A 57,671-nucleotide genomic window follows, 5' to 3' on the forward strand; every position below is an offset into this window, starting at 1 on the left:
TTGTGGTGTGTATCAAAAATCATAACAAATTCAAATTGTAATTTAGGATCCCACCAAGCAAGCACCGCATCTCCTCTTTCATATGCATCACTTTCTTGATTTCCCCCATATACGCCGACTGAAAGAGGACCACATTTTTCAACATGTATTTCATCTACATACATCTGCTCATGACTCATCCATTTAAATGTATTCACAGCTATCATCCTCTCTCTTGCTAAATGTATACCTTTACACATAGATTACCTTATATTTCAATAAAAATAAACTTTTTCAACATTTTTTATCCAAATAAAAGGATTTTATCTCTATACTAACGAATATATCTTATTATACGATATAAAAATAGGGGGATTTATCATTATGAAAGACATCAATCAACATTGGGAAAGTATTTATTATCACTTACGATATGAATATGAAGACAACCTTTCCCACCAAGCCATTCGTATTTTACAAATCGCTTCTCGTGAGAAAGATATAACAATTGGAAAAGTCGCTACTGAGCTTAGTCTCTCTCATAACACAGCGTCTGAACACGTAAAACGCCTTATTCAAAAAGGGTTTATCATGAAAGAAAGAAACAAACAAGATGAAAGAGTTGTGAACCTTACTTTAACGAAAGAAGGCATTGAAGTATTAGAAAAACATACTTTACTCGATAAAGAAAAGATAAAAATATTAGAATCACAGTTATCAAAAGAAGAACAACAATTAATTGAAAAAGCCTTTTCGTTATTAGCGAAGGAGGCAAAATATGCATTTCCTCGTTAAAGTAATCGTTTCGGCACTTATTATTGGCGTTATTACTGAAGTCGCTAAACATTTTAGTACGATAGGCGGCTTTATTGCTGCCCTTCCTCTCGTTAGTTTACTGAGTCTATTTTGGATTTCTTTCGAAGGCGGGAACAAACAAGAATTGAGTCAATTTGCTATAGGCGTACTATATGGATTTCCTGCATCCGCACTACTATTATTTATCGTTTATATTGGTTTAAAAAACTCATTTTCACTTAGTACATCGGTCCTATTCGGTGTAGGTGTTTGGTGTATTATTTTTGCTTGCCAAAAATTATTTCAAGCTTAGTTAGGAGGGTTTACTATTTATAAATTTGTAGAGGTATTGGAGCAAACTATAGAAGTATATATAAAAGGAAGTAGTAAACAAACGGTAGTTATTCAAACCGGAATGAGTTGCTCATTTTATGATTGGTTTCCTATTATAGAAAAGCTTTCAGAGCACTTTACAGTCGTTTCATACCATCGCCCAGGTTACGGAAAAAGTGATTTAGGCAATCAGCCGCGTACAATAAGGCAAGTTACAAAAGAGCTACATATGTTACTAAACAAACTAGCTATTCAAGAGCCATTTATTCTAATCGGTCATTCCTATGGAGGATTATGTGCACAACATTTTGCGATGTTACATGAAGATAAGCTGCAAGCACTTATTTTAGTTGATTCTACTTCGATGAACTTACACCGTTTAGATGAACTTCATTTACCAATTTCTGATCAAACTGATTCTGATGATGTTTGGTTTCAAAAATATAATATGTATTCAAAAATGGATGTAGACACACTTTATAACGAACTAAAACCTATTCTCACCGATCAATCAAAACAGCAAATTGAATTCTCTACCTCGCCTTCATTATATAAAGCGACAGCTTCTGAACTATCGGCGTGGAAAAACTGTGCTCTCTCAATAAAAGAGCTATGTAAAACATTAGAAATACCATTAATCGTTATCGGTAGAGATCCTCAATATTCTATTACTCAATTGACTAATGGCGGCATGCCAAAAGAGGAAGCGATACAACTTGAAGCAATGTGGCAAGAACTGATTCATGAACAATTACAAATCTCAATAAATAGCCAATATATTCTTGCCGAACATGCTGGTCACGGAATCGAAAATGATCGACCAAATATTATTATTGAAGCAGTTCAATCTCTACGAATAAAAAAAGGAAGCAACTAACGCTGCTTCCTTACTTATCTATTCATAATCTTCTTCATCATCGATTTCTTCATAATACGAATTCCCATTACTTACATATATAGGGCCATTCGCAACGTCAATACGTAATACCCATGCCCATGGCACAGCTAAACGTTTATGTATTGCTCGCCAAAAGCTCATTGATTTTCTTTCGTACTCCTGGAACTCCTGAAGTAACTCTTTGTAGGAGGAACCGTCTAACTGAATATTTGCTTCTAACAAACGAGAATGGGCATAGTACTGCAGCTCTAGTTCAGCAGCAATTTCCATTTCTTCTTCCGTTGCCATACCAATAATTGCTCCATCTGCTGGTGCAATTTCATATACGTTGTGAACTTCAATAAGCCCTTCTTTCTCTTTCTCAAACATGTAAACAGCCTCCTTTAACATATATTTTTTATGTTACAAAGTCATACTTCTACAATAACATCTCTCTTTCCTCTTTTTTTGATAAACTTTTACAAATTATTTATCTGATAATCTGTAGACTGTATTCTTTCAGCAGAAATGAAACAATTATTATCAAAAGTTAATTTATACACGTCAGGCATATGAAGGGTTTTCCAAAACTGAAAATCATATTTCGAATCAAAATAATTCATGAGTAATACCATAATATTCCCATGAGTACCTATTACAATATTCTTACCTTTATATTTTTTTAATATACTTTGCATACATATTACTGCGCGTCTTTGTGCTACATCATTGGATTCTCCGCCTTCGTATACAAAAGTCCAGTCTTCCCATACCTTCTTAAGAGCATCATTAAAATCCTGTACTGGTTCTTTACTTAATAGCCTTTCCCGTAAATCTTCTTCCAGTTGTATTGATAAATTATATGTATTCGCAATTCCTTGCACAGTTTGCATTGCCCTTTTGTACGGACTAGAAATCACAACATCAATATGTTTATCTTTTAATAAGCGTGTTACATGCTGCGTATCTAACAAACCTTTTTCAGATAAAGGCCTTTCCCATTCTTCTTTTGTATATGTAGAGTGGGCATGGCGAACGAAATATATTGTCGTCATTTATTCATCTCCCTTTTCCGTTTCTATCCAAATTCAATACATTACCATCAAATCCCTTTACCTTTATAATAAGTGCTGTCAAATTTAAATGTTGATTTTCATATTAATAAAAGGGAAACACCTCATATGGTATTTCCCTCAATTAAAATAGACTACATTCAATTAAATACTTTATCAATTTTATTTCTATCGTATTCTAATATCCAATCATTATATGTATTATAAATATCCCTAATTGTATCAGGAGAGGTAGCTAATACATCACAACCTCTATCATCATAAACGTGAAATATAGTATTCTTGTTTACATTTATAAAATACACCCTATGAAAAATACTCGGTTTTATTCCCATATCTTGATTACAAATTGCTTTTAGCATAGAAATGTATTTCAAGTCAGAAACTTTACATTTCAAAATATATCTATGTGTTTTATATACCCCGTCTTCATCGTCTTCTGGAAAAACATAAGGGATTGTATTTTTCTGTAACTTAAACAAATCGAACTTCTCTTTTACATACTTAGAAAAGATATTCAATTTCCGTTTGAAAGTTTCACCGTCTGCATAGTCATTTACATCCACTACAATATAAATATCATCTTTTGTTGCATGTAAAGACTGAAATAAAGTAATCGCTCTGTTATAAACGCCTTCTAAATATGAGCAATTTTCATAAATGTTATTGCAATCATAGTTCACACCTAATCTAAAGCGAATACCAATAGCCCCATTATAAAATAGAGGTGGTCTAAGTTCTAAATTTGGAAATGTTTCAAGCATATACTCACTCAACCTCATCTCAACACCTACCTTTAACAGCATCTTGTTTACATAATAAAATTATTCTATTATAATTTATTTCTGAATTCCTCACTTGTTATAATATCTCGAATAAAATAATCTACATTATTTCTCAGCTTTTGATATGCAACTTGATCTTCTATATCGTTAAACATAATGACAACTTCTACTTTATTCCCTTTCTTATCTGTAGTATACAAGCTTTTTGTCAATACGAATGCGGTAGATCCACCTTTTTGACCAGCAAATTCAAACTTGCTATTATCAACTGTTCCTTTGAAAATATTCTCGATTTCTTCTTGCATTGATTTTGGAAAATACTTTCTACTATTTATTTTTCCCATTATACTCATATAATCTTTAGCGTTTGCACCTACTAATCGATCTGACCAAATTCGCTGAAATTCCATATCTACCTTTAATGGGATATCCCGTTTTTTCCATTCTTCTTGATCTTTCATCCATTCATGAATTTGTAACACATGTTTAGTATACTCGTCCTTTGACATGTTACGTATCATTTCTAACGATTGATTTTTTGGCTCGTGAAGCTCTTTTTCTACATACCCTCTCATATATAGTGAAGCAGTATACGAAGAGAACTTGTCATGACTAGTAAGCTCTAATTCTTTTATACTTTCATTCACTCTCTCTATTCCAAGCTTATCTAACAAATATGTTGTATTCGCATTAGAACTATAATGAATCATCCCTTTAGCCACTTCTTCTAAAGCGATCCGTCCATTTTGCACTAACTCTCTCACTTTTGCATCTTCTAACCAGTCAGGATGCGCTCCACCATCAGTGTTTTTAACATAATATTTTTCTAACTCCTGCAATGAAATTTGTTCATTACGGCTTATCTTTCCTTCTGACACTTGCTTAGCAAATTCAACTGCTATGACGATTTTTGCCGTACTCGCTAATGGCAATTTTTCATTTTCATTTATAGATGTTAATACTTCCCCATTTTTTCTAATTAGTACTGAACAAGTTTCATCATCTTTATGTTCTTTTATGTACTTTAATACGTAATCAGGATCTTCTTTTGACAAATAGTACTTCATAATAAAAAAGAAAGCTATAACGGCTACTATAATGACTCCTGCAATAATTCCTATAATCTTTAATATGTTCACAATATGCCCCCTCTATAAATTCCCTTCTATATAATAATTATAACGAATAAAAATACAAAATTATACAAAACAGAATAACTCTTCCTAAAAAAGAAAGAGTTACTCTATTTCACATGATGTTATATGTCCATTTAACGTAACAACTATATTTGAGTCGTCACTTTCTTTAACGCTATTTAGTCGATTTGAATTAGGAGGACCAATTACAACTGACTCCTTAATTGGCGAAAGTTCCTTTCCTAATTTTTCTGCACTTACACCGTATGCAGCTTGAAATACTTCTGGTGGTGTTAATCTAAGTACGTCTGATCCTTCTGCTGTTTCAAACTGATCGTTATTGAAGAACAAATGCAATTGTACTTCTTCTGTTACCGCTGTGATCCAATGCCACCATCCCATTGGAATAAATACAGTTTGCCCCGCTTTTACATGATAATTTTGCAATTGATTCGTTTCGGGATTTAATATGGATGTAACTGCTTCTCCTGATACAACAACATCCAACTCCCACGCATTCGGATGCCAATGCGGTTCTCGCATATGCCCTTTTGTCATAAACAAATCAACAAACGCCCCTCCTATCATCGCTGGTAACTGCGTTGACGTAACTTCATATGCAACGTTTTTCTCATCCCTTTTAAAAAAGATATTTTTTCTCGAATCAAAGAAAAGATTTGGAGTTCCTGAGCTTTTCTTTAAATTTTTATTATCTGGAACATAACCTGAACTACTCATTTTATCCCTCTTTTCCACTCCGAACATTTTCATCTTCACACTGTATCGTATGGAAAAAATGTATGAATGTGCCTAATCATTCACATAACAAAAAAACATGCCTTCATAATGAGAGCATGTTTTGTGATATTCTTCACATTATTTAGTTAAAAAATAAACTTTTTACTTACCATGATGTAACATTAAATCACTAAGTTCTTCTTCAATGTGATTTAATTTCGCAACGCCTTCTTTCCATTTATGAATATAACGTGAAACCCCAACAAAAAACAAAACAATAATTGTGGAAAGAATAATACCATATACGATTGCTACAGTACTCATAGTTACACTTCCTTATAATTAGTAATGTGGTTATTAGTTATATTTTTATTATAAACCTTTTTCTTTTAAAATACTTCGATTTCAACTTTTTGTAACAAAATTGATTTTTCTAACATTTCGTTCGTAAAAATGGCATATTTTTCACAAATTATACAAAACTTCACCATATGTACTATTACCATATGAGTTATATTATTAAATAGAATAAAGGGGATGATATACTATGACGACTTGGTTTATTGTAATGTTAGTTGTATTTGGGGCATTTAAAATTATCGTTTCTAGCCTTCCTAACACTGTTATTGAATCCATTATTAGCAAGTACGAAACACATCCACAACTTGAAGAAGAGAATTCGACTGTTACAATCAATGGCAATAACGTAGAAGGTGAAAAGAAATCCAAAATTATTCATGATTTTAACGAAGGTTTATTTTTAGATCGCTATTATGCACCACCTCACAATGAGGGCACGCCTTTAATTATCAATGCAAAACGTGGCAAAAAAGATTTTACATTTTATATTTATAGTCATGAAGAGCATGTTGATGTTGTAAAGCAACATAAAAAGAAAGTAGTTGCTTATAGTTTACGCTCTAAAAACCTTCAAAATAATGATATGTTCGTGTCAGCTGATTTAGCTTAATACTCATATATTAGAAAAAGGAATCCATAGAATATGGATTCCTTTTTACTATTCACTGAAAAATAAGCTCTGTCTTCAAACTATCTTTCGGTAACAACCATCCTTTTTGTTCTAAACTCTTCATTAATAATTCTCTTTGTTTTGTTGCAATACTTTCCTCATTTGTTTTAAACGACACTTCTATTACGAAATCATCTTCTATTTTCCCTGTATTACTTAGTGGCCAAACTTCAATATTCGTTTTAATATTTTCAAATTCAGCTGTATACCTTTTCATTAATACAGGGCCATAAATACGAGAATTTTTGAGCATTTCTTCTCCCCAATTCGTATACAACCATTTGTTCATTTTCCCTGGCAACTTTTCTATTAACATGTTTTGAGCAGCTCGTTCTTTTGGTAAATCAAGTACTCCATATCCTTTAGCACTGTAGCTTTTCTTATTTGAAATACTTAACGTTTTCTTCTCAAATCCCCAATCTATTTCTGCCTCATAGTTATCAGTTTTACTATCAAATCCATCCTTTTGAGCCACTTCTAGTGCATCTTGAATTACACCATTTTGAATCGGATATCTTTTTTTATATGTTAGCTCAAAATCTTTACTAAATTCTTTCTTTCGAATTCTCGCAAACCACCCTTCATTACTTAAATTTTTATTTGCCGTATCTAAAAATTGCACTTGTATGCTTTCATAATTTGTACCAGCCTGAAAATATTCTAATATCTCTTGGTTCATTTCTTTGTTGTAACCTAATACTTGTTCTGGCTTTAATAATAACTTCACTTCAAAACTAGGTTTCATTGGACTAGTAGCAAACCCTTCCTGAACGTTATAAAGGAAACAACAAAAGAAAATGCTTACGAATACAAATACTTTTTTCATATACCTATCCCCTTTACATTTTAAATGACTTCTATACGTTCCATAGTTAGTGAATACACATTTTCATATCCTGCTATGCTAAGCTTTTTCTGTAATCGATCCGTATCCTCTTTCAAAGCGTGTACTAACACCGTATGTTCTGGTAATAATGTATTTAACATCTCTTTCACATCTCTTATACTTTGGTGAACTTTATATGGAACTCGCTTCACCCTACATTCTTTACCTACACGTTCTTTCAAAACTTTGTCTGCAAAACTCCCTTTAGCAATATGTCCAGTAAATATAATGGAATTTCGTTCTTCATATCGCAGTTGTTCATAATATAACTGCGCTCGTTTCGTTTGCATATTCGCATCACTCATTACAACTATTCCATAACTATTTTGCGTACCGATGTCATGATCCATAACGATTATGTTTCTTTTTAAACTCTCCAGCACCCGTTCAATTTCTTCATTATTTTTAATCCAATCTTTATATACGAACATCTCCTCAAATCCATCCAAAATTTCTTGATCTACTATAATGGGAAGTTCTTTATATTTTTCATATAAATACAATACGATATCTTGCGCCCTACCAAGCGGTGGCAACGGTAGTAATGCTATTCCTTTATTTTGCGCAACTCGTTCAATTTCTGCACACAGTTCGTTTACTCTTTCATGTTGCGAAACATCCTCAGTATGATAAGCGGCATCTACGATTGCAACTTTTATATCGCCACGCAATTTCTCAGGTAAATTAGCTCGTAGTATGTTAGACTCTGCTGAGTAATCGCCAGAATAAAATACATATGTATGACTCATGTCCACTAAAAACCAAACAGCCCCTAATACATGCCCACTATACCCCCATTGAAAACGCAATGTAGGTGTAATCTGTATCCACTCATTCGGATTACTAATTTCATCAATATATACATAATCTAAATCTTTAACATTTTGGTCGTTATAAGGTACATTCCATCCTTGCGTCAAATTATAGTTTCTCCATTTTTCATAATAAGTGGGAAGTTGCTCCTTCGTATAACGAGTCGTCCAAATTTTTTTCTTATATCCATACTTCGCTAATAAAGGTAAGCCCATCGTGTGATCTTCATGAATATGTGATAAAAATACTGCATCTAAAAACGGTACAACTTCCCTCTCTATTTTTGGATAACTATCCTCATATGATCGATTAATACCACAATCAAATACTATTTTCGTCTCTTTATTTTTTACGAAGTAGCAGGAACGACCGTATTCTCCCGCTCCTCCCCATACTTCTATCCTCATCATGCTACCCCTTTTCGTTTTTGCTCCATATGTTGCAGAAGTAATAAACATATTGTTGTAAGTCCAACTGAAACGACAGCCATTGCCATTCCAATAGATACTTCTCCTTGTTCAAATTGAGCAAAAATAAATGTTGCTGAAGTTTCTACTGATGGAGGCAGTATGAGAAGGGATGCTACTAACTCTCTTATCGAGATTGTAAATGTCATCGCCCATCCAGCAAGAATACCCGGGATAATAAGAGGTAATATTATTTTTCTAAAAATATAAATATAATTTCCAGAAAAAATGGTTCCTGCCTGTACAAGAGAATCATCAATTTGCCCGAGCGATGCTTTTACATACTGCACCGTATAAGGTAAAAAAAGAACAACGTACGTCACGATAACCATGACTGGTGTATTGTAAATTGACATGGGCATATAGGGTGAATTCCAAAATAAAATCAGCCCTACAACCATCACGATTCCTGGTACCATATTCGGTAACATACCGCACATATCAAGCCATTTTTCAGAGGACTTTTTCCCCTTTCGAATCATAAGCGCCAAAAAGACTCCAATCATAACAGCAATAATCGCCGTTATAAGTGAAAATAGAAAACTGTTCCATAAAGCTTCTAATCCTGGAGATCCAATTGTAAATAATGCTTCATAATGGCTTGTTGTAAAGTTGTTTACATGCAAGCCGCCGCCTCTTAATTTTGATAATGAAGCAATCATTATAGAAAAGTATGGGATTCCAATTGATACGATTAATAAACCAATTACATAGCCCCATGCCACAACGCGTGTAAATATAGACAATGTATACCTTTTAGATTTCACACCTTTTCCACTAACCATTGCATATGAATACTTTCGATTTAATACATTTTGCATATACCAAATGAGCATACATGCACTAAGTAATAAAGAAGATAATGCTGTTGCACTACTAAAATCAATCGGCCAACTCGAAATAAATTTATGAATCTCTGATGTTAACACATGAAATCCTATTCTTCGTCCGAATGTAGCTGGTGTTCCAAATTCAGCAATCGTCTTTACGAAAATGAGTAAAGCACCCATTACATAACTTGATACTAATAACGGCAATATTATTTTTCGTAAACGATAGAAAAAGCTTCCGCCATGAACTGCTGCCGCTTCTTCTTTACTACTCCCAATTTGAAGTAACGTGTTTTTCAACATGAAGTATAGGAATGGGAATAAATGCAGACTCATAATTAAAACCATACCTCCTAAACTAAAAAACGAAGATGAAATCGTCTTTAGCATCGGAAAAAACTGTTCAAAATAGCCGTTCGGTTGCATGAACAAAATCCAGCCCATCGATCCAATATATGGCGGTGTCATAAATGGAATCATAAAAATAATATCTAACTTACTATACTTTCCAACATCTGTTTTGCTCATAATAAATGCTAATGGAAATGCAAATATGGTTGCTCCTATTACTACGAGTACACCTAGGAGCATTGAGTTTAGAAAAATCCCAGCTAATCCACCACTCTGCATCACTTCAAAAGGCTTTAAAAAATTCCAACTACTATTTTCATATACACTAGAAAATAAAATGAGAAAAAGCGGAATGACGATTAACATCGCCACAAGTAACAACGCTACCGTCATTCCAACTTGTCTTACTGATACGAATCGATTTACCATGTAATCACCATCTTATTGAAATACTTTCTTAAATTGTTTTCCTATTTCATCTTGTTCTTTCTCAACTGTCTTCCAATCAATATTTAATACGGGAATCTCTTCTACATTCGGTCTATTTTCAGCTTTTATATCTGTTCTGCCTGGTAATAAATACGCTTTAGCAACTTGTTTTTGCACATCATCTGATAATAAATAATCAATAAACTCTTTTGCACCTTCTACATTTTTACTATCCTTCATAATACCTGCTGCACGCGGGCTAATAACTGTTCCGCTTTTTGGATAGACAATATCAACCGGTTCCCCCTTTGCTTTTGCGCTGTACGTCATATAATCAACACCCGCAATTACCATGTCTTTCGCACCTGTTACTACTGGATCTAACGCTTCTTGGTTTGCACCTGCTACTGTAACTTCATTTTTCTTAAGCTGTTCAAATAAATTCCATCCATCTTTCCCATTCTTTTTCACATATCCTGTTACAAAGTCTAAAGCTGAACCTGAAAGTGCCGGATCTGGAAGGTTCACTTTCCCTTTCCATTCCCCTTTTGTTATATCACTCCAATCTTCAGGCGCTGTCTTCACATTTTTTGTGTTATACACAATTCCTAACGCTGAAGCACTATAACCGAAATAGTGTCCTTTATCATCCGACCATTCAGAACGAAGCTTATCAGCTTGTTTCGCTTCTTTATAAGCTAACGTTTGCCCATCCTTTTTTAATCCTTCCATCGCTGGTAAAGATGCAAGTACGACAACGTCAACGACTGGATTTTTCTTTTCAGCTTCCATTCTCGCTAAAATCTTACCAGTTGTTCCTTGAAACATTTCTACTTTTATACCCGTTTTCTTTTCAAAGTCCTTTTGAATTTTTTCTGCTAATCCTTTTGGCCCCGCACTATATACAACAATTTTCTTTTCATTCGCATTTTTATTTTTAGCATCTGCACTACCTGTCTTTGAACTACACCCTGTTACTACAGCAGAAAATAATAACGTACATACAAATAAAGACTTAAGCGAACTGAATTTCTTCATACGATTCTCCCCCTATATGATGAATATATTTTTTTGGCACATATAACGATACTGGTTTACCGATGCTTAATTTACTATTGTGATAAGCTGTCCATATTCCAAGTGCACCCATGTTTACTTTCATTTCATACCGTTCTCCTACATATGTAACGTGCTGAATTTCACCTGTATACATTTCACACACTTCATTTTTCGTCCAGCTCACATGCTCTGGACGAATCATTTGTTTACCCTCTACAAGCCAATTTGCCTTACCAACAAATTTTGCAACAAATTCATGAGATGGCTTCACATAAATGTCTTCTGGTGTTCCTTTTTGTAATACTTCTCCTTTTTTCATGACAATAATTTGATCTGACATTGACATTGCTTCTGTTTGATCGTGAGTGACATACAATGCCGTTAAACCGATCGAATGAACGATATCCATAAGCTCTAATCGCATTTCTTCTCTCAAAATTGCATCGAGTGCACTCAGCGGTTCATCAAACAAAATAAAATGCGGTTTTGTTACAATCGCTCTAGCAAATGCGACACGTTGCTGCTGTCCGCCAGAGAGTTCATGTGGATATCTTTTCTCCATCCCTTGCAGGCGAACTCGCTTTATTGCATCTTCTACTTTTTCCCGTAATTGATTCGTTTGCTTTGTAGCCCTTAAACCAAATGCAACATTTTCAAATACATTCATGTGTGGCCATAAAGCGAAATCTTGAAATACCATACCGATATTACGTTCATGAGGAGATGTTTTTATTTTTTTCGCACTAGAATACATGCACGTATCTCCGAAATATATTTCTCCTTTATCTGGTTCTTCAAGTCCTGCAATCATTCTAAGTAAAGTCGTTTTCCCGCATCCCGAAGGTCCTAAAAGTGTGGTAAATTCACCTTGTTTCATGACAATTTGTAACGGCTTTAACGCCTGCGTTTTTCCAAAATTCTTTTCTAATCCACTAATTTTAATGTCCATCGTTTCACCTCTCTCCCCTCACTCTTAACCTGCTTTCATTCTATATGGAAGATTTATACTGAATGTTAATGTACTGTAAAGATTAAATTAAAAAACTTCTAATAAACTATTTATTTCTATAGATTTTTTCTATAGTTAGAAGAAAAAGGGGCAAATTGCCATGAATCTCTTAAAATTAGAAATTGTAGTGCTTATTAAGAAATATAAAAAGCTTACGATTGTTGCAGAAAAACTTGGTATTAAACAACCTACTATTACATTCCATATAAAAAGCTTAGAAGAGGAACTCGGTGTGTCTTTATTTGAATTACGTTCTGGAAGATATTTCTTAACAGAGGCTGGTGAGGCATTGCATCATTATGCTTGTAAAATAGATGCACTTATGAAAGAAGCTAGGCGGGTCACGCAAGAGTTTAAAGATTTTCATAAAGGCGCTATAACAATTGGCGCTAGTTATGTACCAGCGACTTATCTTTTACCAGAAATTATTCACCAATTTCAATGTGAATTTCCAAATATAAAAATAACACTTATGGTAAAAACAGCTCCTGAAATTCGAACAATGCTACAAAATCATGAAATTGATCTCGGGGTAATTTCTGCAGCACCGTTTGATGAATCACTTTTAAAACAGACGATTGTAATGCCTGATACACTTGTTCTTGTTTTCTCCAAAGAACATCCTTTTTCAAAAAAAGAAAATGTATCATTACAAGACATTGAAAAGGAACGTATATTATTGCATCGTAATCCATCTACAACGAGAGATTTACTTACAAAATGGATGTTAGCTCATAACATTACATTCCAATCCGAAATTGAATTAGATTCATTAGAAACGATGAAACAAATTTTAAAATACGGTAATGGTGTCGCTTTTATTTCTAAACTCGCTATTGAACAAGAAGTACAACGAAATGAACTATGCTACATACCTATCCCTGAATTTGAATTTCAGCGTAACATTTATACAATTCATCATGAGGACAGATGGAATTCTAAAATTATTTCTTTTTTACTACATAGCATCACTTCTTATGCAGAAAAAAGTTAAAAGGCTGTCGTTATACACGACAGCCTTTTAAACTACAACTCTATTTATTTTTCTTCGCTTCAATTCTTGCTTGTGCCTCTTCAGCCTTATCTAATGCTTCTGAAAATTTCTTCTCTTTTTCTTTCACGTCATCTATGCTATCGACAGCTTTGATAAGTTTATCAATTCCTTCTTCCTCTACTTTTCTACGCTTTGCCACTCTTTCATTTACTTTCTTTTCCACATCATTTGCTTTTTGAAGCATATTCTCTGCATTTGATGTTACAGCTGTTTCAAGTGCATCGTCCTTTTTCATTTGTAACACTTCATTTGCAATATCTTTCGCTTCTAAATACTTACCGTCTTTTAATGCTGTTGCCCCGTGATCCATTCTCTCAGCAACTTCTTTATATGATTTCGCTTCATTTCCTGATTTCTCTTTTTCTGCTTTTCCAAACCACATCGTTGCATCACTATATTTTTCATCTTTCAATGATTGCATACCTGTTTCAATATATGTGTCATAGTTGCTACATCCAGCCATCACGACTAATAGAAAAAGCATAACAAAACTTAATTTTTTCATGATGTTTTCTCCTTTTCTTTGCTTGCTCACTATACTGTAACATACATGAAAAAGAGTTTCAAAAACTAAAATACTAATTTGGTCATTTTTATAATGATAAGTCAAATTTTTATTATTTTCTTATTTTTAAGCCGACACGTCCACTTGTTTTTTCGCCATATGTTGCTTTACTCCAACTAATACAACTAACAATAAACCTCCGCCTAATGTCATCATAACAATGCTAGTTGGCAACATATCTAATAATAATCCATATACAATCATACCGAGCGGTGCAATTGCAGTAGCAATTGTTTCAAGTAGGCCAAACACACGCCCTAAGTAGCTCGGATCTGTCGTCTTTTGCATATGTACTTGCATCGGAATATTTACAATCATAATTGATATACCCGTTAACATCATAAAAGCAATATAGTAAATAAAACTTGCCACTTTTGGAATGGTAACTAACAACGGGAAGACTGTACATAAACTCAAACCAGCAAACAAAAACAGTCCCGTATAAATAGAACGAAACGGATTATTCACTTCTTTACGCACTGATAAAGCAATCGCCCCCATTAACATCCCGACTGCTAACATTCCCTCTACAACACCGAGTTGCTTTGAAGATAAATGCAATGTATGGACGATAATGTATGGAAGTGCAACGGTTAGCCCACAAGCAAAAAAGTTTACCCACAATGCTATTTTCATTAAGCTATATATTTCATGCTGTCGTTTTACATATGAAAAACCTTCTTTTATACTCGTCAAGAAATGCTCTTTACTCTCAGCCACTTCTTTTTTATATAAATCAAACACAATAAATAATTGCAAAATAACCGCTAAAAAGAATGTAATGCTATTTAACAAAAAGAACGACTTAATTGAAAAGAAACCAAATACAACTCCACCAATGATCGGCCCTAAAATATTTGATAAAGAAGCTGCCGTTTGATTTAAAGCACTCGCTTTTTGAATACGCCCCTCATCCACTAAACTCGGAATAGACGACGTTAATGCAACAGAATAAAAACTTGCACAAATTGATAATAATGCTGCTGAAATATAAATAAAAAGAAGTGATGGTCCAAATATAGTAGCAAGAATAAACATAATAAGCATCGTTAAACTACTTAATAAATCAGTTCCAATGACAAGCCACTTTCGATTCACACGGTCTGCTACAGCACCTGCAATTGGACCACAGATCATCCTTGGAAGTGATCCGCAAACGAGCGTAATTGCAAACCCCATTCCTGAACCAGTTGTCTTTAGTACGTATAACCCCATTGCGAACGTATAAATACCTGCTCCTAATAAAGACGTCATTTTTCCAATCATCATTAAAATGATATTTCTCGTTGCAATCTTCATTCTTGAATCAGCTTGACCTATACTTACATCTTCCATTATGACACTCTCCCCTTAAAAGTTAAATTGTGTTAAACTTATTATATAATCAACTTTCCAATTATTACAACAAAAAGTTTAATTGTATTTAACTTTTTTAATTATAAAGGAGCTACAATATGGCAACTCTCGGAGAAAAAATTAAGGCATTGCGAAAAGAAAAAAAGCTTACTCAAACAGCACTGGCAGGTTCCGAATTGACAAAAAGCATGCTTAGTCAAATTGAAAATGGAAAAGCTACACCTTCTATGAAAACATTACAATATATTGCAGAAAAACTTGAATGTGAAACGAGTTTTTTATTAGAAGAAGATGATGTAGAAATTGTAGCACTCATTCAAAAAATGGAGCCATTAATAAAAGCAAATAAATGCGATGAAGTATATGAGACTTTACTACCTATCGTTCAAAAAGAACTACCTCTTACTTTAAATACAGCACGTTTATATAAACAGTTCATAACTGGAGCGGCTATTATGAACGATTATAATATTGAATATTACGTTGAAAAAGCTGTTTCTATATTTGAAAAATATACTTTGTATCGCGAAAGTACTGAAACGAAACTACTGTTTTACTATATGCTCTACAAACGGAAAAAATATAAAGAATGTTTACAGTTGATTACCAGAATTCGCGATGAATATAAAACGAAGAATTTAGAAATGGATCTTATTACACATATACAATTATATTTAAAAGAAGCAATTATTTTACTCGCATATGGTAATTATGAAAAATGTGAAAAAGTCATTTTAGATGCACTTGCATTTTCAAAAAAACATCAAGTGTATTATAAAACAGATGAATTTTACCGTATTTTATCTTATCAAAAAATTATTACAACTGATAAAGAAAGATATTTATATTACATAAAAAAATCTGAGCAATTTGCCATTTTTACAGAAGATACTTTATCTGTTGCAAATATAGATATATTAAAAGCTTATTACTACAATACCGTTACGAATGAATATACAATTGCATTAGCACATTTAGAACAATTCCGAGAAAAACTAAAAGATGTACCAATTTTTCAAGACGATGGACTGTATTATCTTGAAAAAGGAAAATCTCTGTATGGTTTAAAACATTACAAGGAAGCTTTAGAAGTATTAGATCGTGCTATCATACCGGATTATATGAGTCATCCACTTGATCAATCGTGGTTATTAACAGCTGGATCTTATCGTGCCCTTTGCTATATAGAACTTCAAGATAAAAAATCGGCCTTGAAAGAAGCAAAAGAAGCAGTTCAAGCAATAGATAGCTATCCTGATTCCATCTTCTCTTCATTTATTAAAGAAACATTACAAATAATACAAAAACTTTAAGAATGTCTCGAAATGGTATATTATTCCTCTTTTTTAGCAAAGATAATAATGATGGGAGGAATATAAATGAATATTCAACGTGCAAAAGAGCTTTCTGTGTCAGCGGAGCAAGCTAATGTTAGTTTTCAAGGCATGCCTGTTACGATTCAACACGTCGACGAAAGCAACGAAACCGCCCGCATATATGAAGTAAAAAATCCAGGACGCGAATTAACGGTTCCAGTTAATAGCTTAGAGGAAATATAAAAAATGCCACTTCATTTTTTGAAGTGGCATTTTCTTTTATTATATATTGCATCACTAGTTTTTCGTTTTTAATAAACCGTACAACCCTATACAAATTACAATGAGACCTACTATGCCAAAAACCAGTTTTTCAAATAAATCTCTTGTTTCATGACTCCTCACATCTGCTATACTTTTGTTTTGTCTTTCAATTTCATTTTGCTCTGCTTCTACTCGCTCCCCATACACTAACAAACGATATTTACTTGATGTATATGGTTCACACGTAAGTAATGTAACTTTATCTTTTCCTTTTATTACATTTAATTTATCAACTTGATTAGGATTAATAATCTCACGGCCAACTACTTTATACTCTTGCTGCTTTCCAAATACCTTTACATAGAATAAGTCTCCATCAGTTAACCAATCAAGATGGCGAAACATCTTTGCCCCATGATAACCTCGATGCCCTGCTAAAACAGCATGTGTATCTTTCCCACCAATTGGTAATGAAGTCCCTTCGATTTGCCCTATCCCTTTACTTAAGTTTTCTTGAGTCGCCCCTAAGTAAATTGGCAACTCCTCATTTATTTTTGGAATAGAAACCGTACCAAATATCTCATCTTTATTTATAAAATTTAACGATTCCTTATTTACTTCAGCATCCTGAACAAATGGATCATTCATTTTGAAAGCAGCTCTTCCTAACAAACTATTATATGTTTCCATCTTCTGAAATTTCTCATTAACATCTTCTACTTTTAAATTATCAACCACTTTTTCGTAACGGATTACTCTCGTTTTATATACATAATTGTTTATATAATTAGCAACCAATGGATATAGAAATAGAGATAAACCTGCAAGGAACAATACTAAACTTATGAATCCCCTTCTCACACACTCACCACACAATACATACTATTTTCGTTTTTTTAAATAGATTATTAGAAGGATGATACAAATCATAACAATAGGAATAACGATCATCCACTCTTCTAAAATGAAAGGTTTTGTAATCATTTCTTTTTCTACAATATCATAGGGAACACGGTGACCTCTCACTAGTAACCTGTGCGTGTTCACTCCATAAGGGGTACACGTAATCAATGTTGCATAATCTTGTCCTTGTACAACTAATAAATCTTCTGTCTCATTTGGTAACACAACTTTTATTTGATCTACCTGATAGGCAAGCACTTTATCTAATGTATGAATATAAAATATATCTTTCTTTTCAATTTTGTCTAAATGAGTAAACATTAGCGCTGAAGGTAAACCGCGATGTCCCGTTAAAACTGTATGCGTATTTTCTCCCCCTATTGGTAATGAGGTTTCATTCAACTGACCAATCCCACGGCTTAACACTTCTTCTGTTGTCCCTTGATAAATTGGAAGGTTTACATCAATTTTTGGGATTTCAATATACCCCATAACATCACCAACATTTAACATATCCACAGTAGAACTTTTACGTTCACCATCCTTTTCCCGAAAAGGATCTGAAAATGTTTGCGTCGTATTTTGTACCTTCTTATTATACTCTCGTGCTTCCGTTTCTTTACGATCAATCTCTTCCTGCTCCAGCCCCTTTATCGCTTCATCATACGTACTTACTTCTGAATAATGTGTTCTTGTTGCAAACCAATTGCTTACAGTTGGATAGAGAAATATACTTAATCCTAGTAAAAAAATACTTCCAAAAATTATATTTCGTTTCATAATAGCCTCTTTCACTACGGATAAAATGTGGAAAAGAGGAAAGCAATATGCCTTTCCTCTTTTCTAAACTCAATTATTATAAACATATAAATTAAGAATTTTTTACAGGTTTTTTTCTAAAGAAAATAAATGTTGCTACCGCCATTAGTATAAGGCCCACTACTGTGAAGAGAATTGTACCCATACCACCTGTTGCTGGAATAATCCAACCGCTCTTATTATTCTCAACTTGTAGCTCTATTTTTTGGTGTTTTTCATCAATTGTAATATCAATTGGATCTCTTAACTTTTGATAGTGTTCGACTGCACCGTCTTTATCTTTATATTTTGGTGCTTCCGTCTCAACAATTTGATATTCACCGTACGGGATTTCATTCCATGTAATAATACCATTTGCATCTGTTATATCATTCATTTCTTTCCCATTAACTTTTATAACATTACCTTTTTTATCTTGTAATTGGAACTTCGCACCTTCTAATTTAAGCGTCTTATCCTTACCATCAACTTTTTCAATTTTAATATTTCCCGTTGTCGGTGTGACCACCACTTCATTAGATGGCTTTCCATCTTTTTCTGATGAAACATCATCTTTGTTTACAAAATCAAGTACTGCTTTGTTTGGAATTTTCACTCCAGATTCAACATCACTTTTAATTTTTGCAGTAATTTGTAAATGAAGCTCTTTTCCATTTATTTTTGAAAAATCTTCAATCGTAGCGGTTACTTTTTGGCCTTCTACAACTACTTTTACACTATCATCTTCAACTTTCTTTCCATCAACCATAACAATTGGTAGGCCTTTTATTTCCAAACGATCATCTAAAATATCTGTTACAACATATTTTTTATATGATTGAATATCTTCAGGAAGTAGTGTTTTAATATCATACGTATAATCTGTCTCTTTATTAATTCCAGCTACTTTTGAACCGTTATTTATACTTTTAGTAATGGTAGGTTCTTTATAGTTCTTTATATCGTCCAGCTTAACTACTTCACCAGATTCCTTAATAGAGAAAGGACGCTCCTCTTTACTAGTTAAATAACCTGTTGGAGCCTTATGCTCAATAAAATAATAATAATCCCCATATTCTAGCGAATCAACACGAACTTTACCATCTTCACCTGTTACTAATGAACTCGGTGTCTTAACTTGTGTACTTGTTCCATCCTTATTCTTTTTAAATAAATGGAACTCTGCATCTTTTAATACTTTACCGCCTTCACCTTTTTTTACGAATTCTACTGAACCACGTTTTGTTTCATTTTTAGGGTAAATATGAACATCGTAATTTAATTCTTTACCGTTTGTACTTGTCATTGGAATATCAACTATAAAAGTAGTCATGTCCAATTCAATATGTTCTGGACCTTTAATAGCTTTTACTTCATAACGTCCTAGTGGAAGATTTGTAAAAACAGCTTCCCCTTTTGCATTTGTTACCTTTGTAATTGCAGCATCTTTGACTGGCTTTGCTTCTTCTTTTATAACAGTTCCATCATTTGAAATTTTTTCAAATGACTCAATTCGTTTAATTTCAAAAGTTACACCTTCTAAAGGTTTTGCCCCTTCTGGAACAGTTTGTCCTTCTTTTCCATTACCTTTTGTAGTTGTTTTAAAGTCTTTACTTTGTTCAAACTTATGAATCGTTAAAGTACCTGTACTTTTTGATTCAGCACTAACCGTCATATTCATTAATGCCGAAAAAGCTAATACACATATTAATAATAAGCTAAAAATCCTTTTCATTATTCGTCACTCCCCTATTGTGTCTACCTTTGTTGCAAACTACTAATCTATTTCATAATCTTTCTTTTTCTGAAGAAGAAGAAAGATGTAATAAACATCAATATTCCACCAATTACATAAAAGACAATTGTTCCTATGCCACCTGTTTCAGGGATAATCCACTCATTTTTATGATTTACTATTTTTATTTTTTTGGTAGATACATCGCTAGTCACATGAATTTCAATTGGCTCTTTCATAAGCATATATCCTACTGGCGCTTGCACTTCTTTTAACATATATTTTCCAACTAGCAATGGATTAGAAATAGCTACACCATTTTTATCCGTTGTTAATTCAGATACTACTTTTCCACCTTTATCAATCACTTGAAATACTGCGCCTTCTAATTTGATATTTTCATCGTTCGCATCTACTTTTTCAATCTCAAACTTCCCTAATGTTGGTGGTACTACGAATACTTCATTTGACACAATTTTTTTCTGATCAAACAGTAATTCTGCTTTATTTGGAATACCATCATTCACATTGTATTTCGTTAGTATATCTGCATTTACATTAGCGTTTAGTCTTGACTTAATATGCATTGTATACGATTGATTCGCAAGATAAGTATAATTTCTGTCCTGCTTCGGTAACTCAATACTTACTTTCTTTAATTGTTCATCAATTTGCGGTATAACTTCTATTTCTTCTCCATCGCTGTTTACAAGTCGTACTTGTAGGACAGTTAACACATCTTCTAAGTCATCCTGCAATACCACTTTTTCAAGGTTCATGACATCATTACCAAAATTATAGTTTACATGCCATGTAAACTCTTCACCTACACTTTGTAATGTCGCCTTTTCCACTTCTTTTTCATCTGCATCCGAAACCATCTTTCTTACTTTAGGTTCCTTTGCTTCCACATTCGTTTTTACATTCGGTTTTTGTGGTGGTAAATCTTCATTATCTGGTGTTTTCCCCTCAACAACCGCTATGTTCTCAATTTCTTTCTTTTTTAATGCGTCTTGCGTAACTTTCACTTTAAAAGTTACCGTTCTTTCTTCTGTATCAAGTACATCACCAAAGTTTACTTTGATCGTGTTATCCTCATACGATCCTTCATCTTCGTCAATTGCATCTGTCATTCGCTTCCCATTCAACTTCATACTACCAGCTACATATTCCACTCCTTCAGGCAGTTTATCCATTAGATGCATATCTTTAATTAGCCCATTTTCTACCTTATTTCGAACTTTAATTTGATACTCGAATTCATCATTGACATGAAATTTTTCTTGCCTTTTATCAACAATCTCTTTCTTCGATTCTAGTTGTCCAGACAACGGATCGACTGGTGTTTCAACTTCTGGTTTCTCCTTATCTTTCGAACTATCCGTCTCAACTATTGCTATATTTTTTATTTTCTTATTTGCCATTTCCGGTTTTACAACAACTTCAAACGTTATTGCTTTCTCTCCCTCGCCTTTAAGGTCGCCGAAATGGGCATAAATCGTTCCATCTTTTATATGTACATGATCTTCATCTTCAACATCCGTTTGTTCCTTCCCGTTTATCTTTAACGTATTTGGAACATATTCTACTCCTTCAGGAAGTTTATCCGTAAGTTTAACAGATTTTAAGAGAGAATCTGGCACACTATTTTTAGCATGAATTGTATATTCTAGTTTGTCGCCAACCTTCAGCGTACCACCGTTTATATCCTTAGCTAGTTTAGTAGCTACTAACTTCCCGGGTTTCTCCTCTCGTTCGGGTAATACTTTCACTACTACTTTATTAGAAGAGTTATCCTCAACTTTACTTCCTGTTAACTCATCAATCCCTTGAACAACGGCAGTATTAGGAACTTCAGTTTCTACCTTTTCTCCCTTTAACTTCGCTTTAAATTCAACCGTTGTCTCCGGTGTTTTATCCGTATAGTTTCCACCTTTAGAAGCATTTGCTCCTTCACCAATTCTTATTGTTAACTTTCTTGTCTTTACGTCATAGTCAACCTGTTCTGTTTGATTTCCAGCATTCGGACCAGAAATGATTTTCACCGAATTCGGAACAAATTCTAGACGTGAATCTAAAACATCTTCAATTTTTGTATCAACAGAACTCGAATTCGGTTCAATGTTTTTCACCCGTAAACGATATGTAACTTCATCACCTGGCTCGTATTTTTCTTTTGCATCTACTACTTCCTTATCGATTACAAGCTCTGGCGCTGTTGCATTTACAGCAAAGGCTAATGTGTTTAATACGTAGTCGTCTTTTGTTGTATATGCTTTTAACTTTATTTCTCGTTGACCTGGCTTAATATATCCTGCTGGTAACCTAATTAAATCTGCATCAATTCCTAAATTATTTTTATAATCGGGATTAAAAGTACCTGGATACTTATCTCTCATATGTTCTTCATATTCAGAAATAGTGGAATTAAATATATTACCTGTTGGATTCAGCTTATCCGTAACTTCCTTCCAGGTATTATCTGTATGAACAGAAAGTTTATCACCTTGCCAATATCTATCACCTTGGACAGCGAAAACAGAAACTTTTGGATCTAAATCTCCATTTTTTGAAGCAAGAAAGTTTTTCACAGTAAATTCTTTTTCACCAGACCCAGTAGCTCTTTTCAATCCGCCATCATAAACAGTAAATGCTTTTCTTGTTTTTGACTTATCTTTCGTGATAACTAACATGTACCAGCCAGCAAAAGAATAATATCCATAATTATATGCAAGGTTTGTATTTGGATAAGGAATATTTGCTACAGTATAGCTTCCTCCTTTTGAATTAGAGGACTGTAAAGGCTTTGTAACATCTGCATAGTTAGAATAATAAGTACCATCAATACCAAAACCATAAAGCAAGCCACTACCGTAATACGTATTACTTGGTTTTACTTGAAAGCTCTTCCCTACCGGAGTAGTAAACTTTATTGGTGCTACATACTGTTGCTGCGTTAATTCATAACGTGTTGAGCTCCAATATAGCCCAGCCCATTCAATTTCAGCATCTTCTGGAACAGGAATATATGCCTTAGATGAATTTGTAGTTGTTGGATCATCATCTACATCAATGAGTTCACGTGTATAGCCATTCGGTGTTGTCGCGTAAGTATACGTTATATCTGAATACAATGCTGTTTTCTTCTGAGCTTCAGTAGCTTTAATACCTAAATTCACATTCCCAGTAGAATACATATCACCTTTATGAATAGATTGATAAGTAGGGTTATCGAATCCCTCATCATCTGTTACCGCTGCACTCACCTTACCAATCGAACTTAAAAACTGGTATTGAGATAACAGCAAGAATAAACTCATAACAACTATAAATACATTTAATATTTTTTTATTTTCTTTTATCCTACTGTGCAAAGAGGTCACCTCCTTCAATAAATTTTACTAACATATTATATATATATACTTTATATGTATTATTCTAATATAAATCATAAGATTTGTTAACAAAATATGTGATTTATTACTATTTTATACATTTTAATATAGAGATTTTAAGATTAATAATAGTATCTAATAATAATTAAGCTTTGAATATAAATAATATAGAAACTTCTTACTTTAAACCTATTTTATGGTATTTTATATAATGGTAATTGCAAAATCTTTATAACCAAATATAAAAGTTTTATAATTCCATACCCTATTAATAAAGGAGGCTTTTCATGAACCTTTCTATATACGAAGGTTTAGGTATTATTTTTTTCATAATCATTATTACTTACGCTCTCGCCCACAAATATTTATGGTCAAAAAAATTACTTATTATTCTATTTATCGTTAGTAATGCCATTTATCTTATTTGGCGAACTTTTTATTCGTTACCAACTATTAATCTCATAAGTATTATCGCGGGTATTATATTGTTAGTTACAGAGTGGGCTGGTTATTTACAATCTATCGTTTTTAGCATCATTTCATGGAAACCGTATAAACGGAAAGAAGTACCGTTATCTACTTTCGAAACATTACCTACCGTTGATATTTTTATCGCAACCTACAATGAGCCACTCGATTTATTAAAACGAACTGTCGCTGGTTGTACAATGATAACTTATCCGAAAGAGTTGCTCAATATTTACATTTGTGATGATGGTCGACGCGAAAGTGTTAAAAATCTTGCTAGTGAATTTTCTGTCCACTATATTACTCGTACTGAAAACACTCATGCTAAAGCAGGAAACTTAAATCATGCCATGACCCATTCGACAGGTGATATTATCGTTACAATGGATGCTGATATGGTCCCAAGAGCCAACTTTTTAGAGCGAACGATTGGTTATTTTTCTAAAAATAATATTGTATTTGTTCAAGCACCACAAGTGTTTTATAATGCTGATCCGTTCCAATATAATTTGTTTTTTGAAGATAATATCGCCAATGAACAAGATTTCTTTATGCGTCAATTAGAGGAAGGAAAAGATCGATTTAACGCTACGATGTATGTTGGTAGTAACGCTCTATTTCGCCGTACTGCTCTTGAAGAAATTGGAGGATTTGCAACTGGCGTTATTACTGAAGATATGGCAACTGGTATGCTACTACAAGCGAACAAATGGGAAACTGTATTTGTCAATGAAACACTCGCTGTTGGATTATCCCCAGAAACGTTTAGCGATTTATTAAAACAACGTGATCGCTGGTGTCGAGGGAATATTCAAGTCGTAAAAAAATGGAATCCTTTCACTTTAAAAGGATTATCTTTTATGCAGCGTCTTTTATATGCAGATGGAATTCACTATTGGTTTTTCGGCGTTTATAAAATGATATTTTTACTAGCACCACTATTATTTTTAGTATTTGATATTTACAGTTTAGAAATTAATTTTATGCAATTATTTATGTTTTGGGCTCCTGCCTTTTTAACGTCACAGCTTATTTTCAAAGCTGTTTCGAATAAAAAACGAACGACTACGTGGAGTCACGTATACGAAGTAGCTATGGCACCTTATATGGGATTTGCTATATTATCAGAAACGTTCTTACGAAAAAAGTTTCAATTTCATGTAACGAGAAAAGGCGTCCAAAATAATACGAGACATTTTTTATGGATTGCAAGTGTCCCTCATCTCGTGCTACTAATATTAACAGTTATTGCACTTATTCGGGCAACACTTATGCTCTTATACCCTGCGCAATATCATATTGAAAGAGAAAGTTTATATATTAATATTTTCTGGGTACTATACAACGGGGTAGCGATTATCACTTCATTATTTGTAGCATTTGAAAGACCGCGTTTCCGAAACTCTGAACGTTTCGTAGTAAATTTACCAGGTACTTTACAAACCGAAGATATGACGATTTCTTGCCACGTCCTTGATATTAGTGAAACTGGTGCACGTTTTGAAGTAGATTCATACATTCCATTTGAAACTTTATCAAGTCTATCTTCCTATACATTATCTTTTGGAGAGGTAGAAAAGATTCATAGTAGAAAAAAATGGATTCGGAGACAAGAAAATTCTGTGCAAATTGGCGTGTCGTTTCATGATGTATCCCATGAGCAATATTGTAAACTCATTCTTCATCTATTTAGTAAACCTGTTAATGACCGGGTGGAAAAGGTGTACGATAAGGCATTTCTTACACTAGCAATTGCATCTTTCATAAAAAACACAAAGAAATCACCAAGGCAATTTCGCAGGCAACATATACGTGAACAACTTATGACTCCTGGAACATTACATATGAACGGGATGCCAATTGAAGCGACCATTATCGACTATAGTACCGGTGGGTGTCAAATACAAACGAACACCCCACTCGCGATTGACCAAATTATACAAGTTACAATGAATGAGCGTAATATTCAAAAGAAAAAAGCGCAAGTATGTTGGATTCAAAAAAAAGGTCGTAAAATATATGGTGGATTAAAATTTACAGCGTAAAAAAGAAAAGAAGCCTCGTGCTTCTTTTCTTTTTATTTCGTGCTAAAATTCAAACTATGAAATAATTTTCAAGGGGGAATTTGAATGAAGAACACATCGCAAAAAGCGAGTCATTATTATGCAGTTATATTCACTTCTAATTTATCGAATGATACAACAGATTATAGTACCGTTGCCGAAAAAATGGAGGAACTTGCAAAGCAGCAACCTGGATTTCTAGGTGTAGAAAGTGCACGAGATCATTCAGGACTTGGAATCACAATTTCTTATTGGGAATCACTTGAGGCGATTGACAATTGGAAACAGAACGCCTTACATAAAGAAGCAAAAAAAAGAGGTCGTAAGCAATGGTATGAAAACTTCCACCTACGTATCTGCCTTGTTGAGAAAGAATTTAAGTTTCATAGAGATACATTGTAATTATGAAAAAAAAATTAGCTCTCGTTATTGTTCATGAAATATATGGTGTGAACGACCATATGCATCACGTTATCCACCACTTCACTTCATCCCATATAGATGTATTCTGTCCTAATCTTCTACAAACGCAACACGCATTTCATTATAGTGATGAAGAAAAAGCGTATCAACACTTTGTAAATCATATTGGATTTGATGATGGAAAAGACCAAATTGACGAATTCATCCATACTCTTTCAAGCAATTATACACATATTGGACTTATCGGCTTTAGCGTTGGAGCTACCATCTCATGGCTATGTAGTAACAATCCGAAAATAGATTTTATTATCGGATGTTACGGCTCTCGTATACGCGACTATATTCACATGAAGCCTACATGCGCTACATTGCTTATATTCCCTGAAAAAGAAGCTAGTTTTTCAGTATCCTCTTTAATCCAAACATTGCAGCAACAAAAAAATCCTTTATTAGAAATACAACAACTACACGGTGAACATGGTTTTCTAAATCCGTACACTGAAAAATATAACGTGCACTCTACAAAACAAGCATACAATTTAATAGATTCGTTTCTTGTAAAAACACTCTTATAAAGGAGATTTAAATGACGCTTACATTACTCTTACTTATTTTCATATTCATTGCCTTTTTCTCAGCGCTAACTATTATTTTTGTAACCGTAAAAAAGGGGGAGTTTTCAAAACGTCCCTACTTACAATCTATTATCGTTTCCATTTTATTTTTTGCAAATTGGATCTTATATTTAACATCTTTTTATGGTTTACTTCCCGAGGTAGTTAGCGAGTTCATATTCTTACCCATTTGGTTTTTCCTTTGTATTTTAGGATGTATCGTTTTTTGGCACGAATGGAGAAACAATCGTGTGTTCTCAATATGTATTGGTTTTCTTTCCTTTATTAGTTTTCTATTTGGTTTATTGTTGTTAGTTCTTTCGGGGATGTAATAGAAAAAGGAAGAAAAGCAAACTTTCAACTTTTCTTCCTTTTATGTTTACCTTTAGCTTTCATTGTCACTGATTCACAAGGTGTATAATAAATTTGAGGTGTCGCTCTATCAACAAACATCATAAACGTAATGAAGCCGATAATAAAGAAAATAAACAACGTTAACAAAATTGCTCCTATCGTTAAAAGTATCATAACACCACCCCTATATTTTTCATGTTATTACACTTTTCGCTATTATATGAGCGTAATCCTTTTTAGAAAAAGAAACGTAACAAAATAATCACAATCACTCCTGTTAATACTGTACCTAACAAACTACGAGTATATATCGCTACAAGAAATGTTGGAATTGCTGCGATCAAGTAATCCCACTGCATCGTCTCATGCATAAATAATACTTGGGCTAAAAGTGCTGCTAATATCGCAATTGGTATGTAATTTAACCATTTTAAACCCCAGTCTGGAATTTGTAGTTTGCTAAATACGAGTAGAGGTAAAATACGTGGCACGAGTGTGACAGCTCCTGCTGCTAGTAAAAGTAATAGTACGTCCAATCTCATTTCCATTTTTCAATCACAACTCCAATCGTCGCAGCTAGTAATGTTGCGATAATAACCGCTATACTATCTGGCATAAATAAGTGTGAAACGTATGCGATCATAATCGCTACAATTGCAACAGTAAGATGAATTGCTAGTTTCGGTTTACTACTTATGAGCTGAAGGACAAATAATCCGATAAACATTGCTGGTAATGCATAATCCATCCCGTACGTATGTGGATCTGGTATCCACTCACCAAACAGCCCGCCGATAATAGTAGCAAGAATCCAATTTAAATATGCTGTTACATTTAAGCCCATCATCCACCTGTCGCCTACATATCCTTTTTGCGCTGCACGCTGTACTGCAACGCCGAACGTTTCATCTGTAATTTGAGAACCGATAAATACGTTTTTTAATAGTGGAAGTTTCGTAAAGTATGGTGCAAGGGCAGCACTCATTAGAAGGTGGCGTAAATTAACAAAAAAGACGGTGAAAATAATTGCTGAAGCAGGAGCACCAGCTGCATACATACCAGCTAATATAAATTGGGCAGAACCTGCATAAATTAAAGTGGACATAAATGCAATTTCAATGATGGAGAAACCTGCTGTTTTTGCAATTACACCAGCTGCTATACCAATGCTCAAATAACCAAATACAGTTGGTAAACAATCTTTTACTCCTTGCTGAAATGTATCATCGCTTTGCAAAGCTACATGTGCCTGAGCTTTACTCATCCTTATCATCCTCCATTCCTTCTAAAGTTCGTTTTCCTGTTACGACATGAACTAAATCTATATTTTCACGCCACAACGTATCTAACTTATTAGCTCCAAACTCCTTCGTAATTTCTTCGACCATAATATCGTGCCGCACATACTCTGTAGCAACGAGAACTAGTGCTGGGTCATACGTTGTAACGGCCCATGAAGTGCTATCATTTGAGAAGTTCGCAATTAATACTTCCTCTCCATCACGCGCAATAACAGTTAAATGACCACCCATTCTCTTTTCAACAACGTGGGGCGTCATATAATTATGGTGAAACGTCGCGCCTATTTTTATATTTGGAGCGCCAAATAAGATTGAAAATATATGTACACCTTCCTCTTCCTTTTGATGAAGATATGGCTCAATTTCATGCACTTGATCTTCCCATACAGAAATCCATAACTCTTCCTTCGCCCTATTAATTATATTGCATATTTCTTTTACAACACGATCATTTGAGCGAATATACGAAATTACATCTATTTGTCGCTCTTGTTCTAAACAATTTAATTTCTCATCTAAAAACTCAAAGGACTTCTCAAAGTCTTTTCGCATTCGATTCATTAATTCCGTAGCTGGTACTGGTACATATTTCACCGGTTCTGACGGAACAATATGCACCGCTCCTTTATCCATCAATTTACCGAGTACTTCATAAATCATCGAACGAGGTACCCCTGTTTGTTTACTCACTTCATACCCAGTTACTGGAGAATGTTTTAGTAGTCCAATATACGCTTTACATTCGTACTGAGAAAAACCCAACTTTTGTAATTCCTTTATAATTTCATCCATCGGTAACCCCTCACATTCTATATAACTCTCATCTCAAAACGATGTATGTATATTAGTAGTTATTAGTATACCTACTAATATAAAAAAACAGACCCGTAAAGTCAATTGATAATTCTGAAATTTATACCGAAAATAAAAAGCCTTCTTATGAAAGGCTTTTTATACATATCCTGTTATTTTAACTGCAAAGATTTTGATGTATTTCCCCTTAAATGTTCGCGCAAAGTAGAACCTGTATATTCTTCTCTAAATACACCAACCTTCACAAATAAAGGAATGACTTCACTAAAAAATAGATTTAGTGACTTTGGAGGTCCTCCTGGAATGGCAATAAATCCATCTAACGCTCCGGCCTCAAATCTATCCATAATTTGCTTCGCAACGTCTTGCGGTGTACCAACTGCAACCCAATGTGCGGAGCCAACAACTTCTGGTCGTTCTAGTATTTGTTCAACAGTTGGTTCATTTTTCATAATGAACTTTCGTAATAATTCGGCATGTGTTTTACTGCGAACCGTTTGATCCCGACTTGGCAGCATCTCTTCTGTAACCTTACTTTCCAGCGGAATCCCTCTAGCGTCTAGTCCGAGAACCATTTCAAGTAACGCATATCTCTTCTCTTTTGTGAGATGTTGATGAGCTTGCCTATGCATTTCTAACGCTTCTTCATATGTATCACCGATAAAGAAATATAATCCAGGCAATACACGTATATCATCTTGCTTTCGGCCATGCTGTTCTGCTCTTTTTCTTAAATCTTGACGCAGTTCCATTCCTGATTCTACATCTGGCGTTGCAGCAAAAATTGCATCAGCAACAGAAGCAGCAAAATTCCGGCCTGACTCTGAAGCGCCAGCTTGGAATAATGGCATTTCCCCTGAAATATGTTGCGGAATATTAAGTGGACCTTTCACCTTAAAGTATTGACCATTATGCTCAATTGGCTTTACCATTTCTCTAATAACATCGGGATTATGTGCTTTCAATACTTCATTAGGGTGACTTCCCCAAAGTTTTCTTACTAACGCTGTACATTCTGCCGCTTTCGCGTATCGTTCCTCAGATGATGGCATCCCTTCCTCACCAAAGTTTTCAGCACCGTCAATGGATGTAACAATATTCCACCCTACTCGGCCGTTACTAATCCAGTGTAAAGATTGTAATTGCCTCGCTAATATATATGGTGGATAAAACGAAGTTGATGCAGTCGTAACGACTCCAATTTTTTCTGTTGCATATGCAATAGCCGTAAACAGTAACGTCGGATCTAAAATGACATTTCCCTTATTACGAGCAATTAAATCTGGGTGCGCCACTAAATAATCGGCTTTAAAAACAAAATCTAACTTCGATTTTTCTGCTTGTTTCGCTAGTTCTACTTGCTCATTGATTCCCGAATCAAATATACAATCTTCTTTCTTTCTAGAAATTAAACATAATCCAATACAAAGTTGTTTTTTTGTAGACATACACACCATCCCCTTATTTTTAATTCACTTAGTTAAACAAATATTACTGTCATGATGAAATTCCATTCTTATGAAAATAGATAAAATGATATTGATAATCATTATCATTTTATGATGTAACTGTAATAAAAGCAATATAAAAAAGACTTCCTCTATGGGAAGTCTCCTATCTCAATATTTCATTTGCTTCTTTTTCATAAATTTTATCAAATGAAGTCATAACGCGTTGTGACGCTGAAATCATTTTTTGATCCGTCATAAGATCTGCCATCTCTTTCGTCATATCTACATTTGAATTTTCTAGCATATGGTTTTTTACTAAGCCTGTTCCGTTCGGTAAATCAGCAATATTCCCTTCTGCTAGTGTAAAGCTTTTGTTCTCTCTTTGCATTAGACGTGCATTTGCTTCTGCATCTACTGTTTTTGTTTGCAGGCGGGCAATATTATTTTGTGTTACTTCATCATATAATGTACCATCTGCTTGTACAGCTACCTTTGCTCCTTCAGGAATACGAATACGTTCATTATTCTCTCCCATAACATAAGCGCCAGATGATGTTTGCAGATAACGATCACTATTTATTGTAAAACTACCATCTCTCGTTAAAAACGTTTCATCGTTTTTAGATGTAACGAAAAATGATGTTGTACCGTTTGCACCGTCATCTAAAAAGAAATCTGTAGCACTATTTGTCATTTGTATATTTCCTTGTACTAAGTTCACATGCGTTGCGGCTGGTACTACAGCGTAATCAGTCGAACCGATATTTGTCACAGCCCCATCTCCGCGGCGATATGTGTCTTGTACATCAAATACTTTAGAAGTCATATTTTCTGCTTTAAATCCTGTCGTTTGAGCATTTGCAACGTTATTTGAATGAACATTAATGCGCTGCATGTAATTCATCATACCCATAGAGCCTATATAAAGACCGTTCATATTCGTTTGAATAAGGCAGTTGCCTTATCCTTCACCTCTTTTCTATGATGTTTGCAACATTTGTTTCGCTAAATGTTCAGCTGTAGCGATATGTATATGTTGCTTCACGTCTTGTCCGTCTGTCATTAATACAATTGGAGCCGATGATACTGCTGGAATTTTCAATAATTCACCACTACTTGCTGTTTCATCAAATTTCGTAAATACGATACCATCAATATGAATATCTTTAAAATTCGTAATGATTTCAATCATGTCTTTACTTTTCATCGAAGCTGATAACGTTAAACAAATGTAATCTGGCTCTACTTGTCCCATCGTTTCAATCATTTCTTCTACTGTTTCTGACGCACGATAATTTTTTCCGGCGGTATCAATTAAAATATAATCGACGTGCGCTTCTTCTTTAAAATACGTAAGTGCTCTTGTCATTGCAGCTTCATCACGTACAGCGATTACTTCAAATCCAATTGTCTTGACGTAATCTTGCAGTTGCTGTACTGTTCCAATGCGCGAATGATCTGTCGTAATAAAACCGACCGTTTTTTTCTTACCGTGAAACTGCCATGCCATTTTCGCAAGTGTCGTCGTTTTTCCAACTCCAGTTGGACCGATTAATGCAATTGTTTGCACTTCTTTTTCAAAAACGTTTTCCGTATTGAAATGGGATCTCATATCTTCCAATATATAGCCGATCACTTCTTCTTCTGTAATCATCGTCGCATTCTCAAACTTCACTTTTAACTTTTCAGCATATGCATGAATGAAATATTGTTCTACATCGTTTTGCTCTAGCATACGAATTACTTTTTGAATAATAAACGGTACAGATTCTTGGTTTTCTTTTTTTACAACCACTTCTTCTTTCTTGACCGGAACAACTTTTTTCACAGTTTTTTGCTTTTTTGTTACTTTCGCTACTTTCGTTTCTTCCGTCTGTTTCACAACGACGATACCTTTTTCAAACAGCTTTAATAGTTTCTCTTTCTTTCTTGTCCATTCTTCACTATTTCCTGTTTGCATCGCCGCATATGACATAGAAGTCGTCACGTTTTCTAAATTGTGCAGTACCGATTGAATTCCGTTCGCCTTTACAATTTGTTCTGAAGAATCATTTACAACATCCATTAGTTGTTCATGAAATTGAGCTGTGCCTTCATTCACTTCTTCCTGTTTATCCTCTGGAAAAGCAACTAACATTTCATAATTCTTTTTCCAAAAAAACGGGATATTTCGTTTTACACTTTCATCGACAACGTAATAATAATCTGTACCATATTGGTCAAATAACTTTCGATACAATTCATTTTTCGAAGCTGCTTTTATTCGCATTAACGCTTCTTTCTTTTCTGTACTTTCCATTACTTCACCCCCTACTATTCAATATAGGCAATTTGATCTACAACAATTTCCGGTGCTAATTCGCTAATACAAAGTACTTGCGCTTCTACTTGATAACGCTCAAGAAGTCTTACAATCGCAAATCTGAAATCTTTTCTACGCGTTAATAATACTGGTTCTCTTCCCATTAAACGAGCTTGTTTAAAGACACGCTGTACTTGTTCAACAACACGTGTTTCTAAATCTAAATCCCAGTTTAATAAGTAACCTTGGTATGAATTATTTACAACATCCGCATCTAACTCGATTGAATCTGAGAAGAGCGCCGCATAAATTTTACCGTCAGGATTTTTTGCATTTTCACAAATCACTTTTGAAATACATTCACGGACGAATGACGTTACACCGTCTACATGATTTTGATAAATTTCTTTTCCGTCAATAATACCTTCGATAATAGTTGGTAAATCACGAATAGAAATACCCTCTTTTAGCAATTGTTTAATAACATTTTGAACGAGTGATAAGTCGATTTCTTTCTTCTTAATTTCTTCTAATAAAACACCGTTATCATTTTCAAGCGAGTTAATTAAGTCTTTTACATGTTGACGCTGAATTAACTCATGAAGGTTACGTCTAACGACAACATCTAAATGTGTAATTAATATGCTGAGCGGCTCTAATACTTGATAGCCTTTCATTTGTGCATCTTGTACCATATGCTCTAAAATCCAATATCCATCTTCACCGAAAATCGGATCTTTCGCTGGTTCTGCATCTAAATCGGCCATTACATTCGGTGTTTTCAGTGCTAATAAATAACCTGATTTTAAAACACCTTCAGCTGCCTTCGCACCTTTAATACGAATAATGTAACGTCCGCGTGGTCTAAAACTCGTATTATCTTTAAAGTTAATGCCAGGAACGTTAATACCAAGGTCGGTAATAATCGACTTCCTCATGAGAACAACTTTATCCCGAGCTGTTTCCCCGTTAATTTTCTGCTTTACAAGTGCTGCTAAATCTAAACCGAGTTCTACAATAATTGGATATTTATCTGTAAATACTCCGAATGAATCTTCCACTTGTTGCAGTTGTTCATCTTCGCCTTGAATCATTTCTAATTCTTTTTGAAGCTCGTCTTCTTTTTCTTTCTTTATTCGGTTTTTATTACGAATTCCTAAGAAGACAATTGTTCCACCAACGAGTGCGAATGGTAGAAATGGTAGCGGAGTGAAAATACCCATCGCAATAAATAAACCACCAAGCGCATATACAACAACTTCATGCGCTAATAACTCTTTAAAGATACCTTCAGTTACTGTATCAGATGAACCATCAAATACACGCGTTACGATAATCCCAGTTGAAATCGCAAGCATTAACGAACCGATTTGGTTTACGATTCCGTCACCGACAGTTAACTGTGTATAGTGAATAGCTGCATCAGCAAAACTCATTCCCTGCTGCATCATGCCGACAATTAAACCGAAAATAATGTTTACGAATAAAATGACAATCCCGAAAATAACGTCCCCTTTAATGAACTTTCCGGCACCATCCATCGCTCCGTAAAACTCTGTTTCCATATTTAATTTTTTTCGTTTTGCCTGTGCATCTTTTTCAGTAATGATACGCTGGTTTAAATCCGCATCGATCGACATTTGTTTCCCAGGTAAAGAATCAAGTGTAAAACGAGCTGCAACTTCAGCTGTACGAGATGCACCGTTTGCAACGATAAACTGGAATATGATTAATACTATGAAAATAACGATACCAATTAATAAGTTCCCGCCAATTACAAACTGACCGAACTCTTCAATAACATGCCCCGCATTTCCGTCTGTCAAAATCGCTCGCGTCGTCGATACGTTAATCGATACGCGGAAAATCCCGATTAATAACAACATCGTCGGAAATGACTTTAATTCATCCCACTCGTTAATACTTGTTGCTCGCATATAAATAAGCACTGACATACTTAGTAAAAAAACGATAACGATATCAAGTATAAATGGTGGAAGTGGAATTAAGAGCGCCACTACGAATGACGCTGCTAAAAAGATAGAAAAATAGGTTCTTGCAGAATCTATCTTAAACACAAGAGATCTCCTCCAACCGCGCTATTATACTTCAAGTTCATTCGTTTGAATTAAATAGCGCATAACTTCAATTACAGCTACGTATAAATCTTCTGGAATCGTCTCATCTTCCTCGACTTGATAATATAAAGAACGAGCAAGTGGACGGTTTTCCACCATTGGTATTTCTTGTTCGCGGGCGAGCGTTCGTATATATAATGCAAGCTCATCTTCCCCTTTTGCAACGACAATTGGCGCCGAATCAACTTGTTTATTGTACCGAAGTACGACTGAAATATGAGTCGGATTGTTTACAATAAACGTTGCACCATCCATTTTCTTCGCAATTGTCCCTTGCAAGATGGCATGCATAAAGTTTTTTCGTTTTCCCTTTACTTGCGGGTCCCCTTCATTATCTTTATGCTCTTGTTTTACTTCTTCTTTTTTCATCTTAATATCTTGTTCGTACTCCCATTTTTGATAAATAAAATCAATAATAGAAAGAACGATTAATATAATTAAAATAGCTAAAAAGATAAATTTAATTTGCCTAATAATTTCAGTAAGCGACGCAGTCCAGTTAAATCCAATCATACTCACGATCTTCTCTAAATTCTTTTTAAAGAGAACGTAAGCGACGTAACCAATTAACCCCATATAAAATAGTGATTTCAAAATATCTACTAAACTTTTACGACTAAACAATCTCGTAAAATAATTTTTGGGGTTAATACGTGACGCTTTCGGCTTAATGACTTTAGAAGAAAATAAGAAACCGACTTGAATCATATAATTAAATAAATGAAAAGCGTATACGAGTATTAATATTGGCGCTGATACTTTTAGTAATAAAATCCCCATTAAATAAAAATACTCAGTTGAATCTGTATTTTTTCCAATTTGATCAAACAGTACCGCTACAGAGTTTGCAATCTCAAACCCTAACCAATCTCCAAAAAAGTAAACGACAACTGCCAATACAAGTATGGAAAATAAATTATTTAAATCTTTACTCCGGGCAATATTCCCTTCTTCACGCGATTTCTTACGCTTCTGCGGGGTGGCCTTTTCTGTTTTATTATCCTTTGCCATGCGCGTCCCCCTACTTCGTTAAGAAAAAGTTAAATAGTTTCGTATATTCCTCAAGCAATACGTCCGTCATATTTTTAAACACATAACCGAGCATTGGTACACTCATCGCAATAAACAAAATACCACATGTGATTTTAATGACATACGCATTCATAAAAACGTTTAATTGCGGAGCGTTTTTTGCGATTAAAATTAAAACAAAGTTAATGATGAACAAACTTCCCATAAGCGGAAGAGCAATTTCAACCGCTGATGTTATCGCAAATAATAACGTTGCGAGTAGACTATCTAAAAAACTAGTCGTCAGCAATTTTGAAATCGCCTCTGTATATTGAAACGACTTTAAAATCGTGGCAACGAAATAATTAATGCCGCCAAGTGAAATAAAAATAATGAGAAAGAATATATCAAAAATGGTTGATAGTAAAGTAGACTGTGAACCTGCATTTACATCAAACAAACTTGCTTGTGATAAACCGATATCAAAGTCTAAAAAATGCCCGGCCATTTTCGGAATGTTCCACAGCATTTCTACAATTTTTGAAAGCGATAATCCAATTACAATTTGCGTACCTGCATAAGCTGCTACGTCCCAAGTTGTCTTTATGTGAGAGACATCAACTTGATCGGCCACCGTAATGGAAAGAGCAAGTCCAAATGTAACTTTCGCCATTGCTGGAATGGATCGACCTGAGAAAAACGGTAAAAAATATAAAAATGAAGTAATGCGACAAAACGCAAAAAACGTCGCCGCCCATAATTCCATATTCATTTCATTCCACCTATCTTAGTACGAACGCAATAGCGATGGGATTTTATCAAATAAATCTAAAATAAGCGTCGTTAACTCTTGAAACATCCACGGACCTAAAATGATAATAACGAGTACAATACTCGCCATTTTCGGTAAAAACGTCAGCGTTTGCTCTTGAATTTGCATCATCGCCATAATGACAGCGATGATAATAACGACAATCATACTTACACCGGCAACCGGCATTAAAATCATAACCCCTTTATAAAAAAAGGTTTGAAAAATATCTATAATTGGTGACGTATTCATTTATATGACTCCTATCACATAGCATCAAACGCTTCAGGCGACCGTTTTAAACATAATGTCGACGATTTTTGTATATCCACCTAAATATACGAAAACGAGTATTTTAAATGGTAAACTTAAAATCATCGGCGGTACCATCATCATTCCGAGGTACATTAAAAGTGTACTAATAATCAAATCTATAAATACAAACGCTAAATAAATGAACATCCCTGTTAACAATCCTTTTTGAATTTGCGTTAACGTAAAGGATGGTACGAGCGTAAATAAAGAAAGATCTTTCAAATCTTTCGGCAACTCTTCACCGCGCACTTTCAGCATCATCTTTAAATCATGCTTATACGTATGCTTTGACATATATTCTTTCATAATCGGAGCTGTCGTCTCCGCAGCTTGACTTACTGTTATTTTCTCTTTCGTCATCGGATCCCACACATCGCTCTTCAGTTGCCCAAGTACAGGCTGCATCGTAAAGAGTGATAAAAATAATGCAAGTCCAACGAGCACTTGGTTCGGTGGTAAATTCATTACTCCAAGTCCTTGACGTGTAATCCCAAGAACGATCATAAAATAAGTAAAATGTGTAAATAATAGAACGATAGAAGAAGATAATGATAAAAGGGTAACGAGCGCAAATAGCTGAACGCTTGAATTACTCGTAAACTCTTTTCCATTTTCAAAATTAATAAAACCGTTTTGGGCCGCATACGCTGGATTTACAAAAATAATTGAAAAAACGATAGAAAATACGAAAATAATGGCTAATAATGATAACTGTTTCTTTATTCTCATGATGGATCCTCTACTTTTTTCGTTTCACTCTTCACCGCATCTTCTAGCGCTTGTTGAAACTGATTTCCTGTTCCTGTTAATTGCACAGACTGCACACCGTTATTACTAATAACCGTGAACACTTGCTTGCCATCCACTTCAAATAAAAAGGCGCTCGTTTGATGATTTAAATACACGCCGTCTTTCACTTGAATATGGCCATTTTCACCTTGTTTAAAAAACTGCTGTTTGCGCGTCTTTTTCGTCATATAATATGCACCGTAGCCGAGCGCACCAAACAGTAAAACGACTTGAAATAAGGTCGTCATATACGACATATGACTCCTCCTCTACTCTTTATCTTGCATCTGACTTTGCGCTTTCATAAGCGCAGCTTGCTTCTTGTCAGCTTCAATTTCAGAAATGATAATACCGAACTTCTCGTCCATTACGATCGCTTCCCCAATGCCAACTTTCATATTACTTAAATACACATCTACCTTATGTCCTAAGTTTTTCTCTACTTCCAGAACATCGCCCACTTTTAATTGCTTCACATCACCGAGCGTAATAGATGACTTCCCAAGCTTTACACCAAGTTCAATCGAAATATCCGAAACAGTATCAATATGTGCTTTACCTGTCTCATTTCGCTTTCCTGCAAATTCTTCTAATCCCATTAATGACACAGGAGATACTTCATGCTTCATATGGATCCTCCTACTCTACAAAACTTTTAAATAAGAGCGCCTTACGCGTTCCATCTTTTCCAATAAAACAATTAAATTTATGCTTTCCATCTACATAACCAAGCAATTCATCCGAAACTTTCGTATGAAGCGGAATAATATCTCCCTCTTCAATTTGTTCAATGTCACCCATTGTCATCTTCTGTTCACCAATCGCAACGTGAACAGGTTTAAACACTTGATTTACTTTCACTTCTACTTCAGACGTATACTTTTTACGCTTATCCGAAGAATGTTCGACAATATTTTCAGACGTTAACTTATCCATAATTTCTTCAACAGATAAGAACGGAATACCGATACGAACTGTCGTATTCCAAAAATCAGTTTTCATATTTACGTTCAGTAATGAAATGATATCACTCGCTGTCGTAATCTTTAACGCATTTGGATCTGTCTCTGTCGTTACAAATTTCGGTTTAATCTCTACAACACTTTCAAATGATTGCTCTAAATTTTTGCATAGAAGCGCAAAAATATTATCAAGCGTTAAAAACTCGAACGCCGTCAGTGGTCTACGCATCGTAAAGTTACGCTTACTATCTCCGCCGAGCCAGCACTCATGAATGTAAATAACAAATGCTAAATCAATCTCAATAACAATTTCTCCAAGCTCTGGAAGTCCGAGGTCAATGACGCAATATAAATAGTAATCTTTCGGCATTTTCTCCACATACTCACTCGTAAATGGAACTTGCTCTACTGTCGAAGGCTCTAAGTCAATTGGAATACGCATACGCGCTGACAACGTCTGTGACGTCTGTTTACCAAACGTAGAAGCAATCGCTTGCAAACTACGTAAATGTTCCACACCGAACTTCTCCGGTCTATTAAAATCATACTCTTGAAATTTATCTTGCTTCCCTGCTTCTTGTGCGAAAGCTGGCATTTCCTCGCCTTCATTTACCGCCTTCAGCAGGGCATCAATTTGCTCTTGGCTTAATTTATCGCCGCTCATGAAAATCCCCTTCCCTACCTTTTCAATTCAACGATTTCAACGTACATCTTTCCATTCTTCGTCAAAATCTTTCCGGTTCCAATCTCTTCATTCTCAAGCATAAGACGCACCGTATTTTTCGTTGAATTTTCAAGACGATACAATGTACCTTTCGTTATATGAAGCAGATCCTCAATTTTCTTTTTCGTATTTCCGATTTCAAAATAAATTGTTAACGGAATATCATCTTGTAATTTCAAATCTAGCCAACTCCCATATCATGTTCACGAAAATTTCATGTTCTCTCTATATAATGAAATCTCTTATTTTGAAACGTCGATATTTAATATTTTTTTAATATATCCTTGCGTTTCTTTAAATGGAGGTACGCCTCCGTACTTTCTCACATTACCAGGACCAGCATTATAAGAAGCTAGTGCTAATACTAAATCGCCATTATTTTTCTTTAAATAACCACTTAACTCTTTCACGCCGCCTTCAATACTTTCAGCTGGTGAAAATGGATTTTTTATACCCATCTCTTTCACATTCGCGGGCATAAGCTGCATAAGTCCCATCGCCCCTGCATGCGACACCGTTTTCGGATTAAAATTAGACTCTACTTCAATCATTTTTTGAATTAACGTTTTCGGAATTCCGTATGAACGGCTCACGCGATCAATAATATCCTCATACTTCCCTTCATTTGAAGAACGTATTTTTTGAATATTATACTTCTTCGTTAATCCCCACGTATCAACAGCCTCATTTTTCGTTTCCGGGAAACGTCGTTCGAACTCTTTTTGCGCAACTTGTACGTCATCAACTTTTTTCGTCTCAGGCTTTTCTTCCGGCTTACTAACTTCCTCTACTTTATGAATAGATTCTGCTTGTTTATTCACAACAGCTTCTATTTTCGTAGATTGTACCGGCTGACTCATATCCTCTACTTTTGCCGGTTGCGCAGTAGCCTTCGTCTCCTTCATAGGATCACTCTGCAACTTTTCTTGAAAACGACTACTTACGAACGCTTGCGGACTACTTAACTTTTGCTGAAATTGTCCTTTTTTATATGCAAGTACTTCTTTTACTATATTTCCAACTACCATAATATCACCTTTTCGGTAAACAAAGATAATCTAATATTAGAGTTTTTTCGTAAAGTTTGCAATAATCCTTTGCAATTATATTGTAATAAAAAAACGACTAAATTGTTAAACTGTTATTTTTTTATATTTATTAATTCAAATTTTCAGTTGACACCCATTATAGCAAGGCTTACAATAAGTTCGAAATCGATTTTTTCGCATATTACCGTTTTTCAATTTGCAGAAAAGTCAATATAAAAAAATGGGGGTTCTTTTACATGAGAATTAATACAAACATTAATAGCATGCGTACGCAAGAATACATGCGCCAAAACCAAACTAAAATGAGTAACGCTATGGATCGTTTATCAAGCGGTAAACGTATCAACAACGCTTCTGACGATGCAGCAGGTCTTGCAATCGCAACTCGTATGCGTGCACGTGAAAGCGGATTAGGTGTTGCTGCGAACAACACACAGGACGGTATGTCATTAATCCGTACAGCTGACTCAGCTTTAAACTCTGTATCTAACATTTTACTTCGTATGCGTGATATCGCTAACCAATCTGCGAATGGTACGAACACTACTGATAACCAAAAAGCTTTAGATAAAGAATTTTCTGCATTAAAAGAGCAAATCGATTACATTTCTAAAAATACAGAGTTTAATGATAAAAAGTTATTAAATGGCGATAACAAAACTATTGCTATCCAAACCCTAGATAACTCAGATACAAGCAAACAAATCAATATCAACTTAGCTGACACTTCTACTGCAGCATTAAAAATTAATAATCTAAGTATTGCAGGATCAGGATCAAACAAACCACTTAGCGGTGTTGGAACTGGTTTAATTACAGCAGCTTCTAACCAAGCTACTGTATTAAAAGACTTAACTGCTGGAGCTGGTGAAGCTGGTGAAACTCCAGCAAAAAGAATAGCAGCAGTAGCGGACTTCCAAAATAAATTTAATGCAGTTAAAGGCAGTCTGAATACTGAGGATGCAACAAAAATTACTGATGCTATTGATAAATTCAATGGAGATACTTCAATTGGAAATCTGAACGAGATTGGTAGATTGTACGAAACTATGAAGCCGGCTATGGATACTGAAGTTACTAGCGCAAAAGATTTTGCAACTGCTTTAACTGATCTAACAGGCGTTGCTGGCGGTACTGGTGATAGCGATCTTAAAAGAACAGCTGCAGTAAATTCTTTCGCAAGTGCTTTCGATAATATTAAAGAAGGTTTAAGTAAAGAAGATGTAACAAAAATTACTGATGCAATTAGTAAATTTAGAAAAGCTGATGGAACTGGTAATACCCTTGAAAATGCACAAGAAATCGGAAAATTATTTACACAAGCAGCCGCTGGTACTTCATACAATGCATCTAATGCAATTAAATCAATTGATGCTGCATTAGAAACGATTGCATCTAACCGTGCAACTCTAGGTGCTACATTAAACCGTCTAGACTTTAACGTAAACAACCTTAAGAGCCAAGCATCTAGCATGGCTTCAGCTGCTTCTCAAATCGAAGACGCTGACATGGCGAAAGAAATGTCTGAAATGACTAAGTTCAAAATCTTGAACGAAGCTGGAATCAGCATGCTTTCTCAAGCAAACCAAACTCCACAAATGGTTTCTAAATTATTACAATAAGCCATTTGAGTTAGTTTTATGAATAAACCTCTCTGCTTGCGGAGAGGTTTATTTTTTCTATATAGACAGATTATTTATAAAAGCTGTCTTTTTTATGTGGAAGAGAATATCCACGATATGTAGAAACGGTCAGTGCTTATCTTGATTCCCTCTTATGTTAAAACACAAACAGCAAATAAGCATAAGCCCCTTTATCCTCCCATAACCGTTTATTGGATTTAGAGATACCGACTATATCAATCTATAAGGAGTGTCTATTATGCGTATTGGTACGAATGTTTTGAGTATGAATGCTAGGCAGTCGTTGTATGAGAATGAGAAGCGTATGAATGTTGCAATGGAGCATTTGGCTACTGGTAAGAAGTTAAATAACGCTTCTGATAATCCCGCTAATATTGCGATTGTGACTCGTATGCATGCGAGAGCGAGTGGTATGCGCGTGGCGATTCGTAATAATGAGGATGCAATATCGATGCTTCGTACGGCAGAAGCTGCACTTCAAACTGTGATGAATATTTTACAGCGTATGCGTGATTTAGCTGTTCAGTCTGCGAACGATACAAATTCAAATAAAAACCGTGATTCGTTAAATAAAGAGTTTCAATCTTTAACAGAGCAAATTGGCTATATTGGCGAGACGACTGAGTTTAATGATTTATCTGTATTTGATGAACAAAACCGACCTGTTACGTTAGATGATATTGGTCATACAGTAAATATGATAAAACATATTCCCCCTTCCCCTACAAAACATGACATCAAGATTTCAACAGAACAAGAAGCAAGAGCGGCAATTCGTAAAATTGAAGAGGCATTGCAAAGCGTATCACTTCATCGTGCAGATCTTGGGGCTATGATGAATCGTTTACAGTTTAATATTGAAAATTTAAATAGCCAAAGTATGGCCCTAACAGATGCTGCATCTCGAATTGAAGATGCGGATATGGCGCAGGAAATGAGCGATTTTTTAAAGTTTAAATTGTTAACTGAAGTTGCCCTTAGTATGGTTTCACAAGCAAATCAAATACCGCAAATGGTTTCCAAGCTACTACAACCTTAAAAATCATCTTTCTTCTTTGAAACGATTCCATACAAAACAAAAGGGAAATACATATAAACTATGTATCTCCCTTTTGTTTTGTACCCAAATTTTATTACTGTGTTACAGTCATAACCTGTCCACTACGATCAACCATAATCTTCATTTTACCGTCTTGTGCGTTATATAACCCTAATTTATGCAAATCTTGTTTACATTCTTTTACAAAGAAAGGCAATGTGCGAATTTGATCGATATCAGAGCTCGTAATGAAATGAATTAAATGATGCGTCATTTCTTTTATATCATGAACAAGTTCTTCCTTTTCTCGCTTTAGCCTTTCATTTTCATCCCGTAATACATGCAATTCGCCTTCGAGTCCACGTGCGTTCTTTTCATCCTTTGAACGCTCTGCAGCCATGCTAGAAAGCTTATAGATTCCTTCCATGAACTGATGTAGTTCACGCTCTTTTCTTTCACTACACTGGCTAATTGTTTCAAAATTATCAACGATACCAGATATAACTGTTACAAGATTTTTTTCGGTCTCTGTATTTGGAACTTCATTTCTTAATTCTTGTTTGTTTTCTTTTTTCATTTCAACGATTGTTTCTTTTACAGGCGTATATTTTCGCTTTCGTCCTGGTTTTTGTTTTTCGATATTTTCAAACGGTATTTCACATTTTTTTAATTTGTAATACGTATTTTGTAATTGACTTTCTGTTTTTGGGAAAAGATTTAGTTCGTTTTTACTAACGTATTTTGAAATATTAATAATGTTTAAACCGTGACGTTGGCAAAATTGATACACTTCATACAGTAACTCTAGTTCAGACTTCAGCCATGTGATCGTTGATTTTTCATATGCTCGCATCCCGCCATTTTTTTCTACATCTATTTGAAATAATACCATTCTATTATATAAATCAACTAGTTCTTCATATTTTACTTGGAATTGTTTTTCTATTGTTTTAAATTCCACTTCTAGTTGCATATCGTTCATTTTATTATTTGACATGTTTTGTAAGAGACTTAATACATTAATTGCTGTGTGGTGATACATAATCTGTGCCACTCCCCCTCATCCTTTCGCAATTCTCATCTGACTCCCATGTCTTTTCAGAAAATAGCAATTTTTACATATCCATATTATAACATTTCTAAATTATCTGTCAAATAATAAACATACAAAAACGTATAGAAAATATAGAAATAGAAAAAGATTTTTTCATTAATATGTATAATTGCATATTAACTACTTTTAATTATATTATATGGTATTTAGAATGTAATTTCACCGAAAAAATTTGCGTTGTCACGAAAAATTACTAAAATCATCCAAAGATACGTTTTTTTATATTTTTAAATCAAAAATCTTCAATTGAAGATTTTTCATACATACAACCTCAAACATTCCATCTTTCCACCTATACAGAGTATAAAATACTAAAAAGGAACTAACCAATACTACACATGGCTAGTTCCCTTCTCTTCACTAAAAGAATAGAGTTGTAAATAGAATCTACAAATCTTCAATTGAAGCTTCACTTCTTCCACTTACCTAAAACTACTCCATATCTCTGGTCTCACATCGTATGGGACCCTATTAAGCACTGACCGCTACATACATGGCTAGTTACTCTATTCCTGATAAACAGAAGAAGATTATACACCAATTCTCTCGGTACCCCACTTCCCCTATTTACCTAAAACTACTCCATATCTCTGGTCTCACATCGCTCAGGGCTCTATTAAGCACTAACCGCTACCACACATAGCTAGAGCTTCTATTCAAGCAAAAAGAATCTCTTTTAAAACTCTTTTACAACACTAACTTATCTACTAAGCCGATTAACTCTTGAATATCTGGCTTACTTACTTGCGCATTTGCTCCTACCGCTTCGCCTTTATGGAATAATTCATTTGTAATTAAGGAAGAGAAAATAACGATTGGTAAACGATTCGTTACTTCACCATCTTTAATTACTTTCGTTAAATGGTGTCCATCCATTTTCGGCATTTCAATATCTGTAATGAGCAAGTGAATATGTTCAAACATTTTTTCCCCTTGCTCTTTCGCTAACTTTTCAATTTGTGCTAACGCTTCTGCACCATTGCTAAAGAAGTTCATTTTCGTATATCCAGCTGATGATAATGTTTCTTCTAATATTTGACGAAGCATTGCTGAATCTTCCGCAATATAAATAACTTTTTCAGCTCGATCTGTTTTCTGTTCTAACCCTGCAAGTGATTTATTGTCATAACCAGTACCGCTAATTTCGCATACAATTTTTTCATAATCTAATAGTAAGATGATTTTTCCATCTAGTTTTACAATACCAGATGTCGTTTCTTCTAATCCCATAGACAATGAAGCTGGTTCATCGATTTGTTCCCAAGAAATACGTTGAATACGATGTACTTCATCCACACGGAAAATAACTTTCATTTGATTTAATTCTGAAATGATAAATTTCGTTTGATCAAGTGGCTTTGTCGATTTTAAATTAAGAGCTGTCGCTAAGTTAATAACAGGTAAAATTTCACCGCGTACTTGAACAACACCTTCAACTGCATGATGAGATTCTGGCACAGTTGTAACAGGGAATGGATTAATGATTTCACGTACTTTCATTACGTTAATACTAAATAGGTTTTCACCAACAGTATATGTAACAATCTCTAATTCATTTGTTCCGCTTTCTAATAAAATACTTTGTGCTTGTGACATAAAGGTGTCGCTCCCCTTTCATTATTTCCGTATATCTAATTATTAAGCTTTATTAAAACGAAAAAGTCAACTACCTATATGAAAAATATAGATAGTCGAATGATTCATTTCTTTATTTAGAAAAGCAATTACTCTTGTATAAACGAAGCAAGTGCCTCTAATAACACTTCTTGTGCTCCTACAATTTCTGTCGGCATCGCTTCCCATTTTTTTGAAAGCTCTGTTTCTACTCTTATTCTTAATTCTGTATTCATTTCTGCTAGCACATATTCTTTCGTTGCTATATCAACATCCAGTAACGCAAGCGCATATAGTTCCGGATCATTTATTTTTTCAAATAATCGTTTTAATACTGCGGGTGCTATATGTTTTAATTTTTCAATATGAATCTCTTTATCTGAAAATAGTAACTCATATTGAATAAACGTAACATTTTCTTTAATCACTTTAAAATAGCAATTATTTTTTTTATCATTTACAAAATAACCGTTCGGATCAGCAATTATACTCTCTACTTTACGAATTAAATCTGGCAAACTACTCGCCGACATTACAGTCCGCTGCTCAACCTCACTGGGCGAAATGAATGTAACGCGATACTTATTCTGCGCCATCCTCCTCACCTCTCCTCTTATAAAAATCTATCATCACAAACGATCCAAAAGGCACTGGTCTGCCATAAAACGATGAACCATCCCAGTAACCTTCCATAGATCCATTTTGCAACTACACTTCACTTACCTCTTCTTCAACTAACCTAGCAACTCTCCATATCTCTGGTCTTACACAACGGTCGTGCACCTACTAAGCACTGACCGCTCCAAAACACCGCCAGGTCCTCTCTCAAAACCTAAAAAAGGGCTTTTAAAATCTTTTTTAAGATCTTTTCAGTAACTCGATGTTATTGAACCAAAACGCTATCTGCTGATCCGCAATATCCGGCAACGTAACGAAAAACTCACGGCACTTCATCTCATCTTTAAACAGTTGATACTTCCACTCGCCTTCGCTACCAACACTTACGAAATAAAATTCGTGAATACGGCCAATGATTGCTTGTTTTTCACCAAATGAATAGGGAGGCACTTGCTTAATTTCAAATTGGTCTGGTAAATATACATGCTCTTCTCGTTCCATTTTTAACACTTGCTCGGCAAGTTCACGTTTGTTTTCGAAAAAAGGCAATTGTAAAATTCGCTCTTGTCTTGTCATACGAATAAAAAACCCTTTCTACTACTCTACAATTTTTCTTTATTATATATTATCGAATTAAGTTTACAACTTCATTTAATACTTCATCTGATACTTTAATTACTTTCGCATTTCCTTGGAATCCGCGTTGGTATAACATTAAGTCAACGAATTCTACAGATAAATCTACGTTTGCACCTTCTTGTGCACCACCACGTACTTTACCTGCGCCGTTTTGACCAGATGCGCCAAGTGCTAAAATACCCGTTGTATTCGTCGCTGTATAGTTACCATTACCTGTTTTCATTAGTCCGCTTTCGTTCGGGAACATCGCAACAGCTAATTGACCAGCTGACTTCATACTTCCATCAGAGTATTTTACCATTACGTATCCACCGTCAGCAATAAAGCAATCTTTAACAGTTGCTGCTGCTCTACCGTCTACATCTGTTACTGATAATGTTTTATCTGTCGGATGATTTGTTAAATTACTAAAATCTAAATTTATCGTTCCGCCGTTAAACGGGATATTTGCTCCTTGTTGTACCGGATCTGGATTTCCAACATTATTAAATTTCAAAGTACCTGTTGACCCTGCTCCTGTAACCTCTTCAAACTTTGGATCTTTTGCCGAGTCATTACGTCTTTGAACTTTATATGTATACTCGTGTTCACTCGTTTTCGTAAATTCTACACGCATCGTCCATGTATTACCGGCATCATCATAAAATGGTAAATCTTGCGTAATTTTACTTTCATTCACCGGGATATTCCCTTTAATTGTACCCTTCGTTGTTTGAATACCACCAATTGCAGTTCCCATCGGGATTTGTAATGGTCCTGGAATACCAGATAAATCAACTTCACCTGTTGCTGCATTTGCGGGGTATGCAAATACGTATTGACCTTCTGTGTTCGTAATATAGTAATTTGAAGATATTCCAAACGTACCTTTACGAGTAAATTCCATATTTCCGCCTGCTGAATCACCTACTACGAAGAAACCATTACCTTCCATTGCCGCTTGTGTTTTACCACCAGTTAACGTAATTGTTCCGTCGCTATAGTCTGTAACTGTACCGCTCATTTTCACACCGTTACCGATACTTTTCGGATTCGTTCCAGCGTATTTATTGTCACCTTTTGAACCAATTGAGTTGTTATATAGTAAATCATCAAACATAGCTTTTTGTTTTTTATAACCAACCGTTTGTGCATTGGCGATATTATTTGAAGTTACACTTAATGCATTTTGTGTTGCATTCATTCCTGTAATACTTGTATATAACGCTTTAATCATAACGTATGGACACTCCTTATGAATTTGTAGTTTTTACTTCTTCTGTTACTTTTTTCTCGTCTTTCTTCGCATCTTCTGGATTTGTTTCTCCAATTGGTTTATCGGACACTCTCTCAACGAAACGAAGGGATACAACTTTATTATCAATAACGAGCTGTACCTCATTATTTTCTGCGAGGCGAACTGTCTCTACTTGACCAGTGACTTTTTTACCATCACCATCAACACCTCTTACATACTTCCCTAAAAACTTCATTCCACCATCAAGCGCTGTCGAATACATTGTCGTTTTTAAAGAGTCTACTGCTTTTGTCATATTCTGTACTTGTTCCATAAGAGATAATTGCGCTGTTTGGTTCATCATTTGATTCATATCCATCGCATTAAATGGATCTTGATGTTGGAAACTCGCTAAAAACAATTTTAGGAAATCATCTTTCCCCATTACACCAGGCGTCTTTTGTTCTCCTGCTGCTACTCCATTCGTTTGCCCTACTGCCGGTTGTGCACCGTTAACAGATGCGTTCCTATTCTGCGCTCCTGCTTGCAATGGAATATGATTTGTACTCGTTGTATTTAATCCAACTGTTGGCACGCTTTATTCCTCCAATAATCCCGCAAATTCTTTTGATTCTCGTTTCTCATGTTTCGTATTTGCTAATTGTTGTTTTTGCCTTTGCTCTTGTTCTCGCTGCTCTTTACGATTTTCATCTTTATCTGAATAGCTAATTTGAATATTGATTTCTTTTTCTTTTAACTTCAATCTCAATTCATCAAAAATGATTTCCACACGTTTTTTCGCATCGTGTTTTTCCATTTCTACGTGAACATCAATCTGATCTCCGTGTTTTTTCATAAACACTGTTAATGTACCAAGTTTTTCTGGATTTAACTGAAATAGAACACGTTCTTGTTTCACTACAAACTTTTGCAGTGCTTCTACTTGTGCTTCCATTTTCTTTCCTAAGTCAGGCAATGAAACTTTCTCAGCGCCACTATTGGATTTTCCTATTTGATCGGTACTCGTCGCTTTATTTAATAACTCCGCACCCGCAGAATTCGAATCGTTTAACACATCACCTTCCGGCAACTCTATCTTTACATCATCGTCCTCAGCTTTCGGAAGATCTAAATCTAAGTCTTTGGACTCTTCTTGTTTCTTTGCAATATTACAAGTCTCTGTTTCTACAACCTTCAATACTTGCATCATTTGCTCCGGCATCTTCACTTTATCTAATGCCATTTGCATTGTATCTTCTAAACATATAGCATTTTTGATATTCATATTTGAAAGAAGTTCTTGTAATTGTTGTAATTCACCTGCGGGTAATTCGTTAAGTTTTATATTTCCATATTCTTTATATAACTCTTGTATTTTTTGTATGTATTGATATAACAATTCTGGCTGCACACGTAACTGTTCAATTGCAACCATTTGCTCAGATACAGCTAATAATAACTGTTCTGTCTCTTTTTTTTCTTCTTTCTTTACATTAGGCTCTTCTTTCGTTGCCGATTTTTTAGAAAGAATGTTTTCTTTTCTATCTTCTGGTGCATCTTCTCGTTTTGTTTTCTCCGTTTTCGGCTGTTGTTTATTTTCCATCCTCATCGCACGATCGAATGAAGAAGCTTCACTTTTGGATTGTACTTCTAGCCCTTTTTCTTTTTGCGGAGGTAAACTTTGTTGCACCGGTAATACAGACTGTATCACTACATTCACCTCATCCATTCATACACATTTTTAAATCAAGAAGCATTTTTTCTTCCTGCTTTTCTCGTACTTTTGCAAGCTTTTTACAATCTTCTTGATACATCTCATCAATGACACGTTCTTTTTCTTTTACTTGTTCTAAAAGGCTTTCATTTTTTCGAATAAAATCTTCTGTTTTTTTAATTTTCCGATTCCATTCTTCTATTCTTTCAGGTGAAAACGTATGTGAGGAAAGCATACCAGCCATAATACGTTGCCCAGTTTGTACGACTTTACTACGTGACTTCACAACATATAAATCATATTCTTTTTTTTGTTCTATTTTTCTTTTTTCAGCTGTTAATTCATACACTTCTTTCAAAATCTGTTCTTTTTCTTGATTTATTTGCAATTTTATCGTGTCGTACTGCTGCTTATCCACCTGTTTTCATAGCCCCTTCCTATTATAACGCTCTCTTTTTCTATTATATAGTTTTTTTACAAAAAAATCTGTGAAATATTAAAAAACAAAAAAATAAGACCTACAGGTGCGAGGTCTTATACTATATGGTGCACTGCTTGAACAATATCATCAAATTGGAAACGATCTGATCGACCTTGTTTTAAAAATGAATTTATACCTTCTACTTTATTTTTGCATTCAAAAACATAAGCATTTTCTTCATTTTCTTGAATCGTTCCTAATTTGAAATATAATTCATTTTCTTTATAAATAGATAAAATTTTTCTCATTTCATTTGCCAGTTGCCAATGGGTTGGCGAAACGATTTCTTCCATAATCCTACTTACTGAATCTAGCACTGAAATAGCAGGGTAATGACTGAGCGTTGCAAGCTCACGTTTTAATACAATATGTCCATCTAAAATACCGCGTGCTAAATCTGGTACAGGACCGTTTAAATCGTCTCCATCAACGAGTACAGTATAAATACCTGTTATAGATCCCTTTTGCGTTTTCCCAGATCGCTCTAACAGCTTCTTCATATAACTTTCCATTAAGAGTGTTTTACCGCCAATCGGTAACTCTTTAACGGCAATATCAACACTTCTACGTGCATCAGCAAAACGAGTAACAGAGTCCATCATAAGTAGTACGTTATTGCCCTGGTCTCGGAAATGTTCCGCGATAGATGTTGCAAGCTTAGCTGCACGAAGTTGCATAAGATGACTTTCATCTGACGTCGCTACGACAACGACGCTTTTCTTCATGCCTTCCTCGCCTAATTCTTTTCGAATAAAGTCTTTTACTTCCCGGCCACGTTCTCCTACTAAACTAATAACGTTTATATCAGCTTTTGCATTTTTGGCAATCATTCCGAGTAAAGTAGACTTACCAACACCTGATCCAGCGAAAATACCAATCTTTTGACCGATACCAATTGTTAGCATAGAATCAATGGATTTAATTCCCGTTTCAAATACATCAGTAATCTCTTCCCGTTCAAATGCATGAATAGGCGGAGCATCTAACTTTATTTTTTGCAATGGAATGTTTTCAGCGTTTTCATTTAGCACTTCGCCATTTGCACTTAACACTTTTCCGAGTAAATGATTACCACGAGGAATAACAACATCTTCAGCAATTAATGTAACTGAATCTCCGTAACATACTTTTTCTGTCTGTTCAAATGGGAGTAACATATTGTTTTCTTTTTCAATCGCAATTACTTCACATAAAACGCTATGTTCTCCAACGAGACAAACATCACCAATTTTCGCCTTTGGCCCTTTCGCTACGAAAAACTGCTCTTGCACACTATGAACTTTACCGACTTTCGTAAAAAACGGCGTTTCAATAAACGTATTCCATTTTTGGTTTTCATTCATTAACAGTCGATTCATACATTTTGCTCCTCAAATAACTTCTCTTCTTCCCATTTCTGGCGAAGTTTCGCAAATATAGGTGCAAATTTAAATTCAAAGAACTCTTTCTCTTCTTCCAGAACAAATTCACCGAACTGTAAGGAGAAATCGTATTTCCATTCTACTAATTGTAGTAACCAATACTCTTTCGTATTTTCCTTCTCTTCTTGAATACGTTCAAATGTTTCAGGATGTACGGTAATGACTAATTTTTCAAACGAAGTAGGCAATGTTTGAACGATACCAGTTAAAATAGGTAGCACATCAAGCAATCGCGCATCAACTGCTTGATTCACAATTTTTTCTGCTAGTTGAAAAGATTGATCCCATAACAATTCCGTCCATTCGTATGCTGTTTCTTGTTGCTCTTTTTGAAACTGCATATGTGCCGATTCTATCTCTTTCATCTGCTGCTGAACGTGCATTTGAAATTGTTCTTGATCATGTAATAATTGCTGGCGCTCTCGTTCTAACATTTGCTGTTCTTGCCTTAGTTGATTCAGTTCAACATGCAATGATTGTTGCTGTGCAAGAAGCTCTTCATGGTCCACTTGTATTTCTTCTTCTACGTGAACTGGTATTGGTTTTGGAAATTGTAATTCATACGTTTCTTCAGAAAAAGAAACAGAATTCTTCGGAATTCTGTTTTTAAATAAGGACATCATCTTCACCTCTTTGAACGATAATTCTTCCTTCTTTCTCTAGCTTTTTCACCGTACCTGTAATTGTTTGCTGTGCTTTCTCAGCATCCGTCATCTTAAGTGGCCCTAAGCCATCTAATTCTTCCAGAATCATCTCTTTACGGTTTGTAGACATACATGTAAATAATTTCTCTTTAATTTCTTCTTTTGCAATTTTAAGCGCTTTTGCAATGACACCGTTATCTGTAATTTCCTCTAGTACACGGCGAAGCGCAAGATCTTCAAGACCAAGTAAGTCTTCAAAGACAAACATATTTTCTTTAATTTTCTCAGATAATGCATAATCAACTTCATCCAGCTTTTGAAAGACTGTTTTTTCAACGCCTCGTGAAACGTTATTTAAAATGTTCACAATTGTTTTCAAGCCATCTGTTTTATTAATTGCACTAAATGCCATATTATTTAATTTCGCTTTTAATAACTCACCAATTTGATTAATTAATTCACCGTCAACTTGTTCTAGTTTCGCAATACCCATTACCGTTTCTACTCGCTTATGATCTGGCAATCTCTCAATTAACTGAGAAGCAAGCTGCGGTTTAATGTAAGAAGCGATAATTGCAATTGTTTGTGGCGATTCATCATTAAGCACTGTAAGAAGTGGCTCTAAATCTGTAAGTGAATTTAAGAATTCAAATGGATTATCTTTGTTATACCAAAGGTCTTCCAATAATTTTTCCAGATCCTCTTCTGGCATATTTTTAAATATGCGACGAATGTACTCTTTATCTGGAGTGACTAAGTTCAATTCTTTTACATTAAGTTCATATAAGAACTCCCCTAGTACATTCTCTAACGTTTCTGGTTTATATACACGAAACTTCGCGATTTCACGCAGTAACACTTCTTTTTCCTCAGCCGTCATATATTCAATGACTTTTGCTGCCACCTCTTCATTTAATGTACGAATGAGGATGGCAGCTTTTTCTTTGGAGGAGATTTCATCTAACATCGTTGTTCCTCCCTTACTGTCCGTTTAACCATTTTTTAATTACTTTTGCAGTACCTTCTACATGTTCTTTCGTAGCATCCTGCACTTGTTCATCTAACGTCGGTTCTTTCGGTTCTTCTGGTTCAGGTTTTGCTTTTGGCTCTGGTACTATTTTCTCTTCAGGAATTTCCATAATACTTTCACTACTTGCAGCAACTTCCTCTTCTGCTAAGTATTCTTCATATTCCTCTTCTTCTTTCTTTCTCTTACGTCGTGCTAAGAAGAACCATATTAGTCCAACAAGCGCTAATAAGCCACCTGTAATTCCACCGATTAACCACCAATTCATACCACTTTCTTCTGGCTCTTTCGGCTTCTCTTCTTTCGGTTGATCAAACTGAACAGTTACAACATTAACTTGACCATTTGTAAAATTGCCATTTGGATCAGCTTGAAGTCCAGCTGCTGTACCAATTGCTTCTTTGAAAGTTGTCATATCAATTCTGCGTTTTACTAACGTATCATTATCTACCCATACAACAACATTTGTTTTCGTTAATTCTGGATGTTTCTTAATCGTTTCAACTGTTTTATCTATTTCATAGTTTTCGATTTTGTTGCCATTTTTATTATCGTAGACAATTTTTCCATTTTGATTATTGTTCGTACCGTAGTTTGGCACTTCGCCATTTGCTGTAATACCAGCACCTTGCTTCGTATCTGCTCCTTCTTGCGCAGTAGAGCTTTCCTCTTGCTCTTGTTTACTACGAAGTACACCTTTATCACCATATTTTTCAGACTGACGTGTAACTTCATCGTAGTTTACAGATACTTTCGTATTCACTTTATATTCATTCGGCTTAAACATCGTCATTAACGTTGCATCGATGTCTTGCTTTAATTTACCTTCAATTTGATGTTGCATCTCTACTTCTTTCTCATAAGAAGAGGAACTACTAGAATGTGCTTCATCTGCTCCTTTTGAGATAACACCTTTTTTGCTATCAATAACACTTACTTCTTCTGCTTTTACACCAGGAACTGCTGCACTAATCATTTGCTGTATACCCGCAACTTGATCAGCTGTTAATAGTTGACCACGTTTCACGCCAACCGTAATCGCTGCTGTTCCTTTTGCTTTCTCTTCATCAAAAATCGTCTCTTTTTCAGGTAATGTAATTTGAACATTTGCCGTTTCTATTGCAGCAAAGTTTCTTACAATATCTTGCTCTAGTTGCTTTTTCGTACCGACAATTTGCTTCATTTTTTTATCTTGCTCACTTGAACCGAGCGAGCTTTCTAATAAAATTTCCTCACCGCTTTTTGAATTAAACGGTAATCCCATTCCATTCATTTCTTTTCGAACCCATGGAGCATCATTCTTTTGCACACGAATCGAACCATCGGCTGCTAATTGGTAATCGACACCTAGCTTCGATAATTCTGCTGTAATCTCTTGCTTGTCTGCATCATTTAAATTTTGATATACAACAACATATTTATCTGGCAAGGTGAAGTATAAAAGTGCTCCTGTTACAATTGCTAAAAGCGCAGCACCAATGACTAACTTATGCCACGTTTTTAACGATTGGAAAACATTTTTTAACTTTTCCATTTAAACACACCCGTCCATTTTCCTAAATTTGCATATTAATTAGTGACTTATAATTTTCAATAAGATTATCACGTACAAGAGCAGCCGTTTTCATTTGAGACTCAGCTTTCTTTTGCTGAATTAAAACGTCATGTGTTTCTCCTACCCCTTTTGTTAGTAAATCATATACCGCTGTTTGCGCATTGTTTTGTGTTTGATTCATATCTTCCAATAAATCGATAAACTTCTTCCCTTCGACTACAGGTGCTTCTGAAGTTTTCGGTGCACCAATTGACTGAATCGCGCCAAATGGCTGTGTATGTAACATTGGTTGGATTTTCATCTTCCCTTATTCCCCCTTTATCCTCGGCCGATTTCTAAATCTTTATCAAGCATTTTTTTATTCGCATTTAATACACTTGTATTTGCTTCGTACATTTTTTGAGCAACCATTACATTCGTCATTTCAGCAGTCACATCAACATTCGGATAACGTACATATCCTTCTTCATTTGCATGCGGATGCGTCGGATCATACACTAAGTTTTCAGTTTTGTCTGCTTCAATACTCTTTATTTTCACCCCGTTAGTTGGTGTCCCGTCTAACATATTCGCAAAACTATTATTTGATTCAAGCACTACACTACGGCGCTCATACAAATCTGCCCCCAGAGCTGCTGTTGTATTTGCATTTACAATATTATTTGAAGTAACTTCCATCCACTTTCTCGCTGTCGTTAGCCCTGATCCACTTGCATTAATTGCCTGAAACATCGTTGTCTCTCCTTCTACTATTAACGTCCGCGTGCTGCTTGGTTAATTGCATATTGTGTATTAATCGCATTAATTGAAACGCCATATAATTGGTTTGCTTTCATTAAATCTAGCATTTCTGTCGTTACATCCACACTATTTCCGTCTTTATTCGTTTGCATTGACTTCGTTTGAATCTTTGCATATGTATTTTTCATATTTACTGTCGGTAAGTGCATTTCATTCGTTTGATATAAATCTGGATTGCTTTTTAAATCCGCAGCATTGCTTTTATATAATGCACTACTCTTATTCATTTGCTCAGCAAATGTAACATCTTGTGCTTTATAGCCAGGTGTATTCGCATTTGCAATATTACTAGAAACCGTATTTCGTTTCGTCACTAAATAATTCATATAATGGCTTACATCAGTCACTAAATCTGGCATACTCCACACCCTTCCTTTTTAACTTACCATTTTGAACATATGATCCACTGATGGAAGTTTCACTTCATTATTTAATTTCTTATATGTATTTATTAAAATATTAACTATTATGTACCCTTACATATTTTATTCCATTTTTACATTGTTGTCTTTAGAAAAATACAAAAATATAAAAAGAATATAAAAAAACTGTATAAGCGTAGTAATCTATATAACATTTCA

At 34.8% G+C, this 57,671-nt stretch carries 64 protein-coding genes (1 of these 64 only partly in view); 13 read left to right on the forward strand and 51 right to left on the reverse strand.

Annotated features, from left to right (window positions below):
• Positions 1 to 239, reverse strand: the start of a protein-coding gene (locus QEP67_RS19335) for a protein phosphatase 2C domain-containing protein (protein ID WP_002108602.1). It extends 589 nt beyond the left edge of the window; 239 of the gene's 828 nt are visible here — the first part of the coding sequence; its start codon is at positions 237 to 239; the stop codon falls past the left edge of the window.
• A gap of 124 nt (positions 240 to 363) precedes the next feature.
• On the opposite strand from QEP67_RS19335, the gene QEP67_RS19340 reads away from it, so the two are divergent.
• From QEP67_RS19340 to QEP67_RS19350, 3 genes are read left to right on the forward strand one after another with little or no spacing between them, the layout of a single operon-like run.
• A complete protein-coding gene (locus QEP67_RS19340) occupies positions 364 to 774 on the forward strand; it encodes a MarR family transcriptional regulator (protein ID WP_000651925.1) in 411 nt (136 codons plus the stop codon).
• Complete coding sequence (locus tag QEP67_RS19345) at positions 758 to 1,087, forward strand: DUF3147 family protein (RefSeq protein ID WP_000545622.1); 330 nt, start codon at positions 758 to 760, stop codon at positions 1,085 to 1,087. Before QEP67_RS19340 ends, QEP67_RS19345 begins: the two co-directional genes overlap by 17 nt.
• Positions 1,088 to 1,123: 36 nt before the next feature.
• The gene (locus QEP67_RS19350) at positions 1,124 to 1,984 is read left to right on the forward strand and encodes an alpha/beta hydrolase (RefSeq protein ID WP_000438349.1); all 861 of its coding nucleotides are present in this window, start codon (positions 1,124 to 1,126) and stop codon (positions 1,982 to 1,984) included.
• An 18-nt stretch (positions 1,985 to 2,002) separates the two neighbouring features.
• Here the strand turns inward: QEP67_RS19350 and QEP67_RS19355 are convergent, their stop codons facing one another.
• From QEP67_RS19355 to QEP67_RS19385, 7 genes are all read right to left on the reverse strand, one after another.
• The gene (locus QEP67_RS19355) at positions 2,003 to 2,374 is read right to left on the reverse strand and encodes a hypothetical protein (RefSeq protein WP_016088485.1); all 372 of its coding nucleotides are present in this window, start codon (positions 2,372 to 2,374) and stop codon (positions 2,003 to 2,005) included.
• An 89-nt stretch (positions 2,375 to 2,463) separates the two neighbouring features.
• Positions 2,464 to 3,039 (reverse strand): histidine phosphatase family protein, encoded by a 576-nt coding sequence (locus QEP67_RS19360; RefSeq protein ID WP_000208303.1) that lies wholly within the window; start codon positions 3,037 to 3,039, stop codon positions 2,464 to 2,466.
• 158 nt (positions 3,040 to 3,197) lie between these two features.
• Positions 3,198 to 3,839, reverse strand: a complete 642-nt coding sequence (locus tag QEP67_RS19365; RefSeq protein ID WP_151035377.1) for a DUF3885 domain-containing protein — start codon at positions 3,837 to 3,839, stop codon at positions 3,198 to 3,200.
• A gap of 50 nt (positions 3,840 to 3,889) precedes the next feature.
• A complete protein-coding gene (locus QEP67_RS19370) occupies positions 3,890 to 4,981 on the reverse strand; it encodes a serine hydrolase (protein WP_353706378.1) in 1,092 nt (363 codons plus the stop codon).
• A gap of 99 nt (positions 4,982 to 5,080) precedes the next feature.
• Entirely contained in the window at positions 5,081 to 5,716 is a 636-nt protein-coding gene (locus QEP67_RS19375) for a cupin domain-containing protein (RefSeq protein ID WP_000098968.1), read from the reverse strand.
• 162 nt (positions 5,717 to 5,878) lie between these two features.
• Positions 5,879 to 6,040: a hypothetical protein gene (locus QEP67_RS19380; RefSeq protein WP_000108701.1), complete on the reverse strand. Its 162-nt coding sequence runs from the start codon at positions 6,038 to 6,040 to the stop codon at positions 5,879 to 5,881.
• A 65-nt stretch (positions 6,041 to 6,105) separates the two neighbouring features.
• Complete coding sequence (locus tag QEP67_RS19385; protein ID WP_001987133.1) at positions 6,106 to 6,222, reverse strand: hypothetical protein; 117 nt, start codon at positions 6,220 to 6,222, stop codon at positions 6,106 to 6,108.
• A gap of 41 nt (positions 6,223 to 6,263) precedes the next feature.
• Between QEP67_RS19385 and QEP67_RS19390 the strand changes: the two genes are divergently transcribed.
• The gene (locus QEP67_RS19390; protein ID WP_000214602.1) at positions 6,264 to 6,686 is read left to right on the forward strand and encodes a YfmQ family protein; all 423 of its coding nucleotides are present in this window, start codon (positions 6,264 to 6,266) and stop codon (positions 6,684 to 6,686) included.
• Between the two features lie 52 nt (positions 6,687 to 6,738).
• On the opposite strand, the gene QEP67_RS19395 is transcribed toward QEP67_RS19390, so the two are convergent.
• From QEP67_RS19395 to QEP67_RS19415, 5 genes are read right to left on the reverse strand one after another with little or no spacing between them, the layout of a single operon-like run.
• Positions 6,739 to 7,572: a hypothetical protein gene (locus QEP67_RS19395; protein WP_000755336.1), complete on the reverse strand. Its 834-nt coding sequence runs from the start codon at positions 7,570 to 7,572 to the stop codon at positions 6,739 to 6,741.
• A gap of 20 nt (positions 7,573 to 7,592) precedes the next feature.
• Positions 7,593 to 8,855, reverse strand: coding sequence for an MBL fold metallo-hydrolase (locus QEP67_RS19400; RefSeq protein WP_048566856.1), 1,263 nt, complete (start codon positions 8,853 to 8,855; stop codon positions 7,593 to 7,595).
• Positions 8,852 to 10,522, reverse strand: a complete 1,671-nt coding sequence (locus QEP67_RS19405) for an iron ABC transporter permease (protein WP_048566855.1) — start codon at positions 10,520 to 10,522, stop codon at positions 8,852 to 8,854. The genes QEP67_RS19400 and QEP67_RS19405 overlap by 4 nt, the downstream gene beginning before the upstream one ends.
• A gap of 12 nt (positions 10,523 to 10,534) precedes the next feature.
• Positions 10,535 to 11,560, reverse strand: coding sequence for an ABC transporter substrate-binding protein (locus QEP67_RS19410; RefSeq protein WP_046959003.1), 1,026 nt, complete (start codon positions 11,558 to 11,560; stop codon positions 10,535 to 10,537).
• Entirely contained in the window at positions 11,538 to 12,530 is a 993-nt protein-coding gene (locus QEP67_RS19415) for an ABC transporter ATP-binding protein (RefSeq protein WP_064449835.1), read from the reverse strand. The genes QEP67_RS19410 and QEP67_RS19415 overlap by 23 nt, the downstream gene beginning before the upstream one ends.
• Before the next feature lie 160 nt (positions 12,531 to 12,690).
• Here QEP67_RS19415 and QEP67_RS19420 point away from each other — a divergent pair, with 160 nt between their 5' ends.
• Entirely contained in the window at positions 12,691 to 13,584 is an 894-nt protein-coding gene (locus QEP67_RS19420) for a LysR family transcriptional regulator (protein ID WP_001050588.1), read from the forward strand.
• Between the two features lie 40 nt (positions 13,585 to 13,624).
• Here QEP67_RS19420 and QEP67_RS19425 read toward each other — a convergent pair whose 3' ends face one another.
• Together QEP67_RS19425 and QEP67_RS19430 are read right to left on the reverse strand one after the other, a co-directional pair.
• Complete coding sequence (locus QEP67_RS19425) at positions 13,625 to 14,149, reverse strand: DUF4398 domain-containing protein (RefSeq protein ID WP_000736445.1); 525 nt, start codon at positions 14,147 to 14,149, stop codon at positions 13,625 to 13,627.
• A 126-nt stretch (positions 14,150 to 14,275) separates the two neighbouring features.
• The gene (locus QEP67_RS19430) at positions 14,276 to 15,544 is read right to left on the reverse strand and encodes an MFS transporter (protein WP_000390440.1); all 1,269 of its coding nucleotides are present in this window, start codon (positions 15,542 to 15,544) and stop codon (positions 14,276 to 14,278) included.
• Positions 15,545 to 15,663: 119 nt separating this feature from the next.
• Between QEP67_RS19430 and QEP67_RS19435 the strand changes: the two genes are divergently transcribed.
• Both QEP67_RS19435 and QEP67_RS19440 read left to right on the forward strand, forming a co-directional pair.
• Positions 15,664 to 16,878 (forward strand): helix-turn-helix transcriptional regulator, encoded by a 1,215-nt coding sequence (locus QEP67_RS19435; RefSeq protein WP_048566853.1) that lies wholly within the window; start codon positions 15,664 to 15,666, stop codon positions 16,876 to 16,878.
• Between the two features lie 66 nt (positions 16,879 to 16,944).
• The gene (locus tag QEP67_RS19440; RefSeq protein WP_001025744.1) at positions 16,945 to 17,124 is read left to right on the forward strand and encodes an H-type small acid-soluble spore protein; all 180 of its coding nucleotides are present in this window, start codon (positions 16,945 to 16,947) and stop codon (positions 17,122 to 17,124) included.
• A gap of 54 nt (positions 17,125 to 17,178) precedes the next feature.
• On the opposite strand, the gene QEP67_RS19445 is transcribed toward QEP67_RS19440, so the two are convergent.
• The 4 genes from QEP67_RS19445 to QEP67_RS19460 form a co-directional block, all read right to left on the reverse strand.
• A complete protein-coding gene (locus QEP67_RS19445; protein WP_033658776.1) occupies positions 17,179 to 18,006 on the reverse strand; it encodes a class C sortase in 828 nt (275 codons plus the stop codon).
• 21 nt (positions 18,007 to 18,027) lie between these two features.
• Positions 18,028 to 18,828, reverse strand: coding sequence for a class C sortase (locus QEP67_RS19450; protein WP_000827787.1), 801 nt, complete (start codon positions 18,826 to 18,828; stop codon positions 18,028 to 18,030).
• A gap of 91 nt (positions 18,829 to 18,919) precedes the next feature.
• On the reverse strand, positions 18,920 to 20,581 hold the full coding sequence (locus QEP67_RS19455) for a SpaH/EbpB family LPXTG-anchored major pilin (RefSeq protein ID WP_000821083.1): 1,662 nt from the start codon (positions 20,579 to 20,581) through the stop codon (positions 18,920 to 18,922).
• A 47-nt stretch (positions 20,582 to 20,628) separates the two neighbouring features.
• Entirely contained in the window at positions 20,629 to 23,955 is a 3,327-nt protein-coding gene (locus tag QEP67_RS19460) for an isopeptide-forming domain-containing fimbrial protein (RefSeq protein WP_000556173.1), read from the reverse strand.
• Positions 23,956 to 24,263: 308 nt separating this feature from the next.
• On the opposite strand from QEP67_RS19460, the gene QEP67_RS19465 reads away from it, so the two are divergent.
• The 4 genes from QEP67_RS19465 (at position 24,264) to QEP67_RS19480 (ending at position 27,876) form a co-directional block, all read left to right on the forward strand.
• A complete protein-coding gene (locus tag QEP67_RS19465; RefSeq protein WP_353706379.1) occupies positions 24,264 to 26,489 on the forward strand; it encodes a glycosyltransferase in 2,226 nt (741 codons plus the stop codon).
• 84 nt (positions 26,490 to 26,573) lie between these two features.
• Positions 26,574 to 26,909, forward strand: a complete 336-nt coding sequence (locus tag QEP67_RS19470; protein ID WP_000799454.1) for an antibiotic biosynthesis monooxygenase — start codon at positions 26,574 to 26,576, stop codon at positions 26,907 to 26,909.
• Between the two features lie 2 nt (positions 26,910 to 26,911).
• Positions 26,912 to 27,505: a dienelactone hydrolase family protein gene (locus tag QEP67_RS19475; protein ID WP_000727626.1), complete on the forward strand. Its 594-nt coding sequence runs from the start codon at positions 26,912 to 26,914 to the stop codon at positions 27,503 to 27,505.
• An 11-nt stretch (positions 27,506 to 27,516) separates the two neighbouring features.
• On the forward strand, positions 27,517 to 27,876 hold the full coding sequence (locus tag QEP67_RS19480) for a hypothetical protein (protein ID WP_000176480.1): 360 nt from the start codon (positions 27,517 to 27,519) through the stop codon (positions 27,874 to 27,876).
• A 25-nt stretch (positions 27,877 to 27,901) separates the two neighbouring features.
• Here QEP67_RS19480 and QEP67_RS19485 read toward each other — a convergent pair whose 3' ends face one another.
• From QEP67_RS19485 to QEP67_RS19565, 17 genes are all read right to left on the reverse strand, one after another.
• The gene (locus QEP67_RS19485; RefSeq protein WP_000602238.1) at positions 27,902 to 28,072 is read right to left on the reverse strand and encodes a DUF3951 domain-containing protein; all 171 of its coding nucleotides are present in this window, start codon (positions 28,070 to 28,072) and stop codon (positions 27,902 to 27,904) included.
• Between the two features lie 62 nt (positions 28,073 to 28,134).
• Positions 28,135 to 28,446, reverse strand: a complete 312-nt coding sequence (locus QEP67_RS19490) for an AzlD domain-containing protein (protein WP_000425942.1) — start codon at positions 28,444 to 28,446, stop codon at positions 28,135 to 28,137.
• Positions 28,437 to 29,162, reverse strand: a complete 726-nt coding sequence (locus tag QEP67_RS19495) for an AzlC family ABC transporter permease (RefSeq protein WP_000030488.1) — start codon at positions 29,160 to 29,162, stop codon at positions 28,437 to 28,439. Before QEP67_RS19495 ends, QEP67_RS19490 begins: the two co-directional genes overlap by 10 nt.
• Positions 29,155 to 29,991 carry a helix-turn-helix domain-containing protein gene (locus tag QEP67_RS19500; RefSeq protein ID WP_000343365.1) on the reverse strand — a complete coding sequence of 279 codons (837 nt, stop codon included), beginning with the start codon at positions 29,989 to 29,991 and terminating at the stop codon, positions 29,155 to 29,157. The genes QEP67_RS19495 and QEP67_RS19500 overlap by 8 nt, the downstream gene beginning before the upstream one ends.
• A 173-nt stretch (positions 29,992 to 30,164) precedes the next feature.
• Positions 30,165 to 31,460 (reverse strand): NtaA/DmoA family FMN-dependent monooxygenase, encoded by a 1,296-nt coding sequence (locus QEP67_RS19505; protein ID WP_000104873.1) that lies wholly within the window; start codon positions 31,458 to 31,460, stop codon positions 30,165 to 30,167.
• A 166-nt stretch (positions 31,461 to 31,626) separates the two neighbouring features.
• Complete coding sequence (locus tag QEP67_RS19510; protein WP_001013927.1) at positions 31,627 to 32,400, reverse strand: flagellar hook-basal body complex protein; 774 nt, start codon at positions 32,398 to 32,400, stop codon at positions 31,627 to 31,629.
• 42 nt (positions 32,401 to 32,442) lie between these two features.
• Positions 32,443 to 33,762 carry a flagellar biosynthesis protein FlhF gene (gene flhF, locus QEP67_RS19515; RefSeq protein WP_000446201.1) on the reverse strand — a complete coding sequence of 440 codons (1,320 nt, stop codon included), beginning with the start codon at positions 33,760 to 33,762 and terminating at the stop codon, positions 32,443 to 32,445.
• A gap of 14 nt (positions 33,763 to 33,776) precedes the next feature.
• Positions 33,777 to 35,843, reverse strand: coding sequence for a flagellar biosynthesis protein FlhA (flhA, locus tag QEP67_RS19520; RefSeq protein ID WP_000472555.1), 2,067 nt, complete (start codon positions 35,841 to 35,843; stop codon positions 33,777 to 33,779).
• A gap of 24 nt (positions 35,844 to 35,867) precedes the next feature.
• The gene (locus tag QEP67_RS19525; RefSeq protein WP_001030093.1) at positions 35,868 to 36,914 is read right to left on the reverse strand and encodes a flagellar type III secretion system protein FlhB; all 1,047 of its coding nucleotides are present in this window, start codon (positions 36,912 to 36,914) and stop codon (positions 35,868 to 35,870) included.
• A 10-nt stretch (positions 36,915 to 36,924) separates the two neighbouring features.
• Complete coding sequence (locus QEP67_RS19530) at positions 36,925 to 37,686, reverse strand: flagellar biosynthetic protein FliR (RefSeq protein WP_353706380.1); 762 nt, start codon at positions 37,684 to 37,686, stop codon at positions 36,925 to 36,927.
• A gap of 15 nt (positions 37,687 to 37,701) precedes the next feature.
• Entirely contained in the window at positions 37,702 to 37,977 is a 276-nt protein-coding gene (locus tag QEP67_RS19535) for a flagellar biosynthetic protein FliQ (protein WP_001098085.1), read from the reverse strand.
• A gap of 33 nt (positions 37,978 to 38,010) precedes the next feature.
• A complete protein-coding gene (locus QEP67_RS19540; protein WP_001220577.1) occupies positions 38,011 to 38,769 on the reverse strand; it encodes a flagellar type III secretion system pore protein FliP in 759 nt (252 codons plus the stop codon).
• Positions 38,766 to 39,086: a hypothetical protein gene (locus QEP67_RS19545; protein ID WP_000121176.1), complete on the reverse strand. Its 321-nt coding sequence runs from the start codon at positions 39,084 to 39,086 to the stop codon at positions 38,766 to 38,768. The genes QEP67_RS19540 and QEP67_RS19545 overlap by 4 nt, the downstream gene beginning before the upstream one ends.
• Before the next feature lie 12 nt (positions 39,087 to 39,098).
• Positions 39,099 to 39,458 carry a flagellar motor switch protein FliN gene (gene fliN / locus QEP67_RS19550; protein ID WP_000680026.1) on the reverse strand — a complete coding sequence of 120 codons (360 nt, stop codon included), beginning with the start codon at positions 39,456 to 39,458 and terminating at the stop codon, positions 39,099 to 39,101.
• 10 nt (positions 39,459 to 39,468) lie between these two features.
• Positions 39,469 to 40,455 (reverse strand): flagellar motor switch protein FliM, encoded by a 987-nt coding sequence (gene fliM, locus QEP67_RS19555; protein ID WP_000012191.1) that lies wholly within the window; start codon positions 40,453 to 40,455, stop codon positions 39,469 to 39,471.
• Between the two features lie 14 nt (positions 40,456 to 40,469).
• Positions 40,470 to 40,694, reverse strand: a complete 225-nt coding sequence (locus tag QEP67_RS19560; RefSeq protein ID WP_000775712.1) for a flagellar motor switch protein FliN — start codon at positions 40,692 to 40,694, stop codon at positions 40,470 to 40,472.
• 63 nt (positions 40,695 to 40,757) lie between these two features.
• Positions 40,758 to 41,543, reverse strand: a complete 786-nt coding sequence (locus QEP67_RS19565; protein WP_353706381.1) for a lytic transglycosylase domain-containing protein — start codon at positions 41,541 to 41,543, stop codon at positions 40,758 to 40,760.
• A gap of 257 nt (positions 41,544 to 41,800) precedes the next feature.
• Between QEP67_RS19565 and QEP67_RS19570 the strand changes: the two genes are divergently transcribed.
• Together QEP67_RS19570 and QEP67_RS19575 are read left to right on the forward strand one after the other, a co-directional pair.
• The gene (locus QEP67_RS19570) at positions 41,801 to 43,186 is read left to right on the forward strand and encodes a flagellin (RefSeq protein ID WP_001222393.1); all 1,386 of its coding nucleotides are present in this window, start codon (positions 41,801 to 41,803) and stop codon (positions 43,184 to 43,186) included.
• A 259-nt stretch (positions 43,187 to 43,445) separates the two neighbouring features.
• Positions 43,446 to 44,246, forward strand: a complete 801-nt coding sequence (locus QEP67_RS19575; RefSeq protein WP_001219710.1) for a flagellin — start codon at positions 43,446 to 43,448, stop codon at positions 44,244 to 44,246.
• 94 nt (positions 44,247 to 44,340) lie between these two features.
• Here the strand turns inward: QEP67_RS19575 and QEP67_RS19580 are convergent, their stop codons facing one another.
• From QEP67_RS19580 to flgB, 15 genes are all read right to left on the reverse strand, one after another.
• Positions 44,341 to 45,288, reverse strand: coding sequence for a DNA-binding domain-containing protein (locus QEP67_RS19580; protein ID WP_353706634.1), 948 nt, complete (start codon positions 45,286 to 45,288; stop codon positions 44,341 to 44,343).
• Between the two features lie 759 nt (positions 45,289 to 46,047).
• Positions 46,048 to 46,956, reverse strand: a complete 909-nt coding sequence (locus QEP67_RS19585) for a chemotaxis protein (RefSeq protein ID WP_000075948.1) — start codon at positions 46,954 to 46,956, stop codon at positions 46,048 to 46,050.
• A 128-nt stretch (positions 46,957 to 47,084) separates the two neighbouring features.
• Entirely contained in the window at positions 47,085 to 47,570 is a 486-nt protein-coding gene (locus QEP67_RS19590; RefSeq protein ID WP_000068327.1) for a hypothetical protein, read from the reverse strand.
• Between the two features lie 262 nt (positions 47,571 to 47,832).
• Positions 47,833 to 48,168, reverse strand: a complete 336-nt coding sequence (locus tag QEP67_RS19595) for a DUF3964 family protein (RefSeq protein ID WP_000198181.1) — start codon at positions 48,166 to 48,168, stop codon at positions 47,833 to 47,835.
• Positions 48,169 to 48,217: 49 nt separating this feature from the next.
• Positions 48,218 to 49,447 (reverse strand): flagellar hook protein FlgE, encoded by a 1,230-nt coding sequence (locus tag QEP67_RS19600; RefSeq protein WP_000588330.1) that lies wholly within the window; start codon positions 49,445 to 49,447, stop codon positions 48,218 to 48,220.
• A gap of 16 nt (positions 49,448 to 49,463) precedes the next feature.
• On the reverse strand, positions 49,464 to 50,042 hold the full coding sequence (locus QEP67_RS19605) for a flagellar hook assembly protein FlgD (protein ID WP_001143472.1): 579 nt from the start codon (positions 50,040 to 50,042) through the stop codon (positions 49,464 to 49,466).
• A 3-nt stretch (positions 50,043 to 50,045) separates the two neighbouring features.
• Entirely contained in the window at positions 50,046 to 51,176 is a 1,131-nt protein-coding gene (locus QEP67_RS19610; RefSeq protein WP_151035366.1) for a flagellar hook-length control protein FliK, read from the reverse strand.
• Positions 51,169 to 51,579, reverse strand: coding sequence for a hypothetical protein (locus tag QEP67_RS19615; protein WP_000360874.1), 411 nt, complete (start codon positions 51,577 to 51,579; stop codon positions 51,169 to 51,171). The genes QEP67_RS19610 and QEP67_RS19615 overlap by 8 nt, the downstream gene beginning before the upstream one ends.
• A gap of 116 nt (positions 51,580 to 51,695) precedes the next feature.
• Positions 51,696 to 53,000 carry a flagellar protein export ATPase FliI gene (locus tag QEP67_RS19620; RefSeq protein WP_001080942.1) on the reverse strand — a complete coding sequence of 435 codons (1,305 nt, stop codon included), beginning with the start codon at positions 52,998 to 53,000 and terminating at the stop codon, positions 51,696 to 51,698.
• Positions 52,997 to 53,683 (reverse strand): FliH/SctL family protein, encoded by a 687-nt coding sequence (locus QEP67_RS19625; protein ID WP_000051717.1) that lies wholly within the window; start codon positions 53,681 to 53,683, stop codon positions 52,997 to 52,999. Before QEP67_RS19625 ends, QEP67_RS19620 begins: the two co-directional genes overlap by 4 nt.
• A complete protein-coding gene (locus tag QEP67_RS19630) occupies positions 53,670 to 54,674 on the reverse strand; it encodes a flagellar motor switch protein FliG (protein WP_000883371.1) in 1,005 nt (334 codons plus the stop codon). The genes QEP67_RS19625 and QEP67_RS19630 overlap by 14 nt, the downstream gene beginning before the upstream one ends.
• Positions 54,675 to 54,687: 13 nt before the next feature.
• On the reverse strand, positions 54,688 to 56,268 hold the full coding sequence (locus QEP67_RS19635; protein WP_000413177.1) for a flagellar M-ring protein FliF C-terminal domain-containing protein: 1,581 nt from the start codon (positions 56,266 to 56,268) through the stop codon (positions 54,688 to 54,690).
• 22 nt (positions 56,269 to 56,290) lie between these two features.
• On the reverse strand, positions 56,291 to 56,590 hold the full coding sequence (gene fliE / locus QEP67_RS19640; RefSeq protein WP_000701667.1) for a flagellar hook-basal body complex protein FliE: 300 nt from the start codon (positions 56,588 to 56,590) through the stop codon (positions 56,291 to 56,293).
• Between the two features lie 17 nt (positions 56,591 to 56,607).
• A complete protein-coding gene (flgC, locus tag QEP67_RS19645) occupies positions 56,608 to 57,021 on the reverse strand; it encodes a flagellar basal body rod protein FlgC (protein ID WP_353706382.1) in 414 nt (137 codons plus the stop codon).
• 20 nt (positions 57,022 to 57,041) lie between these two features.
• On the reverse strand, positions 57,042 to 57,449 hold the full coding sequence (flgB, locus tag QEP67_RS19650) for a flagellar basal body rod protein FlgB (protein WP_001113119.1): 408 nt from the start codon (positions 57,447 to 57,449) through the stop codon (positions 57,042 to 57,044).
• Between the last annotated feature and the right edge of the window lie 222 nt (positions 57,450 to 57,671).

This window comes from Bacillus cereus group sp. MS39 (assembly GCF_040448665.1).
Taxonomy (GTDB): Bacteria; Bacillota; Bacilli; order Bacillales; family Bacillaceae_G; genus Bacillus_A; species Bacillus_A wiedmannii.

Excerpts from the sequence above, each read along its gene's own strand:
- QEP67_RS19340 (WP_000651925.1), top strand. The coding sequence starts at position 364 with ATGAAAGACATCAATCAACATTGGGAAAGTATTTATTATCACTTACGA.
- QEP67_RS19345 (WP_000545622.1), top strand. The coding sequence starts at position 758 with ATGCATTTCCTCGTTAAAGTAATCGTTTCGGCACTTATTATTGGCGTT.
- QEP67_RS19355 (WP_016088485.1), bottom strand. The coding sequence starts at position 2,374 with ATGTTTGAGAAAGAGAAAGAAGGGCTTATTGAAGTTCACAACGTATAT.
- QEP67_RS19360 (WP_000208303.1), bottom strand. The coding sequence starts at position 3,039 with ATGACGACAATATATTTCGTTCGCCATGCCCACTCTACATATACAAAA.
- QEP67_RS19365 (WP_151035377.1), bottom strand. The coding sequence starts at position 3,839 with ATGAGGTTGAGTGAGTATATGCTTGAAACATTTCCAAATTTAGAACTT.
- QEP67_RS19375 (WP_000098968.1), bottom strand. The coding sequence starts at position 5,716 with ATGAGTAGTTCAGGTTATGTTCCAGATAATAAAAATTTAAAGAAAAGC.
- QEP67_RS19380 (WP_000108701.1), bottom strand. The coding sequence starts at position 6,040 with ATGAGTACTGTAGCAATCGTATATGGTATTATTCTTTCCACAATTATT.
- QEP67_RS19385 (WP_001987133.1), bottom strand. The coding sequence starts at position 6,222 with ATGGTAATAGTACATATGGTGAAGTTTTGTATAATTTGTGAAAAATAT.
- QEP67_RS19390 (WP_000214602.1), top strand. The coding sequence starts at position 6,264 with ATGACGACTTGGTTTATTGTAATGTTAGTTGTATTTGGGGCATTTAAA.
- QEP67_RS19395 (WP_000755336.1), bottom strand. The coding sequence starts at position 7,572 with ATGAAAAAAGTATTTGTATTCGTAAGCATTTTCTTTTGTTGTTTCCTT.
- QEP67_RS19400 (WP_048566856.1), bottom strand. The coding sequence starts at position 8,855 with ATGATGAGGATAGAAGTATGGGGAGGAGCGGGAGAATACGGTCGTTCC.
- QEP67_RS19405 (WP_048566855.1), bottom strand. The coding sequence starts at position 10,522 with ATGGTAAATCGATTCGTATCAGTAAGACAAGTTGGAATGACGGTAGCG.
- QEP67_RS19410 (WP_046959003.1), bottom strand. The coding sequence starts at position 11,560 with ATGAAGAAATTCAGTTCGCTTAAGTCTTTATTTGTATGTACGTTATTA.
- QEP67_RS19415 (WP_064449835.1), bottom strand. The coding sequence starts at position 12,530 with ATGGACATTAAAATTAGTGGATTAGAAAAGAATTTTGGAAAAACGCAG.
- QEP67_RS19420 (WP_001050588.1), top strand. The coding sequence starts at position 12,691 with ATGAATCTCTTAAAATTAGAAATTGTAGTGCTTATTAAGAAATATAAA.
- QEP67_RS19425 (WP_000736445.1), bottom strand. The coding sequence starts at position 14,149 with ATGAAAAAATTAAGTTTTGTTATGCTTTTTCTATTAGTCGTGATGGCT.
- QEP67_RS19430 (WP_000390440.1), bottom strand. The coding sequence starts at position 15,544 with ATGGAAGATGTAAGTATAGGTCAAGCTGATTCAAGAATGAAGATTGCA.
- QEP67_RS19435 (WP_048566853.1), top strand. The coding sequence starts at position 15,664 with ATGGCAACTCTCGGAGAAAAAATTAAGGCATTGCGAAAAGAAAAAAAG.
- QEP67_RS19440 (WP_001025744.1), top strand. The coding sequence starts at position 16,945 with ATGAATATTCAACGTGCAAAAGAGCTTTCTGTGTCAGCGGAGCAAGCT.
- QEP67_RS19450 (WP_000827787.1), bottom strand. The coding sequence starts at position 18,828 with ATGAAACGAAATATAATTTTTGGAAGTATTTTTTTACTAGGATTAAGT.
- QEP67_RS19455 (WP_000821083.1), bottom strand. The coding sequence starts at position 20,581 with ATGAAAAGGATTTTTAGCTTATTATTAATATGTGTATTAGCTTTTTCG.
- QEP67_RS19465 (WP_353706379.1), top strand. The coding sequence starts at position 24,264 with ATGAACCTTTCTATATACGAAGGTTTAGGTATTATTTTTTTCATAATC.
- QEP67_RS19470 (WP_000799454.1), top strand. The coding sequence starts at position 26,574 with ATGAAGAACACATCGCAAAAAGCGAGTCATTATTATGCAGTTATATTC.
- QEP67_RS19475 (WP_000727626.1), top strand. The coding sequence starts at position 26,912 with ATGAAAAAAAAATTAGCTCTCGTTATTGTTCATGAAATATATGGTGTG.
- QEP67_RS19480 (WP_000176480.1), top strand. The coding sequence starts at position 27,517 with ATGACGCTTACATTACTCTTACTTATTTTCATATTCATTGCCTTTTTC.
- QEP67_RS19485 (WP_000602238.1), bottom strand. The coding sequence starts at position 28,072 with ATGATACTTTTAACGATAGGAGCAATTTTGTTAACGTTGTTTATTTTC.
- QEP67_RS19490 (WP_000425942.1), bottom strand. The coding sequence starts at position 28,446 with ATGGAAATGAGATTGGACGTACTATTACTTTTACTAGCAGCAGGAGCT.
- QEP67_RS19495 (WP_000030488.1), bottom strand. The coding sequence starts at position 29,162 with ATGAGTAAAGCTCAGGCACATGTAGCTTTGCAAAGCGATGATACATTT.
- QEP67_RS19500 (WP_000343365.1), bottom strand. The coding sequence starts at position 29,991 with ATGGATGAAATTATAAAGGAATTACAAAAGTTGGGTTTTTCTCAGTAC.
- QEP67_RS19505 (WP_000104873.1), bottom strand. The coding sequence starts at position 31,460 with ATGTCTACAAAAAAACAACTTTGTATTGGATTATGTTTAATTTCTAGA.
- QEP67_RS19510 (WP_001013927.1), bottom strand. The coding sequence starts at position 32,400 with ATGAACGGTCTTTATATAGGCTCTATGGGTATGATGAATTACATGCAG.
- flhF (WP_000446201.1), bottom strand. The coding sequence starts at position 33,762 with ATGGAAAGTACAGAAAAGAAAGAAGCGTTAATGCGAATAAAAGCAGCT.
- QEP67_RS19525 (WP_001030093.1), bottom strand. The coding sequence starts at position 36,914 with ATGGCAAAGGATAATAAAACAGAAAAGGCCACCCCGCAGAAGCGTAAG.
- QEP67_RS19530 (WP_353706380.1), bottom strand. The coding sequence starts at position 37,686 with ATGAATATGGAATTATGGGCGGCGACGTTTTTTGCGTTTTGTCGCATT.
- QEP67_RS19535 (WP_001098085.1), bottom strand. The coding sequence starts at position 37,977 with ATGAATACGTCACCAATTATAGATATTTTTCAAACCTTTTTTTATAAA.
- QEP67_RS19540 (WP_001220577.1), bottom strand. The coding sequence starts at position 38,769 with ATGAGAATAAAGAAACAGTTATCATTATTAGCCATTATTTTCGTATTT.
- QEP67_RS19545 (WP_000121176.1), bottom strand. The coding sequence starts at position 39,086 with ATGTCGTATATGACGACCTTATTTCAAGTCGTTTTACTGTTTGGTGCG.
- fliN (WP_000680026.1), bottom strand. The coding sequence starts at position 39,458 with ATGAAGCATGAAGTATCTCCTGTGTCATTAATGGGATTAGAAGAATTT.
- fliM (WP_000012191.1), bottom strand. The coding sequence starts at position 40,455 with ATGAGCGGCGATAAATTAAGCCAAGAGCAAATTGATGCCCTGCTGAAG.
- QEP67_RS19565 (WP_353706381.1), bottom strand. The coding sequence starts at position 41,543 with ATGGTAGTTGGAAATATAGTAAAAGAAGTACTTGCATATAAAAAAGGA.
- QEP67_RS19570 (WP_001222393.1), top strand. The coding sequence starts at position 41,801 with ATGAGAATTAATACAAACATTAATAGCATGCGTACGCAAGAATACATG.
- QEP67_RS19575 (WP_001219710.1), top strand. The coding sequence starts at position 43,446 with ATGCGTATTGGTACGAATGTTTTGAGTATGAATGCTAGGCAGTCGTTG.
- QEP67_RS19580 (WP_353706634.1), bottom strand. The coding sequence starts at position 45,288 with ATGTATCACCACACAGCAATTAATGTATTAAGTCTCTTACAAAACATG.
- QEP67_RS19585 (WP_000075948.1), bottom strand. The coding sequence starts at position 46,956 with ATGTCACAAGCACAAAGTATTTTATTAGAAAGCGGAACAAATGAATTA.
- QEP67_RS19590 (WP_000068327.1), bottom strand. The coding sequence starts at position 47,570 with ATGGCGCAGAATAAGTATCGCGTTACATTCATTTCGCCCAGTGAGGTT.
- QEP67_RS19595 (WP_000198181.1), bottom strand. The coding sequence starts at position 48,168 with ATGACAAGACAAGAGCGAATTTTACAATTGCCTTTTTTCGAAAACAAA.
- QEP67_RS19600 (WP_000588330.1), bottom strand. The coding sequence starts at position 49,447 with ATGATTAAAGCGTTATATACAAGTATTACAGGAATGAATGCAACACAA.
- QEP67_RS19610 (WP_151035366.1), bottom strand. The coding sequence starts at position 51,176 with ATGGATGAGGTGAATGTAGTGATACAGTCTGTATTACCGGTGCAACAA.
- QEP67_RS19620 (WP_001080942.1), bottom strand. The coding sequence starts at position 53,000 with ATGAATCGACTGTTAATGAATGAAAACCAAAAATGGAATACGTTTATT.
- QEP67_RS19625 (WP_000051717.1), bottom strand. The coding sequence starts at position 53,683 with ATGTCCTTATTTAAAAACAGAATTCCGAAGAATTCTGTTTCTTTTTCT.
- QEP67_RS19630 (WP_000883371.1), bottom strand. The coding sequence starts at position 54,674 with ATGTTAGATGAAATCTCCTCCAAAGAAAAAGCTGCCATCCTCATTCGT.
- QEP67_RS19635 (WP_000413177.1), bottom strand. The coding sequence starts at position 56,268 with ATGGAAAAGTTAAAAAATGTTTTCCAATCGTTAAAAACGTGGCATAAG.
- fliE (WP_000701667.1), bottom strand. The coding sequence starts at position 56,590 with ATGAAAATCCAACCAATGTTACATACACAGCCATTTGGCGCGATTCAG.
- flgC (WP_353706382.1), bottom strand. The coding sequence starts at position 57,021 with ATGTTTCAGGCAATTAATGCAAGTGGATCAGGGCTAACGACAGCGAGA.
- flgB (WP_001113119.1), bottom strand. The coding sequence starts at position 57,449 with ATGCCAGATTTAGTGACTGATGTAAGCCATTATATGAATTATTTAGTG.